This window comes from Pseudomonas sp. 31 R 17, from assembly GCF_900004915.1.
Lineage (GTDB): Bacteria > Pseudomonadota > Gammaproteobacteria > Pseudomonadales > Pseudomonadaceae > Aquipseudomonas > Aquipseudomonas orientalis_A.
In genome coordinates, this window is sequence record NZ_CVTN01000062.1 from 1 (window position 1) to 55,759 (window position 55,759).

Below are 55,759 nucleotides of genomic sequence, written 5' to 3' on the forward strand. Positions count from 1 at the left end.
CCCGTCCAGCAGCGGCAAGTCACTGGCGGCGGCGTCCTGGGGGCGGAAACCAAATAGCTTGAGTAACGCTTCCACACATTTCTGTTCGCGCTGGCGCACCGCGTTGCGTAAATCACTGATGGCTTGGGGTTCATCTTCAGTCACCACACTGCGACGGCAGGCCGCGCAGTCGATCAACAGTTCGGCGATCAAGCGCGCGGCGCTTTGCTGGCGGGCCTGGCGCTGGGCTTCCTGATCGGCAATCAGCCGCTCCAACTGTGGCCGTGCAGTTTCCAGCAGCAGGGCCAGGCTTTCATACAATCGGCGCTCGCCGTCTTCGGGCGGCGCCACACTGTCGAAACGCACCAGCGCATGCAGGCCGAGGCGGGCCAGGGCTTCGCGCCAGTCCGGTTCGCGGTGGTCGGCGCTGCTGACGAAATTGAGCACCGGCAGCAACGGTTTGCCGCAACTGGCCAGCACTTGCAGCTCGTCACGGTATTTGGCCAGCACCGGCTCGCGGGCATCGATCACATACAGACCGGCGTCCGAGGCCAGCAGTTGGCGCAGTACCTTGGCTTCCTGTTCAAAGCGTTGGCGCGCCTCGCTGCCCTCCAGGAACCGCGCCAGGCGTGCCGGACCATCGAGGCGTTCGCCGGGGCGGTCCAGGCGCTCCAGGTAGTCGAGCAGGGCGATGGCATCTTCCAGGCCGGGCGTGTCGTACAACTCCAGCAAGGCTTGGCCATCCACCGACAAGCGTGCGCCCTCCACATGCCGCGTGGTGCTGGGGCGATGGGAGACTTCGCCAAAGCCGACATCGCGGGTCAGGGTGCGCAGCAGCGAGGTCTTGCCCACATTGGTATGGCCGACCACGGCGAGCTTCAGCGGTTTAGTCATGACCGGTCTCCAGCCAGTTCAGCGGCGCGCAATCGGCGAAGGGCAGCTCAAGCTGTTGCAGCGCGCTGTGCCAGTCGCCCAGGCGCTCGGCGTCCAGCGCCTGGCCGGGCGGCGCCTGCAGCAGCCATACGCGGGTGGCGGTGGCGCTGCGTGCCAGTTCGGCGATCAGCGCCAGGCTGCCACGGTCGGGCGAGCGGCGCGGGTCGCAGACGATGGTCAGGCGCGCGGGGGGGAATCGGCTGAGTTGTTCCAGCAGTTTGTTGCGCGATTCGCGGCTGTCGAGGACGCCGGCGTTCTTCACATTGGCGGGCAGTTTGGGCGGCCAGGGGTGCTGATCATCGAGTTCGATGGCCACCAGCAAGGCGCCGTCGCTTTGCATCTCGCTGACGCCGCCGCTGACGTGATGCAACTGTTCGGGGGCGGCATCGTTGACCCCAAGCCGTTCGCTGCTGGGCATCAGGCGTTCGCGCAGTTGGGCGTAGCCGGGCAGGTTGAGGTCCAGGCGCAATGCCGCACGTCCGATTTTCCAGCGCCACAGGCAGAACAGGGCAAGGACCGCTCGGGGCAACAGGCCGTAGACCAGCAGCACGCCCACCAGCCAGGCGGCCCAGGCTTGGCGGGCGTTTTCGATATTCAGGGCGGAATCGCCGCTGGCGCGGATCATGTCGACGGTCGGCACGTTGAAGCCCAGCAAAGCGGGCAGGGTGCCGAGGGCCTGGGTGACGGCGATGAAGGTGTCGGCACCGAGGATGGTGGTTTCCCACACAAAGCCGTAACGTCGGGTGGCGAGCAGCATCAGCAACATCAGCATGGCGCTGAGCAACGCCAGTGACCACAGGCTGTTGACCAGCACGCCGACTGCCCAGCGATTGAGCTTCTGGCGCTGTAGCAACAGCAGCAGTGCCGGCGCCAGTTGCGCGGCCTTGGCGTCGCGGGCGAGTTTTTCACTGAGCCACAGCCACAGGCGACCGAGGCTGGCACTGTGTTCGCCGGCAAACACCAGCCCCAGGGCCCAACCGAGCAGCAGGATCAGGTTCAGGCCGAGCAGGCTGCCCAGGGCCCAGAACACATTGACCGGGGCGAGGCCGTTGCCCAGGGCGGCAAACGCCAGGCCGGCGCCGCTGATAATCGCGACGATCGCCAGCAGCACCAGGGCCAGGCGTGCGCCTTGCAGCCAGCGTGTGAGGGCGCCGGTCAGGCCATCGCGTTCGGCCAGGTGCAGCGCGCGATGCACGATGCGCGTCGGCAGGTCGCCACCGGCCGTGCGGGCCAGGCGGTTGGCTTCGAGATCTTCCAGAGGGCCTGCGTGTTCTTCGCGCAGGCGTACGGTTTCGGTCAGCCAGAGGTTGTGCAGCGGGTTCAGTGCAGTCACGCGCCATCCTGTTGTGTTCGTGAGGTTGGAGCATAACTGCTGACTCGCAGCTCTGGTATTCTCGTGACCATGAAAAAAACTCTCCCTTTAAGCCTGATCGCAGCCCTCGGTGAAAACCGCGTGATCGGCGTCGACAACAGCATGCCCTGGCATTTGCCGGGGGATTTCAAGTATTTCAAGGCCACCACCCTGGGCAAGCCGATCATCATGGGGCGCAAGACCTGGGATTCCCTGGGCCGACCGTTGCCGGGGCGGCTGAACATTGTGGTCAGTCGTCAGACCGACCTAGTGCTCGAAGGTGCGCAAGTATTTGCGTCACTGGAGGCGGCGATAGCGCGCGCGGAGGAGTGGGCCAAGGCCCAGGGCGTGGACGAGCTGATGTTGATCGGCGGCGCGCAGTTGTATGCCCAGGGGCTGGAGCAGGCGGATCGCCTGTACCTGACCCGGGTGGCGTTGAGCCCGGAGGGAGATGCGTGGTTTCCGGCGTTTGATGCGAACCAGTGGAGGCTGGTGTCGAATGTGGAGAACCCAGCCGAAGGGGATAAACCGGCTTACAACTTTGAAGTCTGGGAGAAAGCTTAAAAGCATCGGGGGCAGGCCCCCTCCCACACTTGAATGTATTCACACATCAACATGTGGGAGGGGGCTTGCCCCCGATAGCGCTCTATCAGACCTGCGCTAACTCAGCATGCTCATCGGCCTCGAGCAGCGCCTTGTCCGTCTGCCCCATGATCTGGCTGGTAATCGCCCCCGCCGTCATCGAGCCATTCACGTTCAGCGCCGTACGGCCCATGTCGATCAGCGGCTCCACGGAAATCAGCAGCGCCACCAGTGACACCGGCAAGCCCATGGCCGGCAGCACGATCAATGCCGCGAAAGTCGCACCACCGCCCACACCCGCCACACCGGCCGAGCTCAGGGTCACAATCGCTACCAGTGTCGCGATCCACAGCGGGTCCAGCGGGTTGATGCCGACAGTCGGCGCGACCATCACCGCCAACATCGCCGGATAGAGCCCTGCACAGCCGTTCTGGCCGATGGTCGCGCCAAACGAAGCGGCGAAACCGGCAATGGACTGCGGGATACCCAGGCGGCGGGTCTGCGCTTCAATACTCAAGGGGATCGAGGCGGCGCTGGAGCGGCTGGTGAAGGCAAAGGTCAGTACCGGCCAGACCTTGCGGAAGAAGCGCAGCGGATTGACCCCGGCCAGCGACAGCAACAGGCCATGTACCACAAACATCAGGCCCAGGGCCAGGTACGACACCACGACAAAGCTGCCGAGCTTGATGATGTCCTGCAGGTTGGAGCTGGCAACCACCTTGGTCATCAGCGCCAGGACACCGTACGGGGTCAGTTTCATGACCAGGCGCACCAGGCGCATCACCCAGGCTTGCAGGGTGTCGATGGCGTTGAGCACCTTCTGGCCTTTTTCCACGTCGTCCTTGAGCAGTTGCAGCGCGGCAACCCCCAGGAACGCGGCGAAAATCACCACGCTGATGATCGACGTCGGCTTGGCCCGGGCCAGGTCGGCGAACGGGTTGGCCGGCACGAACGACAGCAGCAATTGCGGGATATTCAGGTCGGCGACCTTGCCCGCGTAATCGTTCTGGATCACTTGCAGGCGCGCCATTTCCTGGGTGCCGGCGACCAGCCCTTCGGCGGTGAGGCCGAACAGGTTGGTCAGGCCGATACCGATCAGCGCCGCGATCGCGGTGGTGAACAGCAAAGTGCCGATGGTCAGGAAGCTGATCTTGCCCAGGGACGAGGCGTTGTGCAGGCGCGCCACGGCACTGAGGATCGAGGCGAACACCAGCGGGATCACGATCATTTGCAGCAGTTGCACATAGCCGTTGCCGACCAGGTCAAACCAGCCGATGGAGGCCTTGAGTACCGGGTGACCGGCCCCGTAGATGGCGTGCAGCACCACACCGAACACCACGCCAAGCACCAGGGCGAACAGGACCTTCTTGGCCAGGCTCCAGTTCGTACGGCGGGTTTGTGCCAGGCCCAGCAACAGGGCCACGAACACCAGTAAGTTGAGAATCAGGGGAAGATTCATTGAAGCTCCGTTGAGAAGGCAGCCAATCGCGCGAGCCTGCGATTGCGAACCGGGAAGCCTAACAGCTTGAAATATATTGATTTAATACCGATATGGAATGGTGACTGTCGTTTTTGGAATAAGCGCTTGACGCTCTGACGTACGACCGTGGCGGGATCAGGATGCACACGGTCGGGCTCGACACGGGAACTGTCACAGGGATTTGTTAGCGTCGATGTTTTTCACTCAGGAAGAAACGCTTATGAAGCTTGCGCCGAAATTGCTTGCCGCCGCGCTTTGCCTCGGACTCGCCAGCCAGGTATTCGCCGCCACCGAGTTGAAACACTGGCCGGCGCCTGCCGCCAAACAGTTGAACGAGATGATCGCCGCCAACGCCAACAAGGGTAACTTCGCGGTGTTCGACATGGACAACACCAGCTACCGCTACGACCTTGAAGAGTCCTTGCTGCCGTACATGGAACACAAGGGCCTGATCACCCGCGACAGCCTCGATCCGTCGCTCAAGCTGATGCCGTTCAAAGACACCGCCGACCATAAGGAAAGCCTGTTCAGTTACTACTATCGCCTCTGCGAAGTGGACGACATGGTGTGCTACCCGTGGGTGGCCCAGGTGTTTTCCGGGTTTACGCTCAAGGAACTCAAGGTCCAGGTCGACGAATTGATGGCCTCCGGCAAACCCGTTCCCGTCAGCTATTTTGAAGGCGATACGGTGAAAAAGTCCGAGGTGCAGCCACCGAAAATCTTCACCGGCCAGGCCGAGCTGTACAACAAGCTGATGGAAAACGGCATCGAGGTGTACGTGATGACCGCCGCCTCCGAGGAACTGGTGCGCATGGTCGCCGCCGATCCGAAGTACGGCTACAACGTCAAACCCGAGAATGTGATCGGCGTAACCACCCTGCTCAAGGACCGCAACACAGGCGAACTGACCACCGCGCGCAAACAGATTGCCGCCGGCAAGTATGACGAGAAGGCCAACCTCGGCCTGGAACTGACCCCGTATCTGTGGACCCCGGCGACCTGGATGGCCGGCAAGCACGCGGCGATCCTCACCTATATCGACGAATGGAAAAAACCAGTGATCGTCGGCGGCGACACGCCCACCAGCGACGGCTACATGCTGTTTCATGACGTGGATGTGGCCAAGGGCGGCATTCACCTGTGGATCAACCGCAAGGACAAATACATGACCCAGCTTAATGGCATGATCGCCAAGCACGCGGCGGCGCAGGCCAAGGAAGGGTTGCCGGTGACGGCGGACAAGAACTGGGTGATCGTCAAGCCGGAAGATATCCAGTAACAGGCTGGATGCAGTAAAAAATGTGGGAGGGGGCTTGCCCTGATAACGCTTTTGTAGGAGCGAGGGGGGGTGCCTAGCTCTTGCTCGCGAAAAGCTCACAGGCACCGCGTTCAGTCAGGAAGCGCGCGTTGTCGTTGACGTCTTTCGCGAGCAAGCTCGCTCCTACAGATGGCGGTTTACGTCCTTCCCTGATTTTTCAGGCAATTCAGTGTTGGGGATTTAAAAAGTATCTATAAAATCAATGCCCCGAGCGTGAAGTGTTCAACAATTTGCAGGCATCAAGCACTCTTTGATAAGCGTATTCTACTGCGGCGGCGTTATATTGGTCCGCGCCTGCCAGTTGATTAAACAATAGAGGCGTGAAGTTTTTTTGATCGTTATACGAAAACACCGTATAGGCTTCGTTAAGCGAGTGGCCTCCGCTGAAGGTGAGATAGGCCGCCGTCAGGGTTTTCGCATGCTCCATGGAAAATACCTTGCCTTCCTCGGTCAGACTTTTAAATAAATAGTTCAACACGTTGGTGCTGCCGGACATGCCGGTGCCTATTGCACGCTCAGCGTGCAGCGCGGCTCGATTGTGTGGAGTTATTTTCTGTGTGGTAAGTTGGTAGCAGTCAATCGGCCTGATGCCCTTGGTGCCCAGCAGGCGGGTCGGTTGCTGTGGTGCTGACTGATAAGGTAGCAATAGCCCGTATCGATCGCTGCGAAAGTTGCTGTTTTCGAGAGATTCAATCCGCTCTCGCTGGTTCTCGATGACATCGATATAGTGCTGCGTTGCCACCTCCGCCAGTGGCCGTAAATTCGGGGCCACCAACATATATTTCACTGCCAGCGACAAGGTCAATGGAATCGCATAAGGGTCGCGACTTTGCAGCATGGCGGTAAATTTTTGCGTATCGAAGGCTCGCAGGAATTCTTGAGTTTCCTTGATCTGTTCGCGCCATCCGGGTGGGTCGTCGCGCATCCTCTGATGGATTTCCGCGCACAGCGCGAGTTGCATGGCAGGTGGGTAACTATTGAAGTCCGCTAGAAGTTTTTGCGTCAGCAATTCGTTGATGTGGTGCGATTGTGCCGTGGGATTGTTAATTACATATTCTGAAAACGCAGTGTCGAAAAGCCGTCCATAGTAATTGTCATTGCGTTTGGTAATATAAAATTCCTTCTCCAGGGTGTTTGATATGTCCTCTATTCTCGACAGTAACGCCTGGTTTTTTTCCGGTTCGAATGACAGGTCGCGCTGAAGCTGCGTTATAAGGTTTTGCGTAATGTCTCTTGAACTCCTGTTATCCAGCCAGCTTACTTTAAGGCGCTCGATGATGGGCGTTTTGATCGAGGTATCCAGCTCCGACTCTGCAATCGCAAGGGTCAACGCCAACAGCACTTCCTTGGGCGTCCTTATCAGCTCTTGCGCAGGCTGTGGTCGCTGAGTCAGTGGCGCGGTGATTGAATTGGAGATGTCTGTAAAGTTGCTGTTGGACAAGTGCCTGGGTTGAACTTTAGTGATCATGCCTCGGCTGTCCACCGTGACCATTTCCCTCATCCGAAACGCAGTTTCAGGGCTTATGGTTTTGCCGAGCAAGGTATTGGCCATTTCGTCAGGACGTAAACGCCTGGTGCTGTTTTCAGAGCGCTGAGGTGCAGAGGGGGCATAGTCCCGGGCCCGAAATTCTGCTGGAGGAATGCCGTCCGATATCTTCATCGCACCACCCTTTGGTTAAATCGATCGTCTCGCTTGGTGGGCGATTCGGTAAAAGGGTTCCAGATGGCAGTGCAAGGGACGCGGCGCGTCAGGCGGGGTAAAAAAATGCCCCGTGGGTACGGGGCATTTTTCAAGGGCAGCGATAGAGCGAAGGCAGATTAGACTTACAGCCCATCCAGCATCGCCTTGTTACGCACGGCGCCCTTGTCGGCACTGGTCGCCAGCAGCGCATACGCCTTCAACGCAGTGGTCACCTTGCGTGGACGTTTCTCCACCGGTTTCCAGCCCTTCTTGTCCTGCTCGACCCGACGTGCCGCCAGTTCTTCATCGCTGACCAACAGGTTGATCGAGCGGTTCGGGATGTCGATCAGCACCTTGTCGCCATCCTGTACCAGACCAATCGCGCCACCGGCAGCAGCTTCCGGCGAAGCGTGGCCGATGGACAGGCCCGATGTGCCGCCGGAGAAGCGGCCGTCGGTGAGCAGGGCGCAGGCCTTGCCCAGGCCTTTGGACTTGAGGTACGACGTGGGGTAGAGCATTTCCTGCATACCCGGGCCGCCTTTCGGGCCTTCGTAGCGGATGATCACGATGTCGCCTTCTTTCACTTCGTCGGCGAGGATGCCGCGTACCGAGCTGTCCTGGCTTTCGTAGATCTTGGCGCGGCCTTCGAAGACGTGGATGGATTCATCCACACCGGCGGTTTTCACCACGCAACCGTCGAGGGCGATGTTGCCGTACAGCACGGCCAGGCCGCCTTCTTGCGAGTAGGCGTGCTCGACGCTGCGGATGCAGCCGTTTTCACGGTCGTCGTCCAGAGTGTCCCAACGGGTCGACTGGCTGAACGCGGTCTGGGTCGGGATACCCGCCGGGCCGGCTTTGAAGAAGTGATGCACCGCTTCGTCGTCAGTCTGGGTGATGTCCCACTTGGCGATGCCTTCGGCCAGGGATTTGCTGTGCACGGTCGGCAGGTCAGTGTGCAACAGGCCGCCACGCGCCAGGGAGCCGAGGATCGAGAAGATCCCGCCGGCGCGGTGCACGTCTTCCATGTGGTACTTCTGGATGTTCGGCGCGACCTTGCACAGCTGCGGCACGTGGCGTGACAGGCGGTCGATGTCGCGCAGGTCGAAGTCGATCTCGGCTTCCTGGGCGGCGGCCAGCAAATGCAGGATGGTATTGGTGGAACCGCCCATGGCGATGTCCAGGGTCATGGCGTTCTCGAACGCCTTGAAGTTGGCGATATTGCGCGGCAACACCGACTCATCATTCTCGGTGTAGTAACGCTTGCACAGCTCGACGATGGTGCGGCCGGCCTGCAGGAACAGCTGCTCGCGGTCGCTGTGGGTGGCCAGTGTGGAACCGTTGCCCGGCAAGGCCAGGCCCAGGGCTTCCACCAGGCAGTTCATCGAGTTGGCGGTGAACATGCCGGAGCACGAACCGCAGGTCGGGCAAGCGCTGCGCTCGTATTCCGCGACCTTCTCGTCAGACGCGCTGGAATCGGCGGCGATGACCATGGCGTCGACCAGGTCCAGGCCATGTGAGGCAAGCTTGGTCTTGCCGGCTTCCATCGGGCCGCCGGAGACGAAGATCACCGGAATGTTCAGGCGCAGGGCGGCCATCAGCATGCCGGGGGTGATCTTGTCGCAGTTGGAGATGCACACAATGGCGTCGGCGCAGTGGGCGTTGACCATGTACTCCACGGAGTCGGCGATGATCTCGCGGCTCGGCAGCGAATACAGCATGCCGTCATGGCCCATGGCGATGCCGTCATCCACGGCGATGGTATTGAATTCCTTGGCCACGCCGCCGGCGCGTTCGATCTCGCGGGCGACCAGTTGGCCCAGGTCCTTGAGGTGGACGTGGCCGGGTACGAACTGGGTAAACGAGTTGGCAATCGCGATGATCGGCTTCTTGAAGTCGTCATCTTTCATCCCCGTGGCACGCCACAATGCGCGCGCGCCGGCCATGTTGCGGCCGTGGGTGGATGTTTTCGAGCGGTAATCAGGCATTGGAGCACTCCGGGCGGCTAATCACTTACTAATCAGGTGCTAAAGGGGAGTGAGCTTCTATTGACGTCTGGAACACTCAGAAAATGGCCGTGTGTCCGGAAGTTGCCACTCGCGTCGCGGGATCGCCGCGTGCTTGGGCCTCGAGCTCATAAACCCGCCGGGGGATGACTGGCGATGAATAGGGCCGATTCTACACCGCTGGCGGCTGGAGGGAATGGCCGTCTACCTGTAGGAGCGAGCTTGCTCGTGAAGATCGTCAACGATAACGCGGCGCTATCAGGTAGCCGGTGGCGTCTATTTGTTTTTCGCGAGCAAGCTCGCTCCTACAAGGACGGACATATCCAGAACAATTGTTTGAGGGCTGATTGGCGTTTCAGCTCCTACCGTTTCTCTTCCAATCACAGAAGAGGACGAAGGAATGTCCACTCAGCAAAATGCTTATCGGCTGCGCAAGGCGCGCTATTCAGAGTCGGGTCGTATCTACTTGCTAACGGCTGTTACCCATCAACGGCAACGCATTTTTCAAGACTGGCTTATCGGTCGCTTGCTGGTCCGCGAATTCAGAAAGGCTGAGGAAGATGGAGATGCAACGTCACTGGCCTGGGTGGTCATGCCCGACCATTTCCACTGGCTGGTGGAGTTGCACAACGGCGATTTGCCCAGGCTCATGCAGCGAACCAAATCGCGAAGTGCCCGTGCAGTCAATAAGGCAAGACAGTCCTTCGGAGTGCTTTGGCAAAAAGGCTATTTCGACAGGGCGCTGCGTCGTGAGGAGGACTTGAAGGCAATGGCTCGCTACATCGTCGCAAACCCACTGCGCGCGGGCTTGGTCGAGCACATTGGCCAATACCCGCTATGGGACGCCATCTGGCTATAAGACACCTCTACCTGTAGGAGCGAGCTTGCTCGCGAAGAACGTCAACGATAACGCAGCGCTATCAGGTAGCCCGTGGCGTCTATTCGTTCTTCGCGAGCAAGCTCGCTCCTACAAGGTGGTCGGTTTAGCTATTGGGCAACAAACGGCACGTAATGCTCTTGATATACCGCGTCTCGACAATCGCCGGGTGCACCGGATGATCCGGGCCCTGGCCGCCGCGTTCGAGCATCTGGATGTTGCGGTCCAGGTGGCGAGCGCTGGTGAGCAGGATGTTTTGCAGGTCGTCTTCGGGCAGGTGCATGGAGCACGAGGCGCTGACGAGGATGCCGTCCTTGCTGAGCAGGCGCATGGCCTGCTCGTTCAGGCGGCGGTAGGCGCCTTCGCCGTTTTTCATGTCTTTTTTGCGTTTGATGAAGGCCGGTGGGTCGGCGACGATCACGTCAAAGCGTTCTTCGCTGGCTTTCAGTTCTTTCAACGCTTCGAAGACGTCGCCTTCGATGCAGGTCATCTTCTCGGCCACGCCGTTGAGCGCGGCGTTGCGCTCCACGCCGTCGAGGGCGAAGGCCGACGCGTCGACGCAGAACACTTCACTGGCGCCGAAAGCGGCGGCTTGCACGCCCCAGCCGCCGATGTAGCTGTACAGGTCCAGAACGCGCTTGCCTTTGGCATACGGCGCCAGGCGTGCGCGGTTCATGCGGTGGTCGTAGAACCAGCCGGTTTTCTGGCCCTGGATCACCGGGGCTTCGAATTTCACGCCGTTTTCTTCCAGCGCCACCCATTCCGGCACCAGGCCGAATACGGTTTCGACATAGCGGTTGAGGCCTTCGGCGTCGCGCGCGGCGGAGTCGTTCTTGAACAGGATGCCGCTGGGCTTGAGCACCTGGGTCAGGGCAGCGATCACGTCTTCTTTATGGGCTTCCATGGTCGCCGAGGCGATCTGCACCACCAGGATATCGCCGAAACGGTCGACCACCAGGCCCGGCAGCAGGTCGGAATCGCCATAGACCAGGCGGTAGAACGGCTTGTCGAACAGGCGCTCGCGCAGGGACAGGGCGACGTTCAGGCGGTGCACCAGCAGCGACTTGTCCAACGGCAACTTGATGTCGCGCGACAGCAGGCGGGCGCAGATCAGGTTGTTCGGGCTCATGGCCACGATGCCCAGGGTCTTGCCGCCGGCCGCTTCCAGGATAGCCTGGTCGCCTGCCTGGAAGCCGTGGAGTGGGGTGGCGGCCACGTCGATTTCGTTGCTGTAGACCCACAGGTGGCCGTTGCGCAAACGACGATCGGCGTTGGCTTTGAGACGCAGGCTTGGCAGGGACATGACGTCGCTCCGGAAAAAAGAGCGGGAGTATACCGTGTTGTGCATTGCTTGGCGGCGCCGCCGGACATGTGGGAGGGGGCTTGCCCCCGATAGCGGTGGGTCAGTCAGCTCATCTTTCACTGATATACCGCAATCGGGGGCAAGCCCCCTCCCACATTTGATCGAGTTTCAATCGGGCATTTGGGTGTCGGCCCGGTCTGCTTAAAGGGTAGAATCCACACCTAGCCCAGAGTGTGTACTTATGTCCCAAGAGCTTTCCGCCGAACAGATCCAGCAGGTCCTGCAAGGCATCAGCGTACCGCCCCAGCCGCAAATCATGGTGGATTTGCAGATGGAGCAGTACATGCCCGACCCGGACCTGGAAGTGATCGCCCGGTTGATCGCCCAGGACCCGGGCCTGTCCGGCGCATTACTGAAGATCGTCAACTCGCCGTATTACGGCCTGAGCAACAAGATCGCCTCGATTCAGCGCGCGGTGAACCTGTTGGGCAGCCGCTCGGTCATCAACCTGATCAATGCGCTGTCGATCAAGGGCGAGATGAGCGACGACACCATCGTCACGCTCAACCGCTTCTGGGACACCGCCCAGGATGTGGCCATGACGTGCCTGAGCCTGGCCAAGCGCACCGGCTCCCAGACGGTTGACGAGGCCTATGCCCTGGGCCTGTTTCACGATTGCGGCGTGCCGCTGATGCTCAAGCGGTTCCCGAACTACATGACGGTGCTGGAGCAGGCGTACGCCAATGCCGGCCCGGATTGCCGCGTGGTCGACACCGAGAACAACGCGTTCAACACCAACCATGCCGTGGTGGGTTACTACACCGCCAAGTCCTGGCGCCTGCCGGAGCATGTCACTGACGCCATCGCCAATCACCACAACGCCCTGGCGATTTTCAGCGATGAGTCGTCGCGCAACCCCGTCCTCAAGAACCTGCTGGCGATCCTGAAAATGGCCGAACACATCTGTTCGTCCTATCGCGTGCTGGGCAACCAGGCCGTTGACCATGAGTGGGATGCGATCAGCCCTCTGGTGCTCGATTACGTGGGTCTGTCGGACTACGACTTCGAAAGCATGAAGTTGTCGATCCGCGAACTGGGCGCGCACTGAGCCTTTCTTCCCGAGGTACACATGCCTGAGTTACCAGAAGTCGAAACCACCCGGCGCGGGATTGCCCCTCACCTGGAGGGCCAGCGCGTCAGCCGTGTGGTGGTGCGTGAGCGTCGCCTGCGCTGGCCGATCCCCGAAGACCTTGATGTGCGCCTGTCCGGGCAGCGCATCGTGCTGGTGGAGCGGCGCGCCAAGTACCTGTTGATCAACGCCGAAGTGGGCACCTTGATCAGCCACCTGGGCATGTCGGGCAACCTGCGCCTGGTGGAAGTGGGCATGCCTGCGGCCAAGCATGAGCATGTGGACATCGAGCTGGAATCCGGCCTGGCCCTGCGCTACACCGACCCCCGGCGTTTCGGCGCAATGCTCTGGAGCCAGGACCCGCACAACCACGAGCTGCTGATCCGCCTGGGGCCCGAGCCGTTGACCGCGCTGTTTGATGGCGAACGCTTGTTCCAGCAGTCCCGTGGACGGTCGATGGCAGTGAAGCCGTTCATCATGGATAACGCCGTGGTGGTGGGCGTGGGCAATATCTATGCGACCGAAGCGCTGTTTGCGGCGGGGATCGATCCGCGTCGTGCGGCGGGCGGTATATCGCGGGCGCGCTACCTGAGGCTGGCGATCGAAATCAAGCGCGTGCTGGCTGCGGCGATCGAGCGGGGCGGTACCACCCTGCGCGATTTTATCGGCGGCGACGGGCAGCCGGGGTATTTCCAGCAGGAACTGTTCGTGTATGGCCGAGGCGGCGAGGCGTGCAAGGTCTGCGGGACCGAGTTGCGCAATGTGCTGCTGGGGCAGCGGGCGAGTGTGTTTTGTCCCAAGTGTCAGAGCTGATTACTGTGTAAGGGCTGCTATAGCCATCGGGGGCAAGTCGAATCGTCGCACCGCCCCTCCCACATTTTGAATGTATTCACAAATCAAAGTGTGGGAGGGGGCTTGCCCCCGATGAGGCCTTTACAGGCGCTAAAGAACCTCAATCCTTACCGGTAATCTTCCGATACTTCTCCATCAACTGCTCTTCAGTCTCCGGATGCGCCTCATCCAGCGGAATGCAATCCACCGGGCACACCTGCTGGCACTGGGGTTCGTCGTAGTGGCCGACACATTGCGTGCACAGGTTGGGATCGATCACATAGATCTCTTCACCCTGGGAAATCGCAGCGTTCGGGCACTCGGGTTCGCAGACGTCGCAATTGATGCAATCGTCGGTGATGATCAGGGACATGAAAACTCCTGCCAGGGCTGTCAGCCAGGGCATTGAAAACGAATGCGCGCAATTGTGCCGCATTGGCGCCCGCAGTGCGAGCGGGCGCCGAGTGAGCGGTCTTACTTCTTGAAGCGCAGGGTGAGCGCGTCCGCCACGGCCGGGTGCACGAACTTGGTGATATCTCCGCCCAAAGCGGCGATTTCGCGCACCAACGTCGAGGAAATGAACGAATAACGTTCCGACGGCGTGAGGAACAGGCTTTCCACGTCCGGCGCCAATTGGCGGTTCATGTTGGCCAGCTGGAATTCATATTCGAAATCCGACACCGCGCGCAGGCCACGCAGGAACACATTGGCGTTCTGCTCCTTGGCAAAGTGCGCCAGCAGTGTCGAAAAGCCCACCACTTCCACATTAGGCAGGTGCCGGGTGACTTCACGTGCCAGCTCCACGCGTTGCTCCAGGGGAAACAACGGGTTTTTCTTGGGGCTGGCGGCAACCGCGATGATCACATGGTCGAACAGGCGAGAGGCGCGTTCGACCAGATCGCCATGGCCTTTGGTAATCGGGTCGAAGGTACCTGGGTACAACACTCGGTTCATCGCGTCGTCCTGGCGGAGTCCGTTGGGGAATCGGATGGTATCGCAGCCATCCCGGTCGGCCAAGTCGACTTATGGAGATAAATGCCGTGAATCGAACGGTTTTTCACGCTGTTTTCAGACGTTCGGCCAAGGCTGACGCCAGTTGGGCGCTCAATCCATACACCGACAACTGGGGATTTGCCCCAATGCTGGTAGGAAACAGCGAGCCGTCGTGAATCGACAGGTTGCGCAATTGGTGGTGGCGCCCAAGGCTGTCGGCCACCGCGTTTTTCGGGTCTTCGCCCATGGCGCAACCGCCCATCACATGGGCGCTGCCCAGGGTAGTCCGATGCAATTGGAGGTTCAACCCATCAATTACGCTGCGCGCCTCGGCCAAGGTGTTCACGTAGCGGGCGTCGTGGTGCAGGGGCTTGACCGAGGTGGCACCCGCCGCGAACTGAATCTCGGCCATGCTGTGAAAGGCCCGGCGCAGGCCGTCCCAGGCATAGGGCGAGACCTGATAGTCGAGCACCGGCGTACCGTCACCGCGCAGTTCCACTGCGCCGCCAGGGCTGTCGGGGTGAAACCCGTCGCGCAACAGCGCGAGCATGGCGTGGGTGTGGGGCAATCGGCTCATGTCCAAGGCATTCTGCGCCCCGTAGCCGCCAAACAAGGTACTCGCCAGCCCTGGATGCAAGGGTGGTGCTTCTAGCTTGTAGGACATTTTGCCGGTAGTGCCGTCCTGCCACTGGAAGTGGTCGGAATAGATCGACTGCGGCGCCCCGTAGAATGGATTGATCACCTCGTCGAACACCCCGGCGGAGAAGTTCACCAGGTGCAGGAAGGTGCGCTTGCCCAGCCGTGAATGCGGGTCGGGCGCGTTCGAGCGCATCAGCAGTGCCGGGCTGTTGATGCCGCCGCCCGAGAGTACGTAATGCCTGGCTTTCACGGTGATCGTGCGGCCGGTAGGCGCTACGCAGCGTGCGTCCATGGCCACGCATTCCAGGCTGCTGATCGTGTCGCCGCTGTAGTTGAGGCGCTCGGCTCGGGCCAGGTAGAGCAGCTCGCCGCCTTTGTCCAGGGTGGCGGGGATGGTGGTCACCAGCATCGACTGCTTGGCGTTGACCGGGCAACCCATGCCGCAATAACCCAAATTAAAGCAGCCGCGCACATTGCGCGGGATCACGTGCCAGCTGTAGCCGAGCTTTTCGCAGCCTTTGCGGATCACGTCGTTGTTGGCGTTCGGCGGCAGGGCCCACGGCGCAATGCCCAGGCGCTGTTCCATGGTCTCGAACCACGGCGCCATTTCGGCGCTGCTATGGCCCTTCACCGCATATTCGCTGGCCCAGTGGGCGAGGGTGGCATCGGGGGTGCGGAAGCTGGAGGTCCAGTTGATCAGCGTGGTGCCGCCCACTGCCCGGCCCTGCAGGATGGTAATCGCACCGTCCTTGCTCATGCGCCCGATCCCTTCCTGGTACAGGCTGGCATAGGCTTCGTCTTCCAGCAGCTTGAAATCGCTGCTGGTCTTGAGTGGGCCTTCTTCGATCAACAGCACCTTGTAGCCGGCGGCGCTGAGAATTTCCGCGGTGGTGCCGCCACCGGCGCCGCTGCCGATGATGGCCACGTCGGCTTCCAGGGTCAGGTCGCTGTCGAGGGCGGCGCCATTGTGGGTTTTCCAGCCACGGGCCAGGCCGTCGCGGAACAGATCGGGTACGGGCATCAGGGTCGTCTCTTTTTTATTGTGAGGGATGCAGATCAGATCTTCGGCGGGCCGGGGTAGCCGCAATGGGCCCAGGACTCGGGCCGGAAGTACCAGGCCATGATCACCAGCTTGAGCAGCGAGCCCTGGCCCATGCGCAGCAGGTTCAGGTAGCTGTTTTCCCAGCGGTGCAGGAAGTTGCGGATCTGCTCGCTGCCGGCGTTTTCCCAACTGCCCCAGATGCCGGTCAACGGTCCTCGGGTAATGCCCAGGCTCAACACGTCGAACAGCTGTTGGGTGAGCTTGAACATCTCCGGCGACAGGTGCTGAAGGCTGTAGTCGAGCTTTTTCAGGGTGTCTTCCAACCCGGCGCTGACGACCTGCGCGCTGGCTGCGCCTTCCAGCAGCACCGGGATGACCGCGCGCAGGAACGGCAAGTCACTGGCGCGCAACATCGCAAAGCCGCTGGCCGGCGTGCTGCTCGAGCAACCGCTGAGGCTGGCGCCCAGCCCGGCGGTCGCCAGGAAGGCGCTGGCGCACAGGCCGATTTTCAAGACGCCGCGCCGCGACAGCGCAGGTGTTTCAGTCAGGCTGGGATTCATTGTCTTTATTGTCCCGGTGGTGGCGGTTTTCAGCGGATAAACAGCTTCTGGATCAACGTCTGGATGGATTTCCCGTAGGGCGGGTAGATCAACTTCGCCGCGTTCAGACGCTGTTTGACCAGTACGCCCTTGGCCTTGCTGAATGTCAGGAAACCTTCGCGACCGTGGTAATGGCCCATGCCGGAGGGGCCGATGCCACCAAACGGCAGGTCATCCTGGGCCACCTGCAGCAGGGTGTCGTTCAGGCACACGCCGCCGGAGTGGGTCTCGTGGAGCACACGGTCCTGTTCGCGCTTGTTGTAGCCGAAGTAATACAGGGCCAGTGGACGCGGGCGCTGGTTGATGTAGGCAAAGGCCTCATCAATGCCGCGATAGGGCACGATCGGCAACAGCGGACCAAAGATCTCATCCTGCATCACCTTCATCTCGTCACTCACGTTCAGCAGCAGGCTGTGAGGCATGCGCCGTGCCTGGCCCTGGTCGTGCAGCGCAATCAGGGTGGCGCCTTTGTCAGTGGCGTCCTTGGCGTAGGCATTGAGCCTGGCCAGTTGCCGCTCGTTGATGATGGCCGTGTAGTCCGGGTTGTCGGTCAGGGTCGGATAGAACCCGCGAATCGCCTCGGAGTAAGCCTCGACGAAGCCGTCCACACGATCCTCCGGTACCAGCACATAGTCGGGTGCCACGCAGGTTTGCCCGGCGTTCAACGCCTTGCCGAAGGCGATACGCTCGGCAGCATCCTTGAGCGGCACATCGGCGGAGACGATGGCTGGCGATTTGCCGCCCAGCTCCAGAGTGACCGGCGTGAGGTGTTCGGCGGCCGCACGCATCACATGCCTGCCGATGCTGGTGGCCCCGGTGAACAGCAAATGATCGAAGCGCAACGTGGAAAACGCCATGCCGACTTCGGCTTCGCCGAGCACAACGCACACCAGGTCCTCGGGGAAGATTTTCGCCAGCAATGCCTTGAGCAGTTCGCCGGTGGCCGGCGTGGACTCGCTGAGCTTGAGCATCACCCGGTTACCGGCGGCCAAGGCGCCGACCAGCGGGCCGACGGCCAGGTACAGCGGGTAGTTCCACGGCACGATGACGCCGACCACACCCAGCGGCTGGTAGATGACTTTGGCCGACGCGGGTTGAAAGGCAATGCCTACAGCGCGGCGGGAAGGTTTCATCCAACCTTTGAGGTGCTTGCTGGCGTAGTGAATACCCTGCAGGCTGGGCATCAGCTCGGCGAACAGGGTTTCGTCCGCGCTGCGATGGCTGAAGTCCTGACTGATCGCATTGATCAGCGCCTGGCGTTCGTTGCTGAGCACATCGCGCAGGGCCTTGAGCCATTGGCGGCGTTGCGCGGCCGGCGGCATCGGGTTGGCGGCGTAGGCGCGACGTTGCGCTTCGAACAGGTCCTGGAGATGATCCAGCGCCTGGGATTCTGGCAGGTAGGCAACGTTGGCAGACATGGCGCGATCCCGATTGTTATAGGTCTGCCTGGATTTTTAGAGTCATTACTCTAAATTGTCAAATAAACATTGCAGTAACATCTGGATTTAACCTGACCGGCATAGGCCGTAAGATGCCCCATCCCGTGTTTGGAAGCTGATCCCTATGGCACCACGAGTAAAGACCAGCGAGCGCATTGTGCAAACCAGCCTGGAGCTTTTTAACCAGCAGGGCGAGCGCAGTGTCAGCACGAACCATATCGCCGCCCATATGGAAATTTCCCCGGGCAACCTGTACTACCACTTCCCCAATAAGCAGGCGATCATCGCCGTGCTTTTCCGCGAATACGAAGCGTTGGTGGACAGTTTCCTGCGCCCGCCCCAAGGGCGCGCGATGAGGGTGCAAGACAAGCGTTTCTACCTGCAGGCCGTACTGGCCGGCATGTGGCGCTACCGCTTCCTGCACCGCGACCTCGAACACTTATTGGAAAGCGACCCGGAGCTGGCCACCGGCTATAGACGGTTTTCCCAGCGCTGCCTGATTCAGGGCGGGGCGATCTACCAGGGCTTTGTCGACGCCGGCATTCTCACAATGGACCCGGTGCAAACCGAAGCCCTGACCCTCAATGCCTGGATTATCCTCACCTCCTGGGTGCGGTTCCTGTGCACCACCAATGAAAACTCCACTCATTTGAGCGCCGAAGCGATAAAGCGTGGGGTATACCAGGTGCTGGTGTTGGAGGCGGGTTTTGTCACGCCCCAGGCCAAGGCGGCGGTGGATGCGTTGTTCAAAGAGTTTTACGTGCCATTGAATCAGGCACTGGAAGAAGTGAAGTAGGACCTTTCCCCTTTGTATGCACAGGAGTCAGTCATGCCGCTTGCCCAATTGATCAGCCCCCAGGCGTTGGCCGAGCGCCAGCAGTTGGCAGGGCTGGTGATCCTCGATTGCCGCTTTGCCCTGGAAGACCCGGATTACGGGCTGTGCAGCTATGCCGAAGGGCATATCGAAGGGGCGCAATATGCCGACCTGGAGCGCCACCTCAGCGGCAAGGTGATCAAGGGTGTGACCGGCCGTCATCCTTTGCCTGCGGCGGACACCTTCGCCGAACAGCTGCAAGCCTGGGGCATCAGCGCCAACACCGATGTGGTGCTGTATGACGACGGCCCCGGTGCCTATGCCGCCCGTGCCTGGTGGCTGCTGACCTGGCTGGGCAAGCGTGATGGCGTGTTTATTCTCGATGGTGGCCTCAAGGCCTGGCACAGCGCCGGTTTCCCCTTGAGCCTGGATGCGCCGGTGAATGAGCCGGGCACCTTCACAGGTACGCCGGATAACCGGCTGGTGCTGGATGCCGAGCATGTGCAAAAACGCCTGGGTCAGCCCGGCCTGACCTTGATCGACGCCCGCGCCCAGCCGCGTTTTCGTGGCGAAGTAGAGCCCATCGACCCGATTGCCGGGCATATTCCCGGTGCGCAGTGCGCGGCCTTCAATGAAAACCTGGGCAGTGATGGTCGTTTCTTGCCGGCCGAGCAGCTCAGGCAGCGTTTTGCCGCGCAGTTGCAGGGGCGCCCGCCGGAAGAATTGGTGGCGTATTGCGGTTCGGGGGTAACGGCGTGCCATAACCTGTTTGCGCTGAGCTTGGCGGGGTATCCGTTGGGCAAGTTGTATGCGGGGTCTTGGAGTGAGTGGATTACGGATCCCAAGCGGGAAGTGGCAACAGGCGACTGAGCAATCGGCCTGTGAACCCAATCAAAGTGTGGGAGGGGGCTTGCCCCCGATGGCGGTGGATCAGTGACAGATGTACTGACTGGCACACCGCTATCGGGGGCAAGCCCCCTCCCACATTTTACCTATGTTGTGCCAGTAACCACTGGGGGATGCGGCGTTCCAGATAGTAGCCGGGGCGTTTCAGCGAACCCTCTACAAACCCCACATGCCCACCCTTGGCCAACAGCTCAAACTCCGTACAGTCTGATAGCTCACTGGCTTCGGGCAGGCTGTGGGCAAACACAAACGGATCATCAGCCGCCTGGATGATCAGTGTTGGTGTGCGGATAGCGCCCAGGTAGTAGCGACTGGAGGCGCGGCGATAGTAATCCTCAGCACTCAAGAAACCATGCAACGGCGCAGTCACTCGCCCATCGAAGTCCCAGAACGTGCGCATCTTCTCCAGAGAGCCCAAAGCTTCCAGGGCTTTCAATCCGTCTTGCCGACCGTCCTGCAGAAACTGACGTTGCTTGACGCGGATATACGCCAGCATCTCGCGCATGAAATGCTTCTGATACACCCGCGAAAACCCCAGCCCGATACGATCCGCGCATTGGTCCAGGCGAAACGGCACCGACACTGCGGCCGCGCCTTGCAGCCCCGAAGCCGCACCGGTTTCTCCCAAATGCTTGAGCAACACATTGCCGCCCAGGGAATAACCCACCGCATACAGCGGCGCCAAAGGTCGCTTGGTGCGCAGATGAGCAATCGCTGCGGCCAGGTCTTCGCTGGCACCGGAGTGATAGCTGCGAGCCAACAGGTTCGGCTCGCCCGAACAGCCACGCCAGTTCAATGCCGCACTGGCCCAGCCTTGCGCGGCGAGCACTTTTTGCAGGCCGGCGACGTAAGGCGAATTGGACGAACCGGTCAGCCCGTGCAACACCAGCACCAGCGGCGCTTGCACGTCGTGGGGGCCATGCCAGTCGAGGTCGAGAAAGTCGCCGTCTTCCAGCCACAGACGTTCGCGTTGGCGCTCGATGTGGGTGGTCGGGCGCCACAGCGGCCCCCACAGTGTTTGCAGGTGGGGGTTGCCGAGGCCGAAGGCGGGTTTGAAGCGGTCCACAGAGGGAGTCATGAAATACTCGCTGCCGGACGAGCTTGCCATGCCCCCCGTAGGAGCGAGCTTGCTCGCGAAAAACGTTAACGATGACGCAGCGCTATCAGGCAGCCCGTGCCGCCTGCTCGACCTTGGCGAGCAAGCTCGCTCCTACAGGGCGCGGTGCCACAGCGCGTAATACACCCGCCCGGATTTCTGCTCCCGGTGCAGGCGCCAGCTGCCCGGCAGGCCGAGCGTCGACGGCGCGGTCTCGCTTTCAGTGTAGATCCACGCATCCGGCGCCAGCCATTGGCGTTCTTCCAGCAACGCACACACGGTCGGCAGCAGGTTCTGGTTGAACGGTGGGTCGAGGAACACCACGTCGTATTCGCTGGCGGCCTGGGTCTCCAGGTAGCGCAAGGCGTCGGCGGTCTGGACCTGGCCATTGGTGCAGCGCAAGGTACCCAAGTGTTCCTTGAGGCTGGACACCGCCACATTGCTCGCATCCAGCGCCTGTGCCTGGGCTGCGCCACGGGACAGCGCCTCCAGGAACAACGCGCCACTGCCGGCAAACGGGTCGAGTACCTTGGCGCCGCCGATGTACGGCGCCAGCCAGTTGAACAGGGTTTCGCGCACGCGATCCGGGGTCGGGCGCAGGCCCACGACATCGGGGAAGCTCAGCTTGCGGCTGCCCCATTCACCGCCAATGATGCGCAGTTGGCCCACACCGTTATGCACGTTGTGGACAGGTTTTTTCGGGCGAGATGAACTGGCCATTAATGCTCCGGAACCCCGAGCGGCTGCTCGGCGGGTTTATCAGTGGGGGGCGGTAGTGGCTTTTGCGCAATCGTCGGGCCGGCGGTCACGATGACCATCTTGTCGGCGCTCAAGTGTTTGTTCATTGCAGCCTTGACCTGCTCTACGGTCAGGGCCTGGGATTGTTTCATGAAATCTTCCAGATAGCTCAGCGGCAGGTTGTAGAAACCCATGGCCCCCAACTGCCCGACGATATCGGCGTTGCTGGCGGTGGACAGCGGAAAGCTGCCGGCCAGTTCGCGCTTGGCGTCATCCAGTTCTTTTTGGGTGGGGCCGTTTTTGAGGTAGTCAGCCACCACGTCTTCGACCAGGCGCAGGGTGCCGCCGCTCATTTCGGCGCGGGTCTGCAGGTTGATCATGAACGGGCCGCGCACCTGCATCGGCGAGAAACCGGAGTACACGCCGTAGGTCAGCCCGCGTTTTTCGCGCACTTCGCTCATCAAGCGGGTGCCGAAGCCTCCGCCGCCGAGAATCTGGTTGCCCAGGGACAAGGCTGCGTAATCCGGGTCTGCACGGTCGATGCCCAACTGGGCGAACAGCAGGTGGGTTTGCTTGGAGGGAAACTCGATACGGCTCAGGCCGGCCTTGGGCTCCGTCGGCTGGGCAATCTTCGCCAGGGCCGGGCCCTTGGGCAGCGCGGCAGAAACCTTGGCGGTCATGGCTTCGGCTTCGGCACGGGTCAGGTCGCCGACCACTGCGATCACCGCATTGCCCGCCGCGTAGGCCTTGGCGTGGAAGGCCTGCATCTGTTGCACGGTAATCGCCGGAACGCTTTCAGGCGTGCCTTCGCTTGGGTGTGCGTACGGGTGGTCGCCGTACAGGCGCTTGAACAGCTCGATGCTCGCCAGCTTGGCGGGGTTCTGTTTCTGGTATTCGAAGCCGGCCAGGATCTGGTTCTTGATGCGCGCCAGTGAATCGGCGGGGAACGTCGGCTTGCCGATCACGTCATCGAACAGCGCCAGTGCGGCCTCGCGCTTGTCGCTGTCGCTCAGGCTGCGCAGGGACACCAGGGCCATGTCGCGGTAGGCGCCATTGCCAAAGTCGGCGCCCAGGCCTTCAAAGCCGCTGGCGATCTGGCTGACGTCCTTGCCCGGCACGCCTTCGTTGAGCATGGCATTGGTCATCAAGGCCAGTCCCGGCACGTTGCCGTCCTGGCTGCTGCCGGCGGCGAACAGGATGCGCACGTCGAACATCGGCAATTCATGGGCTTCGACGAACAGCACCTTGGCGCCTTCGGCGGTGGTCCAGGTCTGCACATCGAGCTTGCGGTTGGTCGGTGCTTTACCGTCAAGCTCAGCCAGCGATTGCAGCTTGCTGGCCGATTGAGCCTTGTCCAGCGCCGGGCTGGCGACGGATTCGTTCGGGCGCAGGAAGTACACGGCACTGGCCGCGCACAGGGTAACGGCGATCAGGCCGGGCAGAATCAGGCGGCTGCTTTTGCGGTCACTCATGAGCGGTCTCCTCGGGCAAAACATGGGCGACGCTCAGACGTTCGCGGGTGAAATAGGTGCGCGCAGCCTTTTGGATATCTTCCGGGGTCACGCTTTGCAGGTCGGCAAGCTCAGTGTCCATCAGCTTCCACGACAGGCCGACGGTCTCCAGCGAGCCAATGGCCGTGGCCTGGCTGGTGATGGAATCGCGCTGGTAGACCACGCCTGCTATCACCTGGGCGCGGATGCGCTCGAGTTCTTCGGCGGTGGGCGGCTTGGCCTTGAGCTCTTCCAACAGGCGCCACAGGCCGGCTTCGGCTTGGGCGACGGTCTTTTTCTTCTGCTGGTTAGGCGTGGCGCTCAGCATGAACAGGGTATCGCCGCGGGTATAGGCGTCGTAATTGGTGGAGGCGGCGGAGACCAGTTCTTCACCGCGCTCCAGCTGCTCGGAGATACGCGCGCTGTAGCCGCCGTCAAGCAGGGCCGAGATCAGGCGCAGGGCTTGTACCGAGCGCTTGTCCTCGGCAGTTGCAAGGCCCGGCACGTTGAAACCGAGCATGACGCTTGGCAATTGGGTTTGCACGTGCAGGGTCAGCAGGCGCTCGCCGGGCTCGGCCAGCTCCAGCGGAATCTTGGCGGGCGGGACGTCGCGCTTGGGGATCGGGCCGAAGTAGCGCTGGGCCAGGGTTTTCACCTCGTCCGGCGTGACATCGCCGACCACCACCAGGGTCGCGTTGTTCGGTACGTACCAGGCCTGGTACCAGTGGCGCAGTTCCTCGACCTTCATGCGTTCCAGGTCGGCCATCCAGCCGATGGTTGGCGTGTGATAGCCGCTGGCCGGGAAGGCCATGGCCTTGAAACGTTCAAAGGCCTTGGACATCGGGTTGTCGTCGGTGCGCAGGCGGCGCTCTTCCTTGATCACCTCGATTTCGCGGCTGAACTCATCGGCCGGCAGGCGCAGGCTGGCCATGCGGTCGGCTTCCAGCTCGAAGGCCACGCCCAGGCGGTCGCGGGCCAGCACCTGATAGTAAGCGGTGTAGTCGTCACTGGTGAACGCGTTTTCTTCGGCGCCCAGGTCGCGCAGGATCAGCGAGGCTTCGCCGGGGCCGACCTTGGCGCTGCCCTTGAACATCATGTGTTCCAAGGCGTGGGACAAACCGGTCTGGCCCGGGGTTTCGTAGCTCGAGCCCACCTTGTACCAGACCTGGGAAACCACCACCGGCGCACGATGATCTTCGCGCACGACGACCTTGAGGCCGTTGTCGAGGGTGAATTCGTGGGTGGGTTGTGGATCGGCAGCCAAAGCTGAAAGGGGCAGACAAACTGTGCTGAGCAGCAGGCCTGCGGCGCGGCGGGCTAGAGCATTCATTCGTTTTTTAACCTGTTGGACTGCCCGCTTGGTCTTAGCGTCGGCGGGCGAGGAGGTGCTAGGATACTGATCCGAATCAGGGACGGCCACTGTGGCTGTCCTGTTAAGGCTCTATTTAGGCCTTCAAAATGTTGCGCATGAACGAGCTGGCTAAAAAACAGTCTGTTACGCATCGAATTTTATTTACCGAAGCGCCGCTTGGCGCGTCGCTACCTTGAGATAGCCGTCTCCATGTTTGGTTCCAACGACGACAAGAAGACCCCAGCTGCGGCTGGCGAGAAAAAAGGCCTGTTCGGATGGCTGCGCAAAAAGCCGCAGGAAACCGTCGTCGAACAGCCGCAGGTTCAACCCGAACCTACCCCTGAGCCTATAGTAGAAGCCGAGCCGGTTGCCGAAACGCCAGCACCGGTGGTGTTGCCTATCGCGGAGCCGGTGTTGCAGCCGGTGGTCGAGGCAGAACCTGCGCCTGAACCTGAACCCGAGCACAAACCGTGGCTGGAGCTGCCGGTAGCCGAGGAGCCGGTGGCACTGGTTGAGGATGTGCAGGCTGAACACGTGACGCCGCCCATTCCTGTGGCTCCGCCGGTAGAGGTTGTCGTCACGGCGCCCCCTGCAGTCGAAATGTCTGCTGAAATCCCTGTTGAAGTGCCAGCTGCAGTTGCCGTGCCTGCGGTCATCGAAGAGCCCGCCGCCCCCGCCGAAACCAATAAAACCGGCTTCTTCGCCCGCCTCAAGCAGGGCCTGAGCAAAACCAGCGCCAGTATCGGCGAAGGCATGGCCAGCCTGTTCCTCGGCAAAAAGACCATCGATGACGAGCTGCTGGAAGACATTGAAACCCGCCTGCTTACCGCAGACGTGGGCGTCGAAGCCACCGCCGTGATCATCCAGAGCCTGACCCAGAAAGTCGCGCGCAAGCAGTTGACCGACGCCGACGCGTTGTACAAGTCCCTGCAGGCCGAGCTGGCCGCCATGCTTAAACCGGTTGAAGCGCCGCTGGTGATTACGCCGAAGAAACCTTTCGTGATCCTGGTCGTGGGCGTCAACGGCGCCGGCAAGACCACCACCATCGGCAAGTTGGCCAAAAAACTGCAGGGCGAGGGCAAGAAAGTCATGCTCGCCGCCGGCGACACCTTCCGTGCCGCTGCCGTCGAACAGCTGCAAGTGTGGGGTGAGCGCAACAAGATCCCGGTGATCGCCCAGCACACGGGGGCCGACTCCGCTTCGGTGATCTTCGATGCCGTGCAGGCCGCCAAGGCCCGTAACATCGATGTGTTGATCGCCGACACCGCCGGTCGCCTGCACACCAAAGACAACTTGATGGAAGAGCTGAAGAAAGTCCGCCGCGTGATCGGCAAGCTCGACGCCGATGCCCCCCATGAAGTGCTGCTGGTGCTGGACGCCGGTACCGGCCAGAACGCCATCAGCCAGGCCAAGCAATTCAACCAGACGGTGCAACTGACAGGCCTGGCCTTGACCAAGCTGGACGGCACGGCCAAGGGCGGTGTGATTTTCGCCCTGGCCAAACAGTTCGGGTTGCCGATTCGTTACATCGGCGTCGGTGAAGGCATCGACGACCTGCGCACCTTTGAAGCCGAACCCTTTGTACAGGCACTGTTTGCCGAGCGGGAGCGTTCATGATTCGATTCGAACAGGTCGGTAAACGCTACGCCAACGGGCATGTGGGCTTGCATGAGCTGAGCTTTCGAGTACGGCGGGGCGAGTTTTTGTTCGTCACCGGTCATTCCGGCGCCGGTAAGAGCACCTTGTTGCGCCTGCTGCTGGCGATGGAGCGGCCGACCACCGGCAAGCTGTTGCTGGCGGGCCAGGACCTGGCCACCATCAGCAATGCGCAGATCCCGTTCCTGCGCCGTCAGATCGGCGTGGTGTTCCAGAACCACCAGTTGCTGTTCGATCGTACGGTGTTCAACAACATCGCCTTGCCCCTGCAGATCCTGGGGCTGTCCAAGGCCGAGATCGTCAAGCGGGTGGATTCGGCCCTGGAGCGCGTGGCGTTGTCGGACAAGACCGACCTCTACCCCGGCGACCTGTCCACCGGCCAGCAACAGCGCGTGGGTATCGCCCGCGCCATCGTCCACCGCCCGGCCTTGCTGCTGGCGGACGAACCCACCGGTAACCTCGACCCGCGCCTGGCGGCCGAGATCATGGGGGTGTTCGAAGACATCAATCGCCTGGGCACCAGCGTATTGATCGCCAGCCACGACCTGGCGCTGATTGCCCGCATGCGCCACCGCATGCTGACCCTGCAACGCGGCCGCCTGATCGGCGACGGGGAGGCCGGCGTATGAGTGCGACACGCAGCCCTAAAGTATCCGAACGCGTGGCGCCGAAACCGGCCGACCCGCAACCGAAAAAGAAAAAACGCGACGATGACGACGGCCCGGACTTCGGCACCCTGTTGCGTGCCTGGATCGAAAGCCACCGCGCCAGCCTGCTCGACAGTCTGCGTCGCCTGGGCAAGCAGCCGATCGGCAGCTTTTTCACCTGCCTGGTGATGGCCGTGGCCCTGAGCCTGCCGATGGGCTTGTCGTTGCTGCTTAATAATGTGGAACGCCTGGGCGGTTCCTGGCAGCGTGCGGCGCAGATTTCGCTGTACCTGAACCTGGATGCCAGCACTCAGCAAGGCGAAGCGCTGCGCGACGAAATCAAGAACATGCCGGGCGTTGCGGAGGCCGAATACATCAGCCGCGACCAGGCACTTGAGGAGTTCCAGCAACAATCCGGCCTGGGCGAGGCGCTCAAGGAGCTGCCGCAGAACCCGTTGCCGGGCGTGGTGCTGGTTACGCCGGATGAAGTGGACAAACCGGCCCTGGAAGCCCTGCGCCAGAAACTTGCAGAGATGCCCAAGGTGCAACAGGCGCAACTTGATCTAGTCTGGGTAGAGCGCCTGGCCGCGATCCTCAAGCTGGGCGACCGCTTCGTGTTCGGTTTGACGGTGTTGCTGGTGTCTGCATTACTTTTGGTGATAGGTAATACCATTCGTCTTCATATTGAAAACCGCCGCACCGAGATAGAAGTGATTAAACTGGTCGGCGGCACGGACAGCTATGTGCGTCGTCCTTTTCTGTACATGGGCGCGCTTTATGGCTTCGGTGCCGGGGTTTTGTCCTGGGGCTTGCTGGCTTTTGGCCTGGACTGGCTGAACGATGCGGTTATCGGGCTGGCCGGCTTGTACGGCAGCGATTTTGCCCTGGCCGGCGTGCCGGTGGCCGATGGCCTGAGCCTCTTGCTTGGCGCGGTGCTGTTGGGGTATATCGGTGCGTGGATTGCGGTCGCACGGCATTTACGTGAGCTGGCACCGAAGTAGTTAATGTCAGGGTAATGTAGTTTCGTTTGTATTGACCTTGTCAGCAGTTTAGGGAACTTGTCCTACGGTTCCCCGGTCAATTTTCGCAGTGCTGAACTGCACGAGTTATGTGAGTCGGAGGTTTTTTCGTATGACCACTTCTTTGCAACCTGCTTATGCCTTGGTCCCGGGTGCGAACCTGGAAGCCTATGTGCACACGGTAAACAGCATTCCTTTGCTGACGCCCGAGCAGGAGCGTGAACTGGCCGAGAGTCTCTACTATGAGCAGGATTTGGGGGCGGCTCGGCAGATGGTGCTCGCCCACCTGCGTTTTGTCGTACATATCGCCCGTAGCTATAGCGGCTACGGTCTGGCCCAGGCTGACCTGATCCAGGAAGGCAACGTCGGCCTGATGAAGGCTGTAAAGCGTTTCAACCCTGAGATGGGTGTGCGCCTGGTGTCGTTTGCTGTGCACTGGATCAAGGCGGAAATCCACGAGTTCATCCTGCGCAACTGGCGCATCGTGAAAGTGGCGACCACCAAGGCCCAGCGCAAGTTGTTCTTCAACCTGCGCAGCCAGAAGAAACGCCTGGCGTGGCTGAACAACGAGGAAGTCCACCGCGTGGCCGAAAGCCTCGGCGTGGAGCCCCGTGAAGTGCGCGAGATGGAAAGTCGCCTGACCGGCCATGACATGGCCTTCGACCCGGCTGCCGAGGCAGACGACGACAGCGCCTTCCAATCGCCGGCCAACTACCTGGAAGACCACCGGTACGACCCGGCGCGTCAACTGGAAGATGCCGACTGGAGCGACAACTCCAATCACAACCTGCACGAAGCGCTGGAAGTGCTGGACGACCGCAGCCGTGACATTCTCTACCAGCGCTGGCTGGCGGAAGAAAAAGCCACGCTGCACGACCTGGCGCAGAAGTACAACGTGTCGGCCGAGCGGATTCGTCAGCTTGAGAAAAGCGCGATGAACAAGCTGAAGTTGTCGATCGCTGCCTAACGCTACTGGCAGCACTGGGTAAAAAATGTGGGAGGGGGCTTGCCCCCGATAGCAGAGTGTCAGTCATTACATACAGTGACTGGTCCACCGCTATCGGGGGCAAGCCCCCTCCCACAGTTGTTTTGTATTGTGTCAGTTGGACCAGGGGGCCTTGCGGGCGTTGTTCAGCTCAAGCAGGTAGCCATCCCCACCCAATTGACTCATCTGCTGACGAATCCACGCCGCCCGCCGCGCTACATAGGCGGTTGGATGACTGGCACTCCACACCCGTGGGTTAGGCAACACCGCTGCCAGATAGCTGGCCTGTTGCCGTGACAGCCCCTTGGCACTCACGCCAAAGTGATGCCGCGCCGCCGCCTCCGCGCCAAACACGCCCTCATCCCACTCCACGCTGTTGAGGTACACCTCAAGAATGCGCTGCTTGGGCCATAGCACTTCGATCAATCCGGTGAACCAGGCCTCCAGGCCCTTGCGCAGATAGCTGCGGCCGGCCCACAGGAACAGGTTCTTCGACACCTGCTGGCTCAATGTACTGGCGCCCCGGATCGAACCGCCACGTTCGTTGTGCACGATCGCCGCCTGGATGGCGCCAAAGTCAAAGCCCCAGTGCTGCGGGAAACGCTGGTCTTCACCGGCCATCACCGCCACTTTGAGGTCATCGGAAATCTCGTCCCACGGCACCCAGCTGCGCTGCAGGTCAATGGGCTCTCCGTCGATCCAGGACTCGACCTTGCGTTCCACCATCAGCGCGGTGAACGGCGGCGGTACGACGCGAAACAGCAGCACCAGCAGCACACTGCCGATGGCGAACCATTTCACCACGTTGAGAAAGCGTTTGAAGAAGATACGCAGCATAGAGATGGCTTGGCCGAACCCGTTGAGCGGGCCATTATACAGACCCTGCCCGATGAGTCTGACTGGAGTTCCTCATGCTGCGTAGCTTTCTGATGCTGGCTGCCTTTTTCGGTTTCACCGGTGTCGCCCTGGGCGCCTTCGCCGCCCACGGCCTGAAGAATCGCCTGAGCGCCGATTACCTGGCGATCTTCCATACCGGCGTGACCTATCAACTGGTGCACGCCCTGGCCTTGTTTGGGGTGGCCCTGCTGGCCGCGCATATTCCCGGCCGACTGGTCACCTGGGCGGGCATTTCGTTTGTCGTCGGTATTTTGCTGTTCTCCGGCAGCCTGTATGTGTTGACCACGACCGGCATCAGCAAACTGGGCATCATCACCCCGTTTGGCGGCCTGGCCTTCCTGCTCGGCTGGTTCTTCCTGGGCTTGACGGCGTGGCGCTTGCAGGTTTGACCGCTTGACGCCTGGAGCTGACCTTCAGGTGCCAATCGCGTTAGAATGCCGGCCCCTAAAAACGATGGCGGCCCGTGGCATGCGCATTCAGTTGAACGGCGAACCCCTTGAACTGCCCGACGGTGAAACCGTTGCGGCCCTGCTGACCCGCCTGGATTTGACCGGGCGTCGTGTCGCAGTGGAGCTCAACCTGGATATCGTCCCGCGCAGCCAGCACGAAGGCACCGCGCTCAGCGAGGGTGACCAGGTCGAAGTGGTCCACGCCATCGGCGGCGGCTAGTCGCGCCGGCGGTAACGCATTCTGCAGAACCTCACCCCATTACGAGGATTTCCCATGAGCATCGTTCGTAGCGACAAGCCCTTTGTCCTGGCCGGTCGTACCTACCAGTCCCGTCTGCTGGTTGGCACCGGCAAGTACCGCGACATGGAAGAAACCCGTCTGGCCATCGAAGCCTCGGGCGCCGAGATCGTTACCTTTGCCGTGCGCCGCACCAACCTCGGCCAGACCGCGGGCGAGCCGAACCTGCTCGAAGTGCTGTCGCCGGACCGCTACACCTTTTTGCCGAACACTGCTGGTTGCTACGACGCCATCGAGGCCGTGCGCACCTGTCGCCTGGCCCGCGAGCTGCTCGACGGCCACAATCTGGTAAAGCTGGAAGTGCTGGCCGACCAGAAAACCCTGTTCCCCAATGTGATCGAAACCCTCAAGGCCGCCGAAACCCTGGTCAAGGAAGGCTTTGACGTGATGGTCTACACCAGCGATGACCCGATCATCGCGCGCCAGCTGGCGGAAATCGGCTGTATCGCGGTGATGCCGCTGGCCGGGCTGATCGGCTCCGGCCTGGGTATCTGCAATCCGTACAACCTGCAGATCATCCTTGAAGAAGCCAGGATCCCGGTGCTGGTGGACGCGGGCGTGGGCACGGCCTCCGACGCCACCATCGCCATGGAGCTGGGTTGCGATGCGGTGCTGATGAACTCGGCCATCGCCCATGCCCAGCAACCGATCATGATGGCCCAGGCCATGCAACACGCAATCGTCGCGGGCCGCCTGGCCTATCTCGCCGGGCGCATGCCGAAAAAACTCTATGCCAGCGCCTCTTCGCCGCTGGATGGTCTGATCAAGTAAGAGCTATTGATGACTGAATCAAACGAAACGCCGAACACCCTGGAAGCAGGCGACGAGTCCAAGCACCGCCGCATCAAGAGCTTCGTGATGCGCGCCGGCCGCATGACCGAAGGCCAGCAAAAGGGCCTGGAGCAAGGCACGCCGCTGTTCGTATTGCCGCTGGCCGACGCGCCGGTGGATTACGACCAGGTATTCGGCCGTTCGGCCCCGCGCTCCCTGGAAATCGGCTTTGGCATGGGGCACTCCCTGCTGGAAATGGCGGCGGCCGCGCCGGATCAGGATTTCATCGGTGTGGAAGTGCACCGCCCAGGCGTCGGTGCGTTGCTTAACGGCGTGCTGACCCAGGGCCTGACCAATCTGCGCGTCTACGATTGCGACGCGATTGAAGTGCTCAACCGCTGCATCGCCGACAACAGCCTCGACCGCCTGATGCTGTTCTTCCCCGACCCTTGGCACAAGGCCCGTCACCACAAGCGTCGCATCGTGCAGGCTTCCTTCGCGGAACTGGTGCGCAGCAAGCTGAAAGTGGGCGGCATCCTGCACATGGCCACCGACTGGGAACCCTATGCCGACTACATGCTGGAAGTGATGAACGTCGCCCCCGGCTACCGCAACCTGGCCGAAGACGGCAAATGCGTGCCACGCCCGGCGGAGCGCCCGATCACCAAGTTCGAACGTCGCGGCGAGCGGTTGGGACATGGGGTGTGGGATTTGAAATTCGAGAAGCTGGCTTAACTCGCTGCTAACTTGTAATGCAATCAAATGTGGGAGGGGGCTTGCCCCCGATAGCGGTGTATCAGCCAAAGATTTGGTGACTGATCCACTGCAATCGGGGGCAAGCCCCCTCCCACATTTGGTTTTGTGTTGGGCTTGAGGTCAGCGGCGGTCGGCGACTACGCCGATCAACACCAGCACCACCACCAACACCGGCGCCAGGCTGTAGTTATTGAACTGGCTCAGCCCCCGCACAATCCACGGTGTGGCATAGATCAGTGCCGCGCCGCTGCCGATCATGCACAGCAGGGCCATCAAGGGCACGCGCAACGCACCGGCGATGCTGCCCAGGCGAGCTTCGACCCAGCCCTTGATATCGGCGCCGAACAGCACCAGCAGACAGCCGACCAGGGCCAGGGAGATTTCCGACAGGTTGCTACGGCTCCAGCGGGACACGGTGGCGAGCAGGTCGAGTACCAGATCCATTTGATTTCCTTAAAAAACGTCAGCTCAAAAACGTCTGCAACAGGTCATTGAGAAAGAGTTGCCCGCGGTCGGTCGCCGCCAGGCGTGACGGTTCGACCTGCATTAAGCCACTTTGTTCTGCCTCGCGGCGGCCTTCGTCGAGGCTCGCCAGGTCAAGGCCGGTGCGCTCGGCATAGAGCCTGGCATCCACCCCTTCGGTGAGGCGCAGGGCGTTCATCAGAAATTCGAACGGCAGCTCTTCGTTGGTCAGCTCTTTGGCCCCGGCCTGGAAGCTTTTGGCCGGGTTGAGGTAGTCCTTCGGTGCGCGGGTTTTCCAGGTGCGCACGATGCGCCCGTCCGGGTGGCTGAGCTTGCCATGGGCACCGGCGCCGATACCGATGAAATCGCCAAAGCTCCAGTAATTGAGGTTATGCCGCGCCGGCCGCCCCGGTTGGGCGTAGGCCGACACCTCATATTGCGTGTAACCGTTTTCGGCGAGCAGCGCCTGGCCGGCCTCCTGGATATCCCACAGCGTATCGTCTTCGGGCAGCGCGGGTGGCTGGTTCCAGAAGACGGTATTGGGTTCCAGGGTCAGTTGGTACCAGGACAGGTGCGTCGGCTTGAGCGCAATGGCCTGGCGCAGGTCGCTCAACGCATCGTCCAGGGATTGGTTGGGCAAACCGTGCATCAGGTCCAGATTGAAGTTATCGAACCCGGCCTGGCGTGCCATATCCGCTGCACGTACGGCTTCGTCGCCATTATGAATGCGACCCAGCGCCTCGAGTTTTTCCTGCTGGAAGCTCTGGATGCCGATGGACAGGCGATTGATCCCCAGCTTGCGATAAGCGACGAACTTCTCTTGCTCAAAGGTGCCCGGGTTGGCTTCCAGGGTGATCTCGATATCGTCGGCAAACGGGATGCGCGCTTGCACGCCTTCGAGCAGGCGCCCCAAGGCTGCGGCGCTGAACAGGCTGGGGGTGCCGCCGCCAAAGAAGATCGAACTCAGCGCTCGGCCGTAAACGGCGTGCAGGTCCTGGTCCAGGTCCGCCAGCAGGGCGTCCACGTATTCTTCTTCCGGCAGCACGTTGCTTGCGGTATGGGAGTTGAAGTCGCAATACGGGCATTTGCGCACGCACCACGGAATGTGAATGTACAGCGCCAGGGGCGGCAGCACCGGCAGAGCCGCCCGGGGTGTTTGCGCGCCACCGTGGATCAGCGGTTGCGCAGAGGTGTTCTGGGTCATTTCAGGCCCAGGCGCTGACGCAGCAACGCCATGGCGCGGGCGCGGTGGCTGATCTGGTTCTTGTCGGCCGGGCTCAGTTCGGCGCTGGAGACATTGCGCTCCGGTACCCAGAACAGCGGGTCATAGCCAAAGCCATGCTCACCGCTGGCCGCATGCAGAATGCGACCATGCCACAAGCCTTCGCACAGGATCGGCAGCGGGTCATCGGCGTGCCGCACCAGCGCCAGCACGCAGACGAACTGCGCGCCACGTTCGGCATCGGGCACGTCCTTGAGGGCGTCGAGCAGCTTGGCGTTGTTGGCCGCGTCGCCCTTGCCATCGGCGTAGCGTGCCGAATAGATGCCCGGCGCGCCGCCGAGGAAATCCACCGCCAGGCCCGAATCATCCGCCAAAGCCGGCAGGCCGGAGATCCGTGCGGCGTTACGTGCCTTGAGGATGGCGTTCTCGACGAACGACAAGCCGGTTTCTTCCGGCTCTACCTGGCTGAACTCGCCAATGGAGCGCAGTTGCACGGACTCACCGAGCATGGCCTGCAGTTCCTTGAGTTTGCCGGCGTTGTGGCTGGCCAGTACGAGTTGGGTAAGGTTCATCATTCGGCCGGGAACAGTTCTTGGTTGAATTGGAAACCATGGGCCTTGCCACCGGTTTCAACGTTGATGGTGAACGTCTTGTATTCCCGCTGCGTCACCGAGTAGGGCGCGAGGTAGCTGATGCCGCCTTTCTCTTCGATTTGCTTGAAGGTGAGGATTTCGCTCTTGCCGCCCAGGTCCTTGATGGTACCGGTTACCTGGGCTGCGACCGGTGTGACGCCCTTGATCACGGTCACATTGATCAAACCCTTTTCCTTGCTGCGCACGATGCCGACGTTCTGGGCGGTCTCGGGTGGCAGGAAGCTGGAGGTGAAGGTGTTGTAGTGAACGGTGATATCGCCGAAGTCTTTTTTGCGGTTAGCGTCGATAGCGTCCGCAGCCACGGCGTTGGCACCCAGGCAGACGGTCAGTAAAAAAACAGCCAGACGATTCATGAGCGTCCCTCTTGATAATGATTAGACGGCAATCTTGTGGTCGGTCAGGCCAGGGCTGCTGACCCGGTAGATACCAATTTCGCCCAACAGGTTGGGCCATAGCTTACTCGCCCAGCCGTGGCGGTGCTGTTGATCGACGGCAAGGCGGTTGATGACCTTGGCTTCACGCTCGCCACACAGCGCTTCGAAGTCTTCGAAGGTGCAAAAGTGGATGTTCGGCGTGTTGTACCAGGTGTACGGCAGGAAGTCCGACACCGGCATGCGGCCCTTGGTGGCCAGGTACCAGCGGCAGCGCCAGTGACCGAAGTTGGGGAAAGTGATGATGCACTGGCGACCGACCCGCAGCATTTCATCGAGGATACGGTCCGGGTAGTGCACTGCTTGCAGGGCCTGGGTCATCACCACGATGTCGAAGCTGTTGCTGGCAAAGTTGCCCAGGCCCTTGTCCAGGTCCTGCTCGATCACGTTGATGCCCTTGGCCACGCATTGGGCGATGTTGTCCGGGTCGTTTTCCAGGCCGTAGCCGGTGACTTGCTTGTTGTCGCGCAGCCAGCTCAGCAACTCGCCATCACCGCAGCCCAGGTCGAGCACGCGGCTGCCGGCGGGGATCCAGTCTTGGATGATTTCCAGGTCGGCTCTCATGGCGTTCTCCAAAAGCGTAAGCAATTCATATAAGCGCGATTCGGTTCATGTAATTGCTGAACGCCTGCAGATAACGGGGGATCGGAATCAGGAAGGCGTCGTGGCCCTGCGGTGCATCGATCTCCAGGTAGCAGACGTCTTTCTTGGCGGCCATCAGGGCGTCCACCAGCTCACGGGAGCGCGCCGGTGAGAAGCGCCAGTCGGTGGTGAATGACATCACGCAGAACTTGGCCGTGGCGTGCTCGAAGGTTTTCGCCAGGTCGTCGTCATGGTTCGCGGCCGGGTCGAAGTAGTCCAGCGCCTTGGTCATCAGCAGGTAGGTGTTGGCGTCGAACCGCCCGGAGAACTCCTCGCCCTGATAACGCAGGTAGCTTTCCACCTGGAACTCGACGCTGTGGAAGTCGTAGTTGAGCTTTTCGCTCTTGAGCCCACGGCCGAATTTTTCGCCCATGGAATCATCGGACAGGTAGGTGATGTGCCCGACCATCCGCGCCAGCATAAGGCCGCGCTTGGGGATCACCCCGGCTTCCTGGAACGAACCGCCGTGGAACTCGGGGTCGGTGAGGATGGCCTGGCGCGCCACTTCGTTGAAGGCAATGTTCTGCGCCGACAACTTGGGGGCCGAGGCAATCGCCAGGCAATGACGCACGCGATCCGGGTAGGTGATGGTCCATTGCAGGGCTTGCATGCCGCCCAGGCTGCCGCCGATCACGGCGGCCCATTGGGCGATGCCCAGCCGGTCGGCGAGGCGCGCCTGGCTGTGCACCCAGTCTTCGACAGTCAGTACCGGAAAGTCGGCGCCGAAGGGCTTGCCGGTTTCCGGGTTGAGGCTGCTGGGGCCGGTGGACCCGTTGCAGCCGCCGAGGTTGTTCAGGCTGACCACGAAGAACTTGTCCGTGTCGATGGGCTTGCCGGGGCCGATGCAGCTGTCCCACCAGCCGGGTTTGCGCTCGTCGACGCTGTGAAAGCCTGCGGCGTGATGATGGCCGGACAAGGCGTGGCAGATCAGCACGGCGTTGCTCGCCGTGGCGTTCAGTTGGCCGTAGGTTTCGTAGATCAGGTCGTAGGCTGGCAGCGAACGGCCGCAGGCCAGGGCCAGCGGTTCGCTGAAGTGCGCCACTTGGGGCACCACCAGTCCAACGGAATCGGGGGGGAAGGCAGTTGGCATCGACCCTGCTCTCGTTTAAATGAGGCGTAAGTCTAAAGAGCGGGGGACCCAGCGGCAAGCAATGGTCTGCGCGCATTCAATTCAATACACAGATGCAAAATGTGGGAGGGGGCTTGCCCCCGATAGCAGTGGATCAGTCAGCTTATTTATAACTGACCCACCGCAATCGGGGGCAAGCCCCCTCCCACATTTTCCAGCGTAGTGTCAGATCAGGCCGAACAGCTCTTTAGGCATGAATGCATAGAACGCCAGACGCGGAATCACCCAGCTCTGAATCAGCTGGATCGCGATAAACGCGAAGATCGGCGAGATATCCAGCCCGCCCAGGTTCGGGATCAGGCGACGGAATGGTGCCAATACGGGCTCGGTGATCTGATACACCAGCTCGGCACCCGGACTGCGGCTGCCCGGTGCGACCCAGGAAAGGATCACGCTGATGATCATCGACCAGAAGATGATCTTCAAAAACAGCGAGAAAATGCCGATCAGCGCCCATGGCAGCAGCAGCACCGTGAAGGCCTGGTAGCCGTTGAGCATCAGGATCACCACAAACAGCAGGATCTGCAGCAGCAGTGCCAGTACCAGCGACGACATGTCCAGCCCGAACAGGCTCGGTATCACGCGGCGCAGCGGCTTGAGCAGGGGTTGGGTGGCCTTGACCACGAACTGGCACAGCGGGTTGTAGAAGTTCGCCCGCACCAGTTGCAGGATAAAGCGCATCAGCACGATCAGCAGGTACAGGCTGCCCAGGGTCTGGATGATGAAGACGGCAGCGTCATTGATTCCGAGCATGTTTGATTACCTTGGTAAGGGACGACTATTTGCCCAGTTGTTCGGCCATCTCGGCTGAACGATGTGCCGCGGCACCCAGTGCTTTTTCCACCAGGGCTTCAAAGCCCCCGGCCTGGAACGATTCGATGGCGGCTTGCGTGGTGCCGCCCGGAGACGTTACGCGACGGCGCAGCTCGGCCGCATCCACCTCGCTGGACACCGCCATCTTCGCGGCGCCCAGGGCGGTCTGCTCGGCCAGTTGCTCGGCAACGTCGGCGGGCAGGCCCAGTTTCACCCCGGCGGCGGTCATGGCTTCGATCAACAGGAAGAAGTACGCCGGGCCACTGCCGGAAACGGCGGTGACCGCGTCCAGTTGCTGCTCCTGTTCGAGCCACAGGGCGATGCCCACGGCGGATAACAGTTGCTGGGCTTGATCACGCTGCGCGGCGCTGACTTCGGCGGTGGCGTACAAACCGCTCACGCCCTGGCGCAACAACGACGGGGTATTCGGCATGCAGCGAACGATCGGTTGGGCGCCGAGCCAGTTGTTCATGCTGGCGCAAGTGATGCCGGCCGCGATGGACACCACCAGTTGATGGGCCTGCAGGCTCGGGCGCAGGCTTTCGCACACGGCTTTCATGGCCTGGGGCTTGACCGCCAGCAGGATCACATCGACGCCTTCGATGGCCTCGGCGTTGTCGGCAAAGGTTTCAATGCCGTGTTCGGCGCTGACCCGGGCACGGGTCTCGGCGCCCGGGTCGCTGGCGCGAATCTGCGCAGCGTCCAGGCCCTTGGCCCGCAGGCCGCCGATCAGGCTGGCCGCCATGTTACCGGCGCCGATAAAGGCAATACGCATGTCTTTCATGACAGGTCCTTAGCTAAATGAACGTCAGCCATTTCACGGCTGGCCGTAGTCACGGGCGCCAAACAGCGCGGTACCGATCCGCACCCAGGTGGCGCCTTGAGCGATGGCCGACTCGAGGTCGTGGCTCATGCCCATGGAAAGTGTGTCCAGTGGCAGGTTCAGGCTGCCTTGCAGCTCGCGCACCGTGGCGAACGCGGCATCCTGCGCAGCGCGATCTTCAGTCGGTTCGGGGATCGCCATCAAGCCCCGCAGCTTCAGGCGCGGCAGGGCGCTGATGGCGTTGGCCAGGGCCGGCAGGTCGGCGGGCGTACAGCCGGACTTGCTGGCTTCGCCACTGACATTGACCTGAATGCAGATATTCAGCGCAGGCAGGTCGGCAGGGCGTTGTTCGGACAGGCGTTGTGCGATTTTCAGGCGGTCCACGGAATGCACCCAGGCGAAGTTCTCGGCGATCGCGCGAGTCTTGTTCGATTGAATGGGGCCGATGAAGTGCCAACTCAAGGGCAGGTCGGATAATTGCGCCTGTTTGCCCAGGGCTTCCTGCAGGTAGTTTTCACCAAAATCATGCATCCCTGCGGCATAGGCTTCACGGACCGCTTGCGCCGGTTTGGTCTTGCTCACGGCCAGCAGGTGGATGCCGCTTGCGTCACGCTGCACGGCGTCGGCGGCGGCGCGGATGCGCTGGCTAACCAGGCCGATGTTGTCTGCTATCGTCGACATTCAAGTTGCGCCCGTGGATATGGAGTCCGCGGCATTCTACTGGAAATGGAAAGCCCTATGGATATCACTGAATTACTGACGGCCAGCGTGCGCCGTGGCGCCTCCGACCTGCACTTGTCGGCCGGCCTGGCGCCGATGTTGCGCATCGATGGCGAGGTCTGGCCGCTGGATGGCCCGGTGCTGGCCGGCTCGCAGGTAGCGGATTTATTGAGCCCTTTGCTCAATCAGTACCAACAAAAGGATTTCGAAACATCTCTTGAAACAGACTTTGCCTTCGAACTGCCCGGCGTGGCGCGATTTCGCGTGAATGTGTTCCAGCAGGCGCGGGGCGTGGGGGCGGTGTTTCGCACCATCCCCAGCGACATCCAGAGCCTGGAAAGCCTTGGCCTGGGTGAGGTGTTCCAGCGTATCGCGCAGCTGCCGCGCGGCCTGGTGCTGGTGACCGGACCCACCGGCTCGGGCAAGTCCACCACCTTGGCGGCGCTGATCGATTATCTGAATCGGCATCGACGCCAGCACATCCTCACGCTGGAAGACCCCATCGAATTTATCCACCGGCCGAAAATGGCGCTGATCAACCAGCGCCAGGTGCATCGCGATACCCACAGCTTCTCGGTGGCGCTGCGCTCGGCATTGCGCGAAGACCCGGACGTCATCCTGGTGGGCGAGCTACGTGACCTGGAAACCATCCGCCTGGCGCTGACGGCCGCTGAGACGGGGCATCTGGTATTTGGCACCCTGCACACCACTTCGGCGGCAAAGACGGTAGACCGGCTGGTGGACGTGTTCCCGGCCGGGGAAAAGGCCATGGTCCGCTCGATGCTGTCGGAGTCGCTGCAGGCGGTGGTCTCCCAGGTGCTGGTCAGGAAGATCGGCGGCGGACGTGTCGCGGCTCACGAAATCATGCTGGGCACGCCGGCCATTCGTAATCTCATCCGCGAAGACAAAGTGGCGCAGATGGTCTCGGCGATCCAGACCGGCGGGGCGCTGGGGATGAAAACGCTGGATATGAGCTTGAAGGCGCTGGTGAGCGAGGGGGTAATCAGCGCAGAGGAGGCGCGAGGGAAGGCGAGGGTGCCGGCAGACCTATAGACAGCAAGACCCACACAAAACAAATGTGGGAGGGGGCTTGCCCCCGATAGCGGTAGATCAGCCAACAAATCTGTTGACTGATACTCTGCCATCGGGGGCAAGCCCCCTCCCACATTTACTGCATTTGAGCCTGGAATCAGCGCTGCACGATCCGCAGGGTGTTGTTCTGCTCTTTGGGCAGCACCCGCTTGGCGATCACGTAGTTCTTGTCCCAGAACGGCTTTTTCAGTGTATCGATGCTCACCGACTTGCCACGACGCGGCGCGTGGATAAAGCGGTCGTTACCCAGGTAGATGGCAACGTGGTTGACCTGGCGGCTCTTGAGCTTGAAGAACAGCAAATCGCCCGGCTTCAGGTCTTTGCGATCAACTTTCAAGCCGTGGCCGGCCGCCATGGCGTTGGACGTACGCGGTAAATCCACCGCCTTGACGTCGTTGAACGCATATTTTACCAGGCCGCTGCAGTCGAACCCTTTACTTGGGCTGCTGCCGCCCCAACGATAAGGAGTACCGAGCACGTTCACGGCGCGGCTGAGGACGTTACTGCTCTGCTTGGTGTTCACGGCCAACTGGGTGGAAAGCACTTTGCCGTGGGCCTTGCTCAGTTGAGTCGGGCGGCTGACGGTGGGCTTTGCCGATTTGGCGGTGCTGGGTGTGCTATGGACTTTAGGGGTAAAACCGTTAACGTTTGGAAGACGTTGCTCACGATTGGTGGCGTGGGCGGCCAGTGGCATTAATAGGCAAATGGTTAGCCATGTCTTGATAAATGGTCGCATTAGGCGTGGCTCATATGGGTTTGCGCGCAACTTTATAACAGCTTTTTGTGCTGTTCTCAGGCCGTTTGTCGACTGAACCTTGGGGTCAAATTCGGAAAAAACGCGACGATTAGCCGCAATTGTCCGACACAAGTCAGGTGGCATAAGGGTTTGAGGGCAGAACGATACCATTTACCGTGCGTCGGGCGCCCGTAAAAAAGTCACAAAAAAAATGAACAAATTTATCTATTGAGTAAAAAGAGGTCCTTCATGAACACCTATCAACAGGTTGCTTCGCAGCAAGACACCCACAGCAAGGTGATCGGTTACCTGCTATGGATTTTCGGTTTCACCGGCGCGCATCGCTTCTATTACGGCAAACCGGTCACCGGGACGATCTGGTTTTTCACCTTCGGCCTGCTGGGTATTGGCTGGCTGATCGACCTGTTCCTGATCCCGGCCATGGACCGTGAAGCCGACCTGCGTTTTACCGCCGGGCCTATCGAATACAACGTGGCCTGGATTCTGTTGGCGTTTCTGGGCGTGTTCGGCGTGCACCGGATGTACCAGGGCAAATGGATCACCGGCTTGATCTACCTGCTGACCGGCGGGTTGTTCCTGATCGGGGTGCTGTATGACTTCTGGACATTGAACAGCCAGGTATCGATCCGCAATGCCGAGCGTAATGGCGGGCGCTGATCTTCCGGCCAAATAGAGAACCACATGTGGGAGGGGGCTTGCCTCCTCCCACATTTTTCTACCGTGCCCGCTTCAAGCCTGGTAGCTGATCCGCCCATCCATCAAGGTGTAGCGCACCGTGGCCGGCAGGCTGTGACCAATGAACGGGCAGTTTTCGCCCCTGGACAGCCAGTGTTCCCCGACAACCGTGGAACTGGCCGGGTCGAACAGCACCAGATCCGCCGCCGAACCCACCGCCAACTTACCCGCCGGCAGGCGCAAGGCCTCGGCCGGGCCGGCGCTCAGGCGTGCCAACAGCGTAGGCAGGTCCAGCAGGCCATCCTCCACCAGGGTCATTGCCAGCGGCAGCAGCAACTCGACGCTGCTGATGCCGGGCTCGGTGGCGCCGAACGGCGCCAGCTTGGCATCGCGCTCGTGGGGCTGGTGGTGGCTGGAGATCGCCGAGACCACGCCCGACTTCACCGCCGCACGCAACCCCTCACGATCGGCCAGGGTACGCAGCGGCGGTTGCACGTGGTACAGGCTGGAGAAGTCGATCAGCGCCTCATCGGTCAGGATCAGCTGGTACAGGGCGACGTCCGCCGTCACCGGCAAGCCACGGGCCTGGGCCTGGGCGATCAGCGCGACGCCGCGGGCGCTGGTCAACTGGCTGAAATGCGCGCGTACGCCGCTTTGCTCCACCAGCAACAGGTCACGGGCCAGGGCCACGGTTTCTGCGGTTTCCGGGATGCCCGGCAAGCCGAGGAAGCTGGCCACCGCGCCTTCATGGGCCAGGCCGCCTTCAGCCAGGTCGCGATCCTGGGAATGAAAGATCACCGTCAGGTCGAACGTGGCCGCGTATTCCAGGGCCCGGCACAGGGTGCGCGTGCTGCGAAAGCTCTCCAGGCCGTTGCTGAACGCCACGCAACCGGCGTCGCGCAAGGCGATCAGCTCAGCCAGTTGCTCGCCCTCCAGGCCTTTGCTCAGCGCGCCCACAGGGAACACTTTGCAGTTGCCCGCTTCACGGGCGCGGTCGAGGATCAGCTCGGTGACCGCCGAGGTGTCCAGGACCGGCTTGGTGTTCGGCGGGCAGCACAGGCTGGTCACGCCACCGGCGGCGGCGGCGCGGGTTTCGCTGGTGATGTTGCCTTTGCGACTGTAGCCCGGCTCGCGCAGGGCGACGTTGAGGTCCACCAGCCCGGGCGCGGCGACCAAGCCTTTGGCGTCGATGCTTTCGACTGCGCTGAAGCCTGCGGGCGCGGCACCGATGGCGATAATCTTGCCGGCGTCCAGGTGAAGGTCGGTGACTTGATCCAGGCCGCTGGCCGGATCGATGACTCGGGCGCCGAGAATGCTGAGCTTCACTGGGCGTTCTCCTGCTCGAATTGACGTTGCGCGGTTTGCCCGCTCATGGCCATGGACATTACGGCCATGCGGATGGCGATGCCGTAGGTCACCTGGTTGAGAATCACCGATTGCGGACCGTCGGCCACCGCCGATTCGATTTCCACCCCACGGTTGATCGGGCCCGGGTGCATCACGATGGCATCCGGCTTGGCGCCGGCCAGGCGCGCGGTGGTCAGGCCGAACAGGCGATAGAACTCGCCCTCGCTCGGCAGCAGGCCGCCGGCCATGCGTTCGCGTTGCAGGCGCAGCATGATCACCACGTCCACATCCTTGAGGCCTTCGGCCATGTTGGTGTAGACCTTCACGCCGTACTGCTCGATGCCGATGGGCAGCAGGGTTTTCGGGGCGATCACGCGGATGTCCGGGCAGCCCAGGGCTTTGAGGGCCAGCATGTTCGAGCGCGCAACCCGCGAGTGCAGGATGTCACCGACGATGGCCACCGAGAGGTTTTCAAAGCCGCCCTTGTGCCGACGGATGGTGAGCATGTCGAGCATGCCCTGGGTCGGGTGGGCGTGGCGACCGTCGCCGCCGTTGATGATTGCCACATTCGGGCACACGTGTTCGGCGATGAAGTGCGCGGCGCCGGAGTCGCCGTGGCGCACCACGAACATGTCGGCGGCCATGGCTTCCAGGTTGCGCAGGGTGTCGAGCAGGGTTTCGCCCTTGCTGGCCGACGAGGTGGACACGTTCAGCGTGATCACGTCAGCCGACAGCCGCTGGGCCGCCAGTTCAAAGGTGGTGCGGGTGCGCGTGGAGTTCTCGAAGAACACGTTGCAGATGGTCTTGCCGCGCAGCAGCGGGACCTTCTTCACCGCCCGGCCACCGACTTCGAGGAACGAGTCGGCGGTGTCGAGGATTTCGGTGAGCAGTTCGCGGGGCAAACCATCGAGGGACAGGAAGTGTTGCAACTGGCCCTGAGCATTGAGCTGCAGCGGGCGCTTGGCATCTAGAGGCGTCATCGCGGGGACTCTGTACAAGGCGGTTTAAAGGGCAAGGTCTTGCAGTTCGAGTTCGAGCGGCGTGGGACCGGACAATTTTACCCGCTGGTGGGCTTCCAGGGACAGTGTCGCGCCGACTACATCCGGGCTGATCGGCAATTCGCCGGCGTCCAGGTCCAGCAGGCATACCAGCGTGATACTGGCCGGGCGGCCGTAGTCGAACAGCTCATTCATGGCCGCGCGGATGGTACGACCGCTCATCAGCACGTCGTCGATCAGCACCAGGTGCTGGCCTTCAACCTCGAACGGCAGCGCCGAGGGTTGCACTTGCGGGTGCAGGCCGTTCTGGCTGAAATCGTCACGGTAGAAGGACACATCCAGCGTACCCAGCGGCGAATCACTGCCCAGCGCTTCCAGCAAGGCCTGGGCCACCCATACACCGCCGGTGCGGATGCCAATGAAGCGCGGTTCGCTGATGGCGCGGTGTTGCAGATGGGCCGTGAGGCGCGTGGCCATCTGGCTGATCAGTTCGGCGGGGTTCGGCAATCTCATGGTGGCTCCTTCAAGGCAGGCGATGGTGTGCAGGAGCGAGCTTGCTCGCGAAGAACCCACAGGCACCGCGTTTATCCAGGTCATGCGTTATCGTTGACGTTCTTCGCGAGCAAGCTCGCTCCTACAAAAAGCGTTGATGACAGGCAAGCCGCGTCAGTCAGGATTCAAATAAAGCGGTGTTTTCATCCAGCCAGCCCTGCAACAACAGGGCGGCGGCGATGGCATCCACGGGGTTGTCGCGGTAACTGCCTTTCTGTCCGCCACGGTCGCGTCGCTCGCCCTTGGCTTCAAAGGTGGTCAGGCGTTCATCGTGGGTATAGAAGGGCAGGTTGTAGCGGCCGTTGAGGCGGCGGGCGAATTTTTCGGCGCGCAGGCACATCTCGCTGGGCGTGCCGTCCATGTTCAGGGGCAGGCCGACCACCACTGCATCGGGCTTCCATTCCTTGATCAGCGCTTCGACCTGGTTCCAGTCCGGCACGCCGTTCTGGGCCTTCAATGTGCACAGCTCGCGGGCCTGGCCGGTAATCACCTGGCCCACCGCCACACCGATCTGCTTGGTGCCGTAGTCAAACCCGAGAATCAAACGCAAGGCCATCAGGCGTGCCCCGCCTGGCTGGTCAACAGGCTGAGGTTGACCCGCAGCTTGGCGGCGGCCGCTTCCAGGCGCAGTTCGCTGGCGGTGTTGAACAGGATGTCGGCGTCGAAGGGGCAGGTCAGCCAGGCATTGCTGGCCAGTTCGGCCTCCAGTTGCCCGGCTTCCCAACCGGCGTATCCCAGGGTGATCACACTTTGTTCAGGGCCGACGCCGTCGGCAATCGCGAACAACACGTCCTGGGACGTGGACAGGGATACGCCCTCAAGGTCCACCGTGGCCTGGAATTTCGGCCCGGTGGGGTGCAACACGAAACCGCGATCGGTCTGCACCGGGCCGCCGATATAGATCGGCACGCCCTGGCAACTGGCGGGAGGGTCGATTTCCGGGCGCAGTTGCTCGAGGATATCGGCCAGGTTCAGCGCCTGCGGGCGGTTCACCACCAACCCCATGGCACCATTGGCCGTGTGCTCGACGATGTAGGTCAAGGTCTGCGCAAAGTTCGGGTCGGCCATGTGGGGCATGGCGATCAGGAAGTGGTGCTTGAGGTAGGTCGGGCTGACATTTTTCATGTCCGCTAGTGTGGCGTTGGAGGGGCGAACTGACAAGCCGGGTTTACTGATCGTTCCCACGCGGAGCGTGGGAACGATCCGGTCAAACAGGATCAGTTGCTGGACAGCCTATCGCCCCTGGCAAATTTCCAGGTGCGGATGATTTCCAGGCGGTCCACGTCGTTCAAGTCGCCGGTAAAGGGCGCAAAGGGTGCGGCCAGGCGCACGATGCGCTGGGCGGCCTGATCCAGCAGGGGCTGGCCGGATGACTCGAGCACCTGCACTTCATAGAGCGAACCGTCGCGGTTGATCGACACCAGCAGGCGCAAATTGCCATAGATCTGCTGGCGGCGTGCTTCCTCCGGATAGTTGAGGTTGCCGATGCGCTCGACCTTCTTGCGCCATTCATCTTTATACCAGGCGCCTTTGTCGCGCATGGTCGAGGCGGCGTTCAACCGGTAGATGCGCGGGCGTTTGGCGTAGAGCTGTTGTTCGTGGGCCAGTTCGGCTTCCAGGCTGGAAATTTCGTCGGACAGTGTCGAGCTGTCGAATGTCGGCGCAGGCTTGACGGGCTCGGGGTTGGGCTCGGTTTTGGTCTTTTCGCGCTGGGTCGGGGCTTTTTGCGGCTTGGGCGCGACGGTGGTCACGGCAGCCTTGGGCGTCGCCTGTTTGACTTCCGGCCTGGCGGCCGGTGGCGGGGTGACTTTGTTGACCTTGTTGTCCTGGAACGGCGCCACTTCGGTGGTCTTGGGTACGGCTTTCTTGTCGAGGGTGCCGCTGCCTTGCTGGTTTTCCTGGGCGAGAAAGTCGGCCTTCTCGGGCTTTTTATCGCTCTTGAAGGTGGCGAGCGTGATTTCCAGTGTCTTGGTGATCTGTTTGGGTTCGACCAGGGTGAAGCCCACGCCGAGAATCAGTGCAAGGTGAACCAGCGCCGCCAGGAACAGGGTAAATCCGAGCCGATCAGCCGGGCGCACGCCGCTGTGGGAGAGTTCGGGGGGCAGATCGGACGGGAGCGTCATGACAAAAAAACCAACATCGCGCGTTTCACAGGTGGCGCATGATAACGCAATGTTGGTGTGTGTCCGGCTGTTCTATGTCACTTGGCTTGTAGCTTGCGCTCAATGGCCGCCATCAGCATTTCGCCGATGTTCGTGCCAAATGCGTGATCAATCTCGCGAATACAGGTCGGACTGGTGACGTTGATTTCGGTGAGGTTCTCACCGATTACGTCAAGTCCTACAAACAGCAGGCCTTTTTCGCGAAGGGTCGGGCCGACTTGGGCGGCGATCCAGCGATCCTTGTCCGACAGCGGTCGCGCTTCTCCACGGCCACCGGCGGCCAGGTTGCCACGGGTCTCGCCGGCCGCCGGGATGCGCGCCAGGCAGTAATCCACCGGCTCGCCGTCGATCATCAGGATGCGCTTGTCGCCGTCCTTGATCGCCGGCAGGTAGGCCTGGCCCATGATCTGCTGGGTGCCCAGCGCGGTCAGGGTTTCCAGGATCACCGACAGGTTCGGGTCGCCCGCGCGGTGACGGAAGATCGAGGTGCCGCCCATGCCGTCCAGCGGCTTGAGGATCACATCGCCATGTTTGGCGGCGAATTCACGCAGCACGTCGGCGCGGCGGCTGACCACGGTCGGCGGCGTGCACTGCGGGAAGAGGGTGGCGAACAGTTTTTCATTGCAGTCGCGCAGGCTTTGCGGCTTGTTGACGATCAACACCCCGGCGCGCTCGGCCTGCTCCAGCAGGTAGGTGGAATACACGAATTCCATGTCGAACGGCGGGTCCTTGCGCATCAGGATCACGTCCAGATCGCTCAGGGGGCTGTCGATTTCATCCTGCAGCTCGAACCACTTCTCAGGGTTGGCGAATACCTGCAACGGACGCATCCGCGCACGGGCCTCGCCGTCGCCCTGGTAAAGGTCGCGCTGTTCCATATAGAACAGGCTCCAGCCGCGGGCCTGGGCGGCCAGGAGCATGGCCAGCGAGCTGTCCTTTTTATAGGAGATGCTGGCAATAGGGTCCATGACAATGCCGACGCGAACGCTCATGGGTTATTTCCTCTGGCAAATAGGGCGCATAAAAGTGGCGTCAGAGTGGCGCTGCGGCTGTTGCGGGTCAAGGAAAAACCACCAGGCGAGTGCCTCGATAGATTGCGCCCGGAGACTGTGCTAAAAAGACTGCCACAGCGCAGCAGCCCTTGAATTCCAAGGCTTGCGGGGCTCATCCTGTGACACATCAGGCAGTACACACCGAAAACCGATTCGCTGTGGCGATGGTAGAGCAACTATGGAACAGCATTCCAACGCCTTGAGAGTGATGGTGATCGACGATTCGAAAACGATCCGCCGCACCGCCGAGACGCTGTTGAAGAACGTGGGGTGCGAGGTCATCACGGCCATCGACGGTTTCGATGCCCTGGCGCGAATCGTGGATCATCACCCGCACATTATCTTTGTCGACATCATGATGCCGCGCCTGGATGGCTACCAGACCTGTGCGCTGGTGAAGAACAACCCGGCGTTCAAGTCGATCCCGGTGATCATGCTGTCCTCCAGGGACGGCCTGTTCGACAAGGCCAAGGGGCGTACCGTGGGGGTCGATCAGTTTTTGACCAAACCTTTCAGCAAGGAAGAACTGCTGGGTGCGATCAAGGCCTATGTGCCTGCCTTCGCCGCAGTAGAACAAGCACACTGACGCCGCCCCCGAGGGCCGGCGCCGACCAATGTAGTGGGGAAAACCATGGCACGTGTTCTGATCGTCGACGATTCGCCGACTGAAATGTACAAACTGACCGGCATGCTGGAAAAGCATGGCCACCAGGTCTTGAAGGCCGAAAATGGCGCGGACGGCGTGGCCCTGGCCCGCCAGGAAAAGCCCGACGCAGTGCTGATGGACATCGTGATGCCGGGCCTCAACGGCTTCCAGGCCACGCGCCAGTTGTCCAAGGAGCCGGAAACCAACGGCATCCCGATCATCATCATCACCACCAAGGACCAGGAAACCGACAAGATCTGGGGCGCGCGCCAGGGGGCCAAGGATTACCTGACCAAGCCGGTGGACGAAGAAACCCTGATCGCCACGCTGAACAAGGTGCTGGCCGGTTGACGGCACGCCATCATGACCGAGTCGCAAACCGCCTTTGAGCTGCTGCTGGACATTGACCGCCGCTGCCGCCTGCTGGCCGCCGACCTGCCGTCCCAGGAAACCCGCCTGCAGCGCTGGAGCGGGATCGGCTTTCGCCTGGGGCAACACTGGTATGTGGCGCCCATGGGCGAAGTCGCCGAGGTGTTGCATGAGCCGCGCTGCACCCTGATGCCCGGAGTAAAGCCTTGGGTCAAGGGCGTGGCCAACCTGCGCGGGCGCTTGTTGCCGGTGATGGACCTGGGCGGGTTTCTCGGCCGGGAACTGTCCAAGGCGCGCAAGCAGCGGCGGGTGCTGGTGGTGGAATACAACGATCTGTTTGTCGGGTTGCTGGTGGACGAGGTGGTGGGCATGCAACATTTTGCACTCGACGCGTGGATGGCGAGTACCGCCTCCGGCGCGCCGTTTATCCAGGGCCAGTTCGATGGCGACCCGCAGTGGCAGGTCTTCAGCCCCTTCGCCCTGGCCCAGGCTCCAGGCTTCATGGATGTGGCCGCATGAGCACCGTGACCCCGCCCAAGCCCCAGGCGGCCTCGCGCAGCCGCTCGCAGATCATCGTGCTGTTTATCGCACTGATCGTGTTCATCATGCTGTTGTTCGCCAACTTCGCGTACCTCAACACCCAGTCCACCTACGACAAACAGTACATCGGCCACGCGGGCGAACTGCGGGTGCTGTCCCAGCGCATCGCCAAGAACGCCACCGAAGCCGCCGCCGGCAAGGCGGCCGCGTTCAAGCTGCTGGGCGAGGCGCGCAACGACTTTGCCCAGCGCTGGGGCTACCTGAAAAAAGGCGATCCGCAAACCGGCCTGCCGGCCGCGCCCACTGCCGTACGCGCCGAGATGCGCGCGGTGCAGACCGACTGGGAAGCCCTGCTGAAAAACACCGACGCCATTTTGGCCAGCGAACAGACCGTACTGTCGTTGCACCAGGTGGCCGCCACCCTCGCAGAAACCGTGCCGCAATTGCAGATAGAGTCGGAAAAAGTCGTCGACATCCTGCTCCAGCGCGGCGCCCCCGCGAGCCAGGTGGCGCTGGCCCAGCGCCAGTCACTGCTGGCCGAGCGCATCCTGGGTGCGGTCAATACCGTGCTCGCCGGCGACGAAACCGCCGTGCAGGCCGCCGATGCCTTTGGTCGCGACGCCAATCGTTTTGGCGTGGTGCTCAATGGCATGCTCAACGGCAACCCCGGCCTGCGCATCACCCAGGTCGAAGACCCTGACGCCCGCGCGCGGCTGGGGGAAATTGCCGAACTGTTCGAATTCGTCTCGGGTTCCGTGGATGAAATCCTCGAAACCTCGCCGCAGTTGTTTCAAGTACGCGCGTCGGCGAGCAATATTTTCAACCTGTCGCAAACCCTGCTCGACGAAGCCTCGCACCTGGCCACCGGTTTCGAGAACCTGGCCGGCGGGCGCAGCCTGGATACCCTCGGCGGCTATGCGCTGGGGCTGCTGGCGCTGGCCTCGATCATCCTGATCGGCCTGGTGATGGTGCGCGAGACCAACCGCCAACTGCGCGAAACCGCCGAAAAGAACGAGCGCAACCAGAACGCGATCATGCGCCTGCTGGACGAAATCGAAGACCTGGCCGACGGCGACCTGACCGTCACGGCCTCGGTCACCGAAGACTTCACCGGCACCATTGCCGACTCGATCAACTATTCGGTGGACCAACTGCGCGACCTGGTGGCCACCATCAACCTCACCGCCGGGCAAGTCGCCGGCGCGGTGCAGGACACCCAGGCCACCGCCATGCACCTGGCCCAGGCCTCGGAGCATCAGGCCCAGCAGATCGCCGAAGCCTCCACCGCGATCAACCAGATGGCCCAGTCCATCGACCAGGTGTCGGCCAACGCCGCCGAGTCCTCCGCGGTGGCGGAGCGTTCGGTGGAAATTGCCAACAAGGGCAACGAGGTGGTGCACAACACCATCCACGGCATGGACAACATCCGCGAGCAGATCCAGGACACCGCCAAGCGCATCAAGCGCCTGGGTGAATCGTCCCAGGAGATTGGCGACATCGTCAGCCTGATCGACGACATCGCCGACCAGACCAACATCCTGGCCCTGAACGCGGCTATCCAGGCGAGCATGGCCGGCGATGCCGGGCGCGGTTTTGCGGTGGTGGCCGATGAAGTGCAACGGCTGGCCGAGCGCTCCTCGGCCGCCACCCGGCAGATCGAAACCCTGGTGCGGGCGATCCAGGCCGACACCAACGAAGCCGTCATTTCCATGGAACAGACCACCACCGAAGTGGTGCGCGGTGCGCGGCTGGCCCAGGACGCCGGGGTGGCGCTGGAAGAGATCGAAGGCGTGTCGAAAACCCTGGCGGCGCTGATCCAGAGCATTTCCAATGCGGCGCAGCAACAGACCTCGTCGGCGGGGCAGATTTCGCTGACGATGAATGTGATTCAGCAGATCACCACGCAGACATCGTCGGGTTCCACGGCGACCGCCGAAAGCATTGGTAACCTGGCGAAAATGGCCAGCCAGTTGCGCCGGTCGGTGTCGGGGTTCACGCTCCCGCCGCCCAGGCAGGTCGAAGAGTGAAATGCACTCCAAAAATCACCACAGTCCAAATGTGGGAGGGGGCTTGCCCCCGATAGCGGTCTGACAGTCAAAAGTTGGTCGCCTGACACACCGCCATCGGGGGCAAGCCCCCTCCCACATTGGATCTCCATCGTTTGTGAGATACCAGCAACCCATGAATTCCAAGCGGAGCAGTTATGGTTGATCGGCACGACTACGTGGCCCTGGAATGGGTCAAGGGCGACATTGCCGAAACCCTGAAGCAGGCCCGTTCGGCGCTGGACGTTTACGTTGAAACCGGCGACGCCATTGAGGCGTGCCTGGCCGGTATCCACCAGGTACATGGCGCGCTGCAGATGGTCGAGTTCTACGGCGCGGCGCTGCTGGCTGAAGAGATCGAAGCCCTGGCCCTGGCGCTGCAGGCCGGGCACGTCGGCCAGCGCGACGAAGGTATCCGCCTGCTGCAACAGGCTCTTGGCCAATTGCCGCTGTACCTGGACCGTGTGCACAGCGCCCGTCGTGACCTGCCGCTGGTGGTGTTACCGCTGCTCAACGACCTGCGCAGCGCCCGCGGTGAAAGCCTGCTGTCGGAGACCAGCCTGTTCAGTCCACAACTGTTGACCATCGCGGCGCTGCCCGACGAGGCACTGGCCCAACGCACACCGCCGGACCTTCACCCGCAACTGCGCCAATGGCACGCCCTGCTGCAACAGGCCCTGGCCGGGTTGCTGCGCGAGGACCACGGGCCGAGCAACCTGGAAGACATGGCGCGGGTCTTCGCGCGCCTGGAAGCGCTGTGCCAGGGCGCGCCGCTGTTGCCGCTGTGGCAGGTCGCCTCGGCGCTGGTCGAAGGCATGCTGACGGGCGTGATCGCCAACAGCCCGGCACTGCGCAGCCTGCTCAAGGCCAGCGGCAAGCAACTCAAGCGCCTGCTGGCGCAGGGCATCGGCGGGATCAACCAGCCGGCGCCGGATGAATTGCTCAAGAGCCTGCTGTTCTACGTCGCCAAAGTCACTCGGCCGACGCCGCGCATGCAAAGTCTCAAGGAACGCTACGGTCTGGATGAGGCCTTGCCCGACAGTGCCGTGGTCGATGCCGAGCGCGCGCGCCTGGCCGGGCCGGACCGCAACGCCATGGGCTCGGTACTCGGCGCATTGTGCGAAGAGCTGGTACGGGTCAAGGAGCGCCTCGATCTGTTCGTGCGCAGCGACCGCCAGCATACCCAGGACCTGGACCCGCTGCTGGCACCGCTGCGGCAGATCGCCGACACCCTGGCGGTGCTCGGTTTCGGCCAGCCGCGCAAAGTCATCATCGACCAGCTTGCCGTGGTATTGAGCCTGGTCCAGGGGCAGCGCGAACCCAGTGACGCCGTATTGATGGACGTCGCCGGGGCGTTGCTCTACGTCGAGGCCACGCTGGCCGGAATGGTCGGCACCGTCGAACCGCAAAGCCGTGAAGACAGCCGCCTGCCGACCACCGACCTGACCCAGATCCATCAATTGGTGATCCGCGAATCCTGTCAGTGCCTGCGCCAGGCCAAGGAATTGGTGATCGACTGCATCGAGGCCGACTGGGATCGCCAGCGCCTGGAATCCCTGCCTGAGCTGTTGAGCCAGGTACGCGGCGCCCTGGCGATGATTCCACTGCCCCGTGCGGCGAGCCTGATGCGCGGGTGTACCGATTATGTTGATGAGCAACTGATGGTCAATGACACCGCGCCCGCTGAGGCGCAGTTGGCGCGCTTTGCCGATGTGATCAGCAGCCTTGAATACTACCTGGAACGCATGCTCCAGGACCCCGACGCTGCGGGCGAAAAAGTCCTGGAACTGGCCACTCAGGCCCTGAGCGAGCTGGGCTATCTGCCGCAGGAAAAACCCTGGCGCCAGGCATTGGCTGCACCCGAGGGTGTCTTGTCCGGCGACACCGCGCCAAGCCAATCGCGGTTCGATGCGCTGGCCAGTCCCACCTCGCGTCTCAACCCGCCGGCCCTGCAACGTCCGGGCAGTCTGCTGCCGCCTCCCCGCGATGAAGCGCCGATTGACGACGAGTTGCGTGAAGTCTTCCTCGAAGAGACCGATGAAGTCCTTCAGGTGCTGCACCGTTACTTGCCCGACTGCGCGGACAAAACCGCCCAGGGCGAAATGCGCCGTGCCTTCCACACCTTGAAAGGCAGCGGTCGCATGGTCCGCGCCCTGGTCGTGGCCGAACTGGCCTGGGCCGTGGAAAACCTGCTCAACCGCGTGCTGGAGCGCAGCGTGGCGATCGGTCCCGAGGTGCGGCAGGTGCTGGATGAGGCGGTGGCGCTGCTGCCGGAGCTGATCGCCGACTTCGCCACCGGCCAACAGCGTCAGCGCGATGAGGTCGACGCCCTCGCTGCCCGCGCCCACGGGTGGGCCAGCGGCGCCCAGGTAGCGGTCATCGAGCCGCACGACCCGATGCTGCTGGAGATTTTCCGCAACGAAGCCCAGAGCCATCTGGACAGCCTCAACCACTTCCTGCAACAGGCCGCCGAACACATGCCGTTGCAGGTCAGTGATGAACTGCAACGCGCCCTGCACACCCTCAAGGGCAGCGCCTACATGGCCGGCGTGTTGCCGATGGCTGAACTGGCGCGTCCCCTCGACCACCTGACCCGCGAATACAAGGCCCATCGCCTGCCGCTGGACCTGGATGAAGTCGAGCTGCTGCTGGAAGCCGAAAGCGTGTTCCAGCGCGGGCTGCGTGAACTGGACAGCCATCCCCTGGCGCCGATCAAGGGCGCGGCGGACTTGATCAAGCGCACCCAAAGCCTGTTGGACCAACAGCTTGAAGCCCTGCTCAACGGCCCCGGCACCGGCCCGCACGTCAAGCGCGATCCGCACCTGATCACCAACTTCCTGGCCCGGGGCATGGACATCCTGCTCGACGCCGAAAGCCTGCTGCGTCGCTGGCAGCAACACCCCGGCGAGCGCCAGGAACTCACCGCGCTGCTGGACGAACTGACCACCCTGGGCGAGGGCGCGCACCTTGCCGACCTGCACCCTATCGATCAACTGTGCGAAGCCTTGCTCGACCTGTATGGGGCAGTGGAAGAGAGCAGCCTGGCGGTCAGCGAACGGTTTTTCCATGAGGCCGAGCAGGCCCATGAAGCGTTGATCACCATGCTCGACCAACTGGCAGCCGGGCAGGAAATCAGCCCGGCGCCGGCACGGGTCCAGGCCCTGCGCGAATTGCTCGATGACGCCCTCGATCCGTCCGCCACCGGCCTGATCACACGTGACGGCAACCGCGCCCCGAGCATCGCCGAGCTGGGCGCCGCGACCGAGCAACTGAGCCGGCACACGGCGATGGACGACGAGATCGTCGACATCTTCCTTGAAGAGGCCGTGGATATCCTCGACAGCGCCGGGCAGTCCCTCAAGCGCTGGTTGCTGGAGCCCGAGGGCATGGCGCCGTTGTCCTCGTTGCAGCGCGACTTGCACACCCTCAAGGGCGGCGCGCGCATGGCCGAAATCGACGCGGTGGGCGATCTGGCCCAGGAGCTGGAATGCGTCTATGAAGGCCTGGTGGACCGTCGTTACAGCTACTCCACCGAGCTGTCCCAGGCACTGATGGCCAGTCATGAACGCCTGGCTTTGCAACTTGACGAGCTGCACGGGCAGCAGCCGTTGAGCGACAGTGTCGAGCTGGTCGCCAGGTTGCGCGAACTGCGCCAGAGCAGTCTGCCGACGGCCCCGGTTGCAGCGCCGCAACCCTCGGGCGCCGACCCCGAGCTGCTGGATATTTTCCTCGAGGAAGCTGCCGATATTCTCGACAGTTCAGGCAGTGCATTGCTGCGCTGGCAGGCCGAGCCCGGCAACCGCCAGGAGGTCGAAACCCTGCTGCGTGACCTGCACACCCTCAAGGGTGGCGCACGCATGGTCGAGATCGGCCCGATTGGCGACCTGGCCCACGAGCTGGAGTTTCTCTACGAGGGGCTGTCCGCCGGGCTGCTGGCGCCGTCGCCCGAACTGTTCGCGCTGTTGCAGGGTTGCCATGACCGCCTGGCGCAGATGATCGACGCCGTGGCGGACGGCTTGCCGGTGGGCTCGGTGGACAAGCTGATCGAGCGCATCAAGAGCCTGGTGCACCCGGGCGAAGAGCCGGTGGTGCCGGTGGCGCTGCCGGCGGGTAAGGCGGAGACGGTGGTCGATCCGGCTGCCGACATGGTGAAGATCTCCGCCGAACTGCTCGACGACCTGGTCAACCTGGCCGGCGAAACCTCGATCTTCCGTGGCCGTATCGAGCAGCAGGTCAACGATGCGCGCACCGCGCTCACGGAAGTGGAAACCACCATCGAGCGCATGCGCGATCAGCTGCGCCGCCTCGACAGCGAAACCCAGAGCGGTCTTTTCAGTCGCCAGCAGACCGAGGCCGAGCGCCTGGGCTACGAGGAATTCGACCCGCTGGAAATGGACCGCCATTCGCAATTGCAGCAATTGTCCCGCGCGCTGTCCGAATCCGCCTCCGACTTGCTCGACCTCAAGGAAACCCTCGAGCGCCGCAACCAGGACGCCCACGACCTGTTGCAGCAACAGGCGCGCATCAACACCCAATTGCAGGAAGGCCTGATGCGCACGCGCATGGTGCCGTTCGAG

54 protein-coding genes and 1 pseudogene (1 of these 55 cut by a window edge) are annotated in these 55,759 nt (G+C 61.9%); 22 read left to right on the plus strand and 33 right to left on the minus strand.

Features of this window, described 5'->3' with window-relative positions; genetic code table 11:
• Positions 1-873, minus strand: an 873-nt coding sequence (locus BFP89_RS09955) for a GTPase/DUF3482 domain-containing protein (RefSeq protein ID WP_141689075.1), incomplete at its 3' end; no start/stop codon positions are given.
• Positions 866-2,245 (minus strand): DUF2868 domain-containing protein, encoded by a 1,380-nt coding sequence (locus BFP89_RS09960; RefSeq protein ID WP_065885322.1) that lies wholly within the window; start codon positions 2,243-2,245, stop codon positions 866-868. The genes BFP89_RS09955 and BFP89_RS09960, both read right to left, overlap by 8 nt.
• A gap of 69 nt (positions 2,246-2,314) precedes the next feature.
• Here BFP89_RS09960 and BFP89_RS09965 point away from each other — a divergent pair, with 69 nt between their 5' ends.
• Positions 2,315-2,827 carry a dihydrofolate reductase gene (locus BFP89_RS09965; protein WP_065885323.1) on the plus strand — a complete coding sequence of 171 codons (513 nt, stop codon included), beginning with the start codon at positions 2,315-2,317 and terminating at the stop codon, positions 2,825-2,827.
• Between the two features lie 85 nt (positions 2,828-2,912).
• Here BFP89_RS09965 and BFP89_RS09970 read toward each other — a convergent pair whose 3' ends face one another.
• The gene (locus BFP89_RS09970; protein ID WP_065885324.1) at positions 2,913-4,304 is read right to left on the minus strand and encodes an L-cystine transporter; all 1,392 of its coding nucleotides are present in this window, start codon (positions 4,302-4,304) and stop codon (positions 2,913-2,915) included.
• Between the two features lie 241 nt (positions 4,305-4,545).
• On the opposite strand from BFP89_RS09970, the gene BFP89_RS09975 reads away from it, so the two are divergent.
• Positions 4,546-5,604 (plus strand): phosphorylcholine phosphatase, encoded by a 1,059-nt coding sequence (locus BFP89_RS09975; protein WP_065885325.1) that lies wholly within the window; start codon positions 4,546-4,548, stop codon positions 5,602-5,604.
• Positions 5,605-5,842: 238 nt separating this feature from the next.
• Here the strand turns inward: BFP89_RS09975 and BFP89_RS09980 are convergent, their stop codons facing one another.
• Both BFP89_RS09980 and ilvD read right to left on the minus strand, forming a co-directional pair.
• Complete coding sequence (locus tag BFP89_RS09980; protein WP_141689076.1) at positions 5,843-7,303, minus strand: hypothetical protein; 1,461 nt, start codon at positions 7,301-7,303, stop codon at positions 5,843-5,845.
• A gap of 164 nt (positions 7,304-7,467) precedes the next feature.
• Positions 7,468-9,309, minus strand: a complete 1,842-nt coding sequence (gene ilvD / locus BFP89_RS09985; RefSeq protein WP_065885327.1) for a dihydroxy-acid dehydratase — start codon at positions 9,307-9,309, stop codon at positions 7,468-7,470.
• 418 nt (positions 9,310-9,727) lie between these two features.
• Here ilvD and BFP89_RS09990 point away from each other — a divergent pair, with 418 nt between their 5' ends.
• Entirely contained in the window at positions 9,728-10,186 is a 459-nt protein-coding gene (locus tag BFP89_RS09990; RefSeq protein WP_065885328.1) for an REP-associated tyrosine transposase, read from the plus strand.
• A gap of 124 nt (positions 10,187-10,310) precedes the next feature.
• On the opposite strand, the gene BFP89_RS09995 is transcribed toward BFP89_RS09990, so the two are convergent.
• A complete protein-coding gene (locus tag BFP89_RS09995) occupies positions 10,311-11,507 on the minus strand; it encodes a class I SAM-dependent rRNA methyltransferase (protein ID WP_065885329.1) in 1,197 nt (398 codons plus the stop codon).
• 241 nt (positions 11,508-11,748) lie between these two features.
• On the opposite strand from BFP89_RS09995, the gene BFP89_RS10000 reads away from it, so the two are divergent.
• Both BFP89_RS10000 and mutM read left to right on the plus strand, forming a co-directional pair.
• Positions 11,749-12,615, plus strand: coding sequence for an HDOD domain-containing protein (locus BFP89_RS10000; protein ID WP_065885330.1), 867 nt, complete (start codon positions 11,749-11,751; stop codon positions 12,613-12,615).
• Positions 12,616-12,636: 21 nt separating this feature from the next.
• A complete protein-coding gene (mutM, locus tag BFP89_RS10005) occupies positions 12,637-13,449 on the plus strand; it encodes a bifunctional DNA-formamidopyrimidine glycosylase/DNA-(apurinic or apyrimidinic site) lyase (protein ID WP_065885331.1) in 813 nt (270 codons plus the stop codon).
• Positions 13,450-13,588: 139 nt separating this feature from the next.
• Here mutM and BFP89_RS10010 read toward each other — a convergent pair whose 3' ends face one another.
• The 5 genes and pseudogenes from BFP89_RS10010 to BFP89_RS10030 form a co-directional block, all read right to left on the minus strand.
• Complete coding sequence (locus tag BFP89_RS10010; RefSeq protein WP_065885332.1) at positions 13,589-13,840, minus strand: YfhL family 4Fe-4S dicluster ferredoxin; 252 nt, start codon at positions 13,838-13,840, stop codon at positions 13,589-13,591.
• Between the two features lie 101 nt (positions 13,841-13,941).
• The gene (gene coaD / locus BFP89_RS10015; RefSeq protein WP_003234650.1) at positions 13,942-14,421 is read right to left on the minus strand and encodes a pantetheine-phosphate adenylyltransferase; all 480 of its coding nucleotides are present in this window, start codon (positions 14,419-14,421) and stop codon (positions 13,942-13,944) included.
• 103 nt (positions 14,422-14,524) lie between these two features.
• On the minus strand, positions 14,525-16,120 hold the full coding sequence (locus BFP89_RS10020; protein WP_065885333.1) for a GMC family oxidoreductase: 1,596 nt from the start codon (positions 16,118-16,120) through the stop codon (positions 14,525-14,527).
• Between the two features lie 35 nt (positions 16,121-16,155).
• Positions 16,156-16,701: a twin-arginine translocation pathway signal protein gene (locus BFP89_RS10025; protein WP_065885334.1), complete on the minus strand. Its 546-nt coding sequence runs from the start codon at positions 16,699-16,701 to the stop codon at positions 16,156-16,158.
• Positions 16,702-16,730: 29 nt separating this feature from the next.
• A pseudogene (locus BFP89_RS10030) lies at positions 16,731-18,173 on the minus strand (coniferyl aldehyde dehydrogenase); the annotation flags it as partial.
• Between the two features lie 130 nt (positions 18,174-18,303).
• On the opposite strand from BFP89_RS10030, the gene BFP89_RS10035 reads away from it, so the two are divergent.
• Together BFP89_RS10035 and BFP89_RS10040 are read left to right on the plus strand one after the other, a co-directional pair.
• Positions 18,304-18,975, plus strand: coding sequence for a TetR/AcrR family transcriptional regulator (locus BFP89_RS10035; RefSeq protein ID WP_065885336.1), 672 nt, complete (start codon positions 18,304-18,306; stop codon positions 18,973-18,975).
• Positions 18,976-19,008: 33 nt separating this feature from the next.
• A complete protein-coding gene (locus BFP89_RS10040; protein WP_065885337.1) occupies positions 19,009-19,863 on the plus strand; it encodes a sulfurtransferase in 855 nt (284 codons plus the stop codon).
• Positions 19,864-19,981: 118 nt separating this feature from the next.
• On the opposite strand, the gene BFP89_RS10045 is transcribed toward BFP89_RS10040, so the two are convergent.
• From BFP89_RS10045 to BFP89_RS10060, 4 genes are all read right to left on the minus strand, one after another.
• Positions 19,982-20,977 carry a hydrolase gene (locus tag BFP89_RS10045; RefSeq protein ID WP_065885338.1) on the minus strand — a complete coding sequence of 332 codons (996 nt, stop codon included), beginning with the start codon at positions 20,975-20,977 and terminating at the stop codon, positions 19,982-19,984.
• A gap of 132 nt (positions 20,978-21,109) precedes the next feature.
• Positions 21,110-21,715, minus strand: coding sequence for a 16S rRNA (guanine(966)-N(2))-methyltransferase RsmD (rsmD, locus tag BFP89_RS10050; RefSeq protein ID WP_057723500.1), 606 nt, complete (start codon positions 21,713-21,715; stop codon positions 21,110-21,112).
• Positions 21,715-23,205: a M16 family metallopeptidase gene (locus BFP89_RS10055; protein ID WP_065885339.1), complete on the minus strand. Its 1,491-nt coding sequence runs from the start codon at positions 23,203-23,205 to the stop codon at positions 21,715-21,717. The genes rsmD and BFP89_RS10055 overlap by 1 nt, the downstream gene beginning before the upstream one ends.
• Positions 23,198-24,553 carry a M16 family metallopeptidase gene (locus tag BFP89_RS10060; RefSeq protein ID WP_065885340.1) on the minus strand — a complete coding sequence of 452 codons (1,356 nt, stop codon included), beginning with the start codon at positions 24,551-24,553 and terminating at the stop codon, positions 23,198-23,200. The genes BFP89_RS10055 and BFP89_RS10060 overlap by 8 nt, the downstream gene beginning before the upstream one ends.
• Before the next feature lie 231 nt (positions 24,554-24,784).
• On the opposite strand from BFP89_RS10060, the gene ftsY reads away from it, so the two are divergent.
• The 4 genes from ftsY to rpoH all read left to right on the plus strand — a co-directional run bounded on the left by ftsY (position 24,785) and on the right by rpoH (position 28,863).
• Complete coding sequence (gene ftsY, locus BFP89_RS10065) at positions 24,785-26,191, plus strand: signal recognition particle-docking protein FtsY (RefSeq protein WP_065885341.1); 1,407 nt, start codon at positions 24,785-24,787, stop codon at positions 26,189-26,191.
• Positions 26,188-26,859, plus strand: coding sequence for a cell division ATP-binding protein FtsE (gene ftsE / locus BFP89_RS10070; protein WP_003213784.1), 672 nt, complete (start codon positions 26,188-26,190; stop codon positions 26,857-26,859). Before ftsY ends, ftsE begins: the two co-directional genes overlap by 4 nt.
• Entirely contained in the window at positions 26,856-27,878 is a 1,023-nt protein-coding gene (gene ftsX / locus BFP89_RS10075; protein WP_065885342.1) for a permease-like cell division protein FtsX, read from the plus strand. Before ftsE ends, ftsX begins: the two co-directional genes overlap by 4 nt.
• Positions 27,879-28,008: 130 nt before the next feature.
• Entirely contained in the window at positions 28,009-28,863 is an 855-nt protein-coding gene (gene rpoH / locus BFP89_RS10080) for an RNA polymerase sigma factor RpoH (RefSeq protein WP_003176698.1), read from the plus strand.
• Positions 28,864-28,995: 132 nt separating this feature from the next.
• Here the strand turns inward: rpoH and mtgA are convergent, their stop codons facing one another.
• Positions 28,996-29,718: a monofunctional biosynthetic peptidoglycan transglycosylase gene (gene mtgA / locus BFP89_RS10085; protein ID WP_065885343.1), complete on the minus strand. Its 723-nt coding sequence runs from the start codon at positions 29,716-29,718 to the stop codon at positions 28,996-28,998.
• A 74-nt stretch (positions 29,719-29,792) separates the two neighbouring features.
• Between mtgA and BFP89_RS10090 the strand changes: the two genes are divergently transcribed.
• The 4 genes from BFP89_RS10090 to trmB all read left to right on the plus strand — a co-directional run bounded on the left by BFP89_RS10090 (position 29,793) and on the right by trmB (position 32,031).
• Positions 29,793-30,167: a DUF423 domain-containing protein gene (locus BFP89_RS10090; protein ID WP_065885344.1), complete on the plus strand. Its 375-nt coding sequence runs from the start codon at positions 29,793-29,795 to the stop codon at positions 30,165-30,167.
• 79 nt (positions 30,168-30,246) lie between these two features.
• Entirely contained in the window at positions 30,247-30,447 is a 201-nt protein-coding gene (gene thiS / locus BFP89_RS10095; RefSeq protein ID WP_065885539.1) for a sulfur carrier protein ThiS, read from the plus strand.
• 54 nt (positions 30,448-30,501) lie between these two features.
• The gene (locus tag BFP89_RS10100; protein WP_065885345.1) at positions 30,502-31,296 is read left to right on the plus strand and encodes a thiazole synthase; all 795 of its coding nucleotides are present in this window, start codon (positions 30,502-30,504) and stop codon (positions 31,294-31,296) included.
• 9 nt (positions 31,297-31,305) lie between these two features.
• Positions 31,306-32,031: a tRNA (guanosine(46)-N7)-methyltransferase TrmB gene (gene trmB / locus BFP89_RS10105; protein WP_065885346.1), complete on the plus strand. Its 726-nt coding sequence runs from the start codon at positions 31,306-31,308 to the stop codon at positions 32,029-32,031.
• A 141-nt stretch (positions 32,032-32,172) separates the two neighbouring features.
• On the opposite strand, the gene BFP89_RS10110 is transcribed toward trmB, so the two are convergent.
• From BFP89_RS10110 to BFP89_RS10150, 9 genes are all read right to left on the minus strand, one after another.
• Positions 32,173-32,496 carry a DUF3392 domain-containing protein gene (locus BFP89_RS10110; RefSeq protein ID WP_003176691.1) on the minus strand — a complete coding sequence of 108 codons (324 nt, stop codon included), beginning with the start codon at positions 32,494-32,496 and terminating at the stop codon, positions 32,173-32,175.
• 19 nt (positions 32,497-32,515) lie between these two features.
• Complete coding sequence (gene hemW / locus BFP89_RS10115; protein WP_065885347.1) at positions 32,516-33,718, minus strand: radical SAM family heme chaperone HemW; 1,203 nt, start codon at positions 33,716-33,718, stop codon at positions 32,516-32,518.
• Positions 33,715-34,311 (minus strand): RdgB/HAM1 family non-canonical purine NTP pyrophosphatase, encoded by a 597-nt coding sequence (rdgB, locus tag BFP89_RS10120; RefSeq protein WP_005792276.1) that lies wholly within the window; start codon positions 34,309-34,311, stop codon positions 33,715-33,717. The genes hemW and rdgB overlap by 4 nt, the downstream gene beginning before the upstream one ends.
• The gene (locus BFP89_RS10125) at positions 34,308-34,742 is read right to left on the minus strand and encodes a DUF4426 domain-containing protein (RefSeq protein WP_065885348.1); all 435 of its coding nucleotides are present in this window, start codon (positions 34,740-34,742) and stop codon (positions 34,308-34,310) included. The genes rdgB and BFP89_RS10125 overlap by 4 nt, the downstream gene beginning before the upstream one ends.
• Before the next feature lie 21 nt (positions 34,743-34,763).
• Positions 34,764-35,384, minus strand: a complete 621-nt coding sequence (metW, locus tag BFP89_RS10130; RefSeq protein WP_016972957.1) for a methionine biosynthesis protein MetW — start codon at positions 35,382-35,384, stop codon at positions 34,764-34,766.
• Between the two features lie 25 nt (positions 35,385-35,409).
• Positions 35,410-36,552 (minus strand): homoserine O-succinyltransferase MetX, encoded by a 1,143-nt coding sequence (locus tag BFP89_RS10135; protein ID WP_065885349.1) that lies wholly within the window; start codon positions 36,550-36,552, stop codon positions 35,410-35,412.
• 204 nt (positions 36,553-36,756) lie between these two features.
• Positions 36,757-37,344: a YggT family protein gene (locus BFP89_RS10140; RefSeq protein WP_057723513.1), complete on the minus strand. Its 588-nt coding sequence runs from the start codon at positions 37,342-37,344 to the stop codon at positions 36,757-36,759.
• Positions 37,345-37,369: 25 nt separating this feature from the next.
• A complete protein-coding gene (gene proC / locus BFP89_RS10145) occupies positions 37,370-38,188 on the minus strand; it encodes a pyrroline-5-carboxylate reductase (RefSeq protein WP_065885350.1) in 819 nt (272 codons plus the stop codon).
• Between the two features lie 33 nt (positions 38,189-38,221).
• A complete protein-coding gene (locus BFP89_RS10150; RefSeq protein WP_065885351.1) occupies positions 38,222-38,908 on the minus strand; it encodes a YggS family pyridoxal phosphate-dependent enzyme in 687 nt (228 codons plus the stop codon).
• A 57-nt stretch (positions 38,909-38,965) separates the two neighbouring features.
• Here BFP89_RS10150 and BFP89_RS10155 point away from each other — a divergent pair, with 57 nt between their 5' ends.
• Positions 38,966-40,000: a type IV pilus twitching motility protein PilT gene (locus tag BFP89_RS10155; RefSeq protein ID WP_065885352.1), complete on the plus strand. Its 1,035-nt coding sequence runs from the start codon at positions 38,966-38,968 to the stop codon at positions 39,998-40,000.
• A gap of 136 nt (positions 40,001-40,136) precedes the next feature.
• Here BFP89_RS10155 and BFP89_RS10160 read toward each other — a convergent pair whose 3' ends face one another.
• Complete coding sequence (locus tag BFP89_RS10160; RefSeq protein ID WP_065885353.1) at positions 40,137-40,775, minus strand: C40 family peptidase; 639 nt, start codon at positions 40,773-40,775, stop codon at positions 40,137-40,139.
• Between the two features lie 249 nt (positions 40,776-41,024).
• Between BFP89_RS10160 and BFP89_RS10165 the strand changes: the two genes are divergently transcribed.
• Positions 41,025-41,453, plus strand: a complete 429-nt coding sequence (locus BFP89_RS10165) for an NINE protein (RefSeq protein ID WP_065885354.1) — start codon at positions 41,025-41,027, stop codon at positions 41,451-41,453.
• A gap of 72 nt (positions 41,454-41,525) precedes the next feature.
• Here BFP89_RS10165 and BFP89_RS10170 read toward each other — a convergent pair whose 3' ends face one another.
• The 7 genes from BFP89_RS10170 to gshB form a co-directional block, all read right to left on the minus strand.
• Positions 41,526-42,797 (minus strand): dihydroorotase, encoded by a 1,272-nt coding sequence (locus BFP89_RS10170; protein ID WP_065885355.1) that lies wholly within the window; start codon positions 42,795-42,797, stop codon positions 41,526-41,528.
• Positions 42,794-43,798, minus strand: coding sequence for an aspartate carbamoyltransferase catalytic subunit (locus BFP89_RS10175; RefSeq protein ID WP_065885356.1), 1,005 nt, complete (start codon positions 43,796-43,798; stop codon positions 42,794-42,796). The genes BFP89_RS10170 and BFP89_RS10175 overlap by 4 nt, the downstream gene beginning before the upstream one ends.
• A 24-nt stretch (positions 43,799-43,822) precedes the next feature.
• Positions 43,823-44,329 carry a bifunctional pyr operon transcriptional regulator/uracil phosphoribosyltransferase PyrR gene (gene pyrR, locus BFP89_RS10180; RefSeq protein ID WP_065885357.1) on the minus strand — a complete coding sequence of 169 codons (507 nt, stop codon included), beginning with the start codon at positions 44,327-44,329 and terminating at the stop codon, positions 43,823-43,825.
• Positions 44,330-44,486: 157 nt separating this feature from the next.
• On the minus strand, positions 44,487-44,924 hold the full coding sequence (gene ruvX / locus BFP89_RS10185) for a Holliday junction resolvase RuvX (protein WP_003213744.1): 438 nt from the start codon (positions 44,922-44,924) through the stop codon (positions 44,487-44,489).
• Positions 44,924-45,493, minus strand: a complete 570-nt coding sequence (locus tag BFP89_RS10190; protein ID WP_065885358.1) for a YqgE/AlgH family protein — start codon at positions 45,491-45,493, stop codon at positions 44,924-44,926. Before BFP89_RS10190 ends, ruvX begins: the two co-directional genes overlap by 1 nt.
• Before the next feature lie 92 nt (positions 45,494-45,585).
• Complete coding sequence (locus BFP89_RS10195; RefSeq protein WP_065885359.1) at positions 45,586-46,491, minus strand: energy transducer TonB; 906 nt, start codon at positions 46,489-46,491, stop codon at positions 45,586-45,588.
• Positions 46,492-46,568: 77 nt separating this feature from the next.
• A complete protein-coding gene (gshB, locus tag BFP89_RS10200) occupies positions 46,569-47,522 on the minus strand; it encodes a glutathione synthase (protein WP_065885360.1) in 954 nt (317 codons plus the stop codon).
• A 238-nt stretch (positions 47,523-47,760) separates the two neighbouring features.
• On the opposite strand from gshB, the gene pilG reads away from it, so the two are divergent.
• From pilG to BFP89_RS10225, 5 genes are all read left to right on the plus strand, one after another.
• A complete protein-coding gene (pilG, locus tag BFP89_RS10205) occupies positions 47,761-48,168 on the plus strand; it encodes a twitching motility response regulator PilG (protein ID WP_065885361.1) in 408 nt (135 codons plus the stop codon).
• A gap of 45 nt (positions 48,169-48,213) precedes the next feature.
• Positions 48,214-48,579 (plus strand): twitching motility response regulator PilH, encoded by a 366-nt coding sequence (gene pilH / locus BFP89_RS10210; RefSeq protein WP_014720320.1) that lies wholly within the window; start codon positions 48,214-48,216, stop codon positions 48,577-48,579.
• A gap of 12 nt (positions 48,580-48,591) precedes the next feature.
• Positions 48,592-49,116 carry a chemotaxis protein CheW gene (locus BFP89_RS10215; protein WP_065885362.1) on the plus strand — a complete coding sequence of 175 codons (525 nt, stop codon included), beginning with the start codon at positions 48,592-48,594 and terminating at the stop codon, positions 49,114-49,116.
• Positions 49,113-51,164 carry a methyl-accepting chemotaxis protein gene (locus BFP89_RS10220; protein ID WP_065885363.1) on the plus strand — a complete coding sequence of 684 codons (2,052 nt, stop codon included), beginning with the start codon at positions 49,113-49,115 and terminating at the stop codon, positions 51,162-51,164. The genes BFP89_RS10215 and BFP89_RS10220 overlap by 4 nt, the downstream gene beginning before the upstream one ends.
• Before the next feature lie 176 nt (positions 51,165-51,340).
• A protein-coding gene (locus BFP89_RS10225; protein ID WP_065885364.1) for an Hpt domain-containing protein crosses the window boundary here: on the plus strand, positions 51,341-55,759 show its 5' portion. The gene runs 1,395 nt beyond the window's last position; the window shows 4,419 of its 5,814 coding nt (coding positions 1-4,419); its start codon is at positions 51,341-51,343; its stop codon lies off the right edge, out of view.

Bases quoted from the DNA above. Each gene is read 5' to 3' on its own strand.
- BFP89_RS09965 (WP_065885323.1), top strand. From the start codon at position 2,315: ATGAAAAAAACTCTCCCTTTAAGCCTGATCGCAGCCCTCGGTGAAAAC.
- BFP89_RS09970 (WP_065885324.1), bottom strand. From the start codon at position 4,304: ATGAATCTTCCCCTGATTCTCAACTTACTGGTGTTCGTGGCCCTGTTG.
- BFP89_RS09975 (WP_065885325.1), top strand. From the start codon at position 4,546: ATGAAGCTTGCGCCGAAATTGCTTGCCGCCGCGCTTTGCCTCGGACTC.
- BFP89_RS09980 (WP_141689076.1), bottom strand. From the start codon at position 7,303: ATGAAGATATCGGACGGCATTCCTCCAGCAGAATTTCGGGCCCGGGAC.
- ilvD (WP_065885327.1), bottom strand. From the start codon at position 9,309: ATGCCTGATTACCGCTCGAAAACATCCACCCACGGCCGCAACATGGCC.
- BFP89_RS09990 (WP_065885328.1), top strand. From the start codon at position 9,728: ATGTCCACTCAGCAAAATGCTTATCGGCTGCGCAAGGCGCGCTATTCA.
- BFP89_RS09995 (WP_065885329.1), bottom strand. From the start codon at position 11,507: ATGTCCCTGCCAAGCCTGCGTCTCAAAGCCAACGCCGATCGTCGTTTG.
- BFP89_RS10000 (WP_065885330.1), top strand. From the start codon at position 11,749: ATGTCCCAAGAGCTTTCCGCCGAACAGATCCAGCAGGTCCTGCAAGGC.
- mutM (WP_065885331.1), top strand. From the start codon at position 12,637: ATGCCTGAGTTACCAGAAGTCGAAACCACCCGGCGCGGGATTGCCCCT.
- BFP89_RS10010 (WP_065885332.1), bottom strand. From the start codon at position 13,840: ATGTCCCTGATCATCACCGACGATTGCATCAATTGCGACGTCTGCGAA.
- coaD (WP_003234650.1), bottom strand. From the start codon at position 14,421: ATGAACCGAGTGTTGTACCCAGGTACCTTCGACCCGATTACCAAAGGC.
- BFP89_RS10020 (WP_065885333.1), bottom strand. From the start codon at position 16,120: ATGCCCGTACCCGATCTGTTCCGCGACGGCCTGGCCCGTGGCTGGAAA.
- BFP89_RS10025 (WP_065885334.1), bottom strand. From the start codon at position 16,701: ATGAATCCCAGCCTGACTGAAACACCTGCGCTGTCGCGGCGCGGCGTC.
- BFP89_RS10035 (WP_065885336.1), top strand. From the start codon at position 18,304: ATGGCACCACGAGTAAAGACCAGCGAGCGCATTGTGCAAACCAGCCTG.
- BFP89_RS10040 (WP_065885337.1), top strand. From the start codon at position 19,009: ATGCCGCTTGCCCAATTGATCAGCCCCCAGGCGTTGGCCGAGCGCCAG.
- BFP89_RS10045 (WP_065885338.1), bottom strand. From the start codon at position 20,977: ATGACTCCCTCTGTGGACCGCTTCAAACCCGCCTTCGGCCTCGGCAAC.
- rsmD (WP_057723500.1), bottom strand. From the start codon at position 21,715: ATGGCCAGTTCATCTCGCCCGAAAAAACCTGTCCACAACGTGCATAAC.
- BFP89_RS10055 (WP_065885339.1), bottom strand. From the start codon at position 23,205: ATGAGTGACCGCAAAAGCAGCCGCCTGATTCTGCCCGGCCTGATCGCC.
- BFP89_RS10060 (WP_065885340.1), bottom strand. From the start codon at position 24,553: ATGAATGCTCTAGCCCGCCGCGCCGCAGGCCTGCTGCTCAGCACAGTT.
- ftsY (WP_065885341.1), top strand. From the start codon at position 24,785: ATGTTTGGTTCCAACGACGACAAGAAGACCCCAGCTGCGGCTGGCGAG.
- ftsE (WP_003213784.1), top strand. From the start codon at position 26,188: ATGATTCGATTCGAACAGGTCGGTAAACGCTACGCCAACGGGCATGTG.
- ftsX (WP_065885342.1), top strand. From the start codon at position 26,856: ATGAGTGCGACACGCAGCCCTAAAGTATCCGAACGCGTGGCGCCGAAA.
- rpoH (WP_003176698.1), top strand. From the start codon at position 28,009: ATGACCACTTCTTTGCAACCTGCTTATGCCTTGGTCCCGGGTGCGAAC.
- mtgA (WP_065885343.1), bottom strand. From the start codon at position 29,718: ATGCTGCGTATCTTCTTCAAACGCTTTCTCAACGTGGTGAAATGGTTC.
- BFP89_RS10090 (WP_065885344.1), top strand. From the start codon at position 29,793: ATGCTGCGTAGCTTTCTGATGCTGGCTGCCTTTTTCGGTTTCACCGGT.
- thiS (WP_065885539.1), top strand. From the start codon at position 30,247: ATGCGCATTCAGTTGAACGGCGAACCCCTTGAACTGCCCGACGGTGAA.
- BFP89_RS10100 (WP_065885345.1), top strand. From the start codon at position 30,502: ATGAGCATCGTTCGTAGCGACAAGCCCTTTGTCCTGGCCGGTCGTACC.
- trmB (WP_065885346.1), top strand. From the start codon at position 31,306: ATGACTGAATCAAACGAAACGCCGAACACCCTGGAAGCAGGCGACGAG.
- BFP89_RS10110 (WP_003176691.1), bottom strand. From the start codon at position 32,496: ATGGATCTGGTACTCGACCTGCTCGCCACCGTGTCCCGCTGGAGCCGT.
- hemW (WP_065885347.1), bottom strand. From the start codon at position 33,718: ATGACCCAGAACACCTCTGCGCAACCGCTGATCCACGGTGGCGCGCAA.
- rdgB (WP_005792276.1), bottom strand. From the start codon at position 34,311: ATGATGAACCTTACCCAACTCGTACTGGCCAGCCACAACGCCGGCAAA.
- BFP89_RS10125 (WP_065885348.1), bottom strand. From the start codon at position 34,742: ATGAATCGTCTGGCTGTTTTTTTACTGACCGTCTGCCTGGGTGCCAAC.
- metW (WP_016972957.1), bottom strand. From the start codon at position 35,384: ATGAGAGCCGACCTGGAAATCATCCAAGACTGGATCCCCGCCGGCAGC.
- BFP89_RS10135 (WP_065885349.1), bottom strand. From the start codon at position 36,552: ATGCCAACTGCCTTCCCCCCCGATTCCGTTGGACTGGTGGTGCCCCAA.
- BFP89_RS10140 (WP_057723513.1), bottom strand. From the start codon at position 37,344: ATGCTCGGAATCAATGACGCTGCCGTCTTCATCATCCAGACCCTGGGC.
- proC (WP_065885350.1), bottom strand. From the start codon at position 38,188: ATGAAAGACATGCGTATTGCCTTTATCGGCGCCGGTAACATGGCGGCC.
- BFP89_RS10150 (WP_065885351.1), bottom strand. From the start codon at position 38,908: ATGTCGACGATAGCAGACAACATCGGCCTGGTTAGCCAGCGCATCCGC.
- BFP89_RS10155 (WP_065885352.1), top strand. From the start codon at position 38,966: ATGGATATCACTGAATTACTGACGGCCAGCGTGCGCCGTGGCGCCTCC.
- BFP89_RS10160 (WP_065885353.1), bottom strand. From the start codon at position 40,775: ATGCGACCATTTATCAAGACATGGCTAACCATTTGCCTATTAATGCCA.
- BFP89_RS10165 (WP_065885354.1), top strand. From the start codon at position 41,025: ATGAACACCTATCAACAGGTTGCTTCGCAGCAAGACACCCACAGCAAG.
- BFP89_RS10175 (WP_065885356.1), bottom strand. From the start codon at position 43,798: ATGACGCCTCTAGATGCCAAGCGCCCGCTGCAGCTCAATGCTCAGGGC.
- pyrR (WP_065885357.1), bottom strand. From the start codon at position 44,329: ATGAGATTGCCGAACCCCGCCGAACTGATCAGCCAGATGGCCACGCGC.
- ruvX (WP_003213744.1), bottom strand. From the start codon at position 44,924: ATGGCCTTGCGTTTGATTCTCGGGTTTGACTACGGCACCAAGCAGATC.
- BFP89_RS10190 (WP_065885358.1), bottom strand. From the start codon at position 45,493: ATGAAAAATGTCAGCCCGACCTACCTCAAGCACCACTTCCTGATCGCC.
- BFP89_RS10195 (WP_065885359.1), bottom strand. From the start codon at position 46,491: ATGACGCTCCCGTCCGATCTGCCCCCCGAACTCTCCCACAGCGGCGTG.
- gshB (WP_065885360.1), bottom strand. From the start codon at position 47,522: ATGAGCGTTCGCGTCGGCATTGTCATGGACCCTATTGCCAGCATCTCC.
- pilG (WP_065885361.1), top strand. From the start codon at position 47,761: ATGGAACAGCATTCCAACGCCTTGAGAGTGATGGTGATCGACGATTCG.
- pilH (WP_014720320.1), top strand. From the start codon at position 48,214: ATGGCACGTGTTCTGATCGTCGACGATTCGCCGACTGAAATGTACAAA.
- BFP89_RS10215 (WP_065885362.1), top strand. From the start codon at position 48,592: ATGACCGAGTCGCAAACCGCCTTTGAGCTGCTGCTGGACATTGACCGC.
- BFP89_RS10220 (WP_065885363.1), top strand. From the start codon at position 49,113: ATGAGCACCGTGACCCCGCCCAAGCCCCAGGCGGCCTCGCGCAGCCGC.